The 57,671-nt window shown below is 62.2% G+C and carries 52 protein-coding genes (1 of these 52 running past the window's edge); 14 read left to right on the plus strand and 38 right to left on the minus strand.

The window, feature by feature from the left end:
• Positions 1–295 precede the first annotated feature (295 nt).
• From tyrS to infC, 20 genes are all read right to left on the minus strand, one after another.
• Positions 296–1,627: a tyrosine--tRNA ligase gene (gene tyrS / locus AAFP29_RS17900; RefSeq protein WP_419218774.1), complete on the minus strand. Its 1,332-nt coding sequence runs from the start codon at positions 1,625–1,627 to the stop codon at positions 296–298.
• A gap of 16 nt (positions 1,628–1,643) precedes the next feature.
• Positions 1,644–1,865 (minus strand): Trm112 family protein, encoded by a 222-nt coding sequence (locus AAFP29_RS17905; RefSeq protein ID WP_419218775.1) that lies wholly within the window; start codon positions 1,863–1,865, stop codon positions 1,644–1,646.
• A gap of 47 nt (positions 1,866–1,912) precedes the next feature.
• Complete coding sequence (locus tag AAFP29_RS17910; protein WP_419218776.1) at positions 1,913–4,903, minus strand: AMP-binding protein; 2,991 nt, start codon at positions 4,901–4,903, stop codon at positions 1,913–1,915.
• Between the two features lie 143 nt (positions 4,904–5,046).
• Positions 5,047–6,480 carry an argininosuccinate lyase gene (gene argH, locus AAFP29_RS17915; RefSeq protein ID WP_419218777.1) on the minus strand — a complete coding sequence of 478 codons (1,434 nt, stop codon included), beginning with the start codon at positions 6,478–6,480 and terminating at the stop codon, positions 5,047–5,049.
• Positions 6,477–7,676 carry an argininosuccinate synthase gene (locus tag AAFP29_RS17920; protein WP_419218778.1) on the minus strand — a complete coding sequence of 400 codons (1,200 nt, stop codon included), beginning with the start codon at positions 7,674–7,676 and terminating at the stop codon, positions 6,477–6,479. Before AAFP29_RS17920 ends, argH begins: the two co-directional genes overlap by 4 nt.
• 99 nt (positions 7,677–7,775) lie before the next feature.
• Positions 7,776–8,276, minus strand: a complete 501-nt coding sequence (locus AAFP29_RS17925; protein WP_419218779.1) for an arginine repressor — start codon at positions 8,274–8,276, stop codon at positions 7,776–7,778.
• Positions 8,273–9,202, minus strand: coding sequence for an ornithine carbamoyltransferase (argF, locus tag AAFP29_RS17930; protein WP_419218780.1), 930 nt, complete (start codon positions 9,200–9,202; stop codon positions 8,273–8,275). The genes AAFP29_RS17925 and argF overlap by 4 nt, the downstream gene beginning before the upstream one ends.
• Positions 9,199–10,359, minus strand: a complete 1,161-nt coding sequence (locus tag AAFP29_RS17935; RefSeq protein WP_419219388.1) for an acetylornithine transaminase — start codon at positions 10,357–10,359, stop codon at positions 9,199–9,201. Before AAFP29_RS17935 ends, argF begins: the two co-directional genes overlap by 4 nt.
• 35 nt (positions 10,360–10,394) lie before the next feature.
• A complete protein-coding gene (argB, locus tag AAFP29_RS17940; protein ID WP_419218781.1) occupies positions 10,395–11,291 on the minus strand; it encodes an acetylglutamate kinase in 897 nt (298 codons plus the stop codon).
• Positions 11,288–12,481 carry a bifunctional glutamate N-acetyltransferase/amino-acid acetyltransferase ArgJ gene (gene argJ / locus AAFP29_RS17945; RefSeq protein WP_419218782.1) on the minus strand — a complete coding sequence of 398 codons (1,194 nt, stop codon included), beginning with the start codon at positions 12,479–12,481 and terminating at the stop codon, positions 11,288–11,290. The genes argB and argJ overlap by 4 nt, the downstream gene beginning before the upstream one ends.
• Complete coding sequence (gene argC / locus AAFP29_RS17950) at positions 12,478–13,515, minus strand: N-acetyl-gamma-glutamyl-phosphate reductase (RefSeq protein ID WP_419218783.1); 1,038 nt, start codon at positions 13,513–13,515, stop codon at positions 12,478–12,480. Before argC ends, argJ begins: the two co-directional genes overlap by 4 nt.
• Before the next feature lie 108 nt (positions 13,516–13,623).
• Positions 13,624–16,125, minus strand: a complete 2,502-nt coding sequence (pheT, locus tag AAFP29_RS17955) for a phenylalanine--tRNA ligase subunit beta (protein ID WP_419218784.1) — start codon at positions 16,123–16,125, stop codon at positions 13,624–13,626.
• A gap of 52 nt (positions 16,126–16,177) precedes the next feature.
• The gene (gene pheS / locus AAFP29_RS17960; protein WP_419218785.1) at positions 16,178–17,254 is read right to left on the minus strand and encodes a phenylalanine--tRNA ligase subunit alpha; all 1,077 of its coding nucleotides are present in this window, start codon (positions 17,252–17,254) and stop codon (positions 16,178–16,180) included.
• A 69-nt stretch (positions 17,255–17,323) separates the two neighbouring features.
• A complete protein-coding gene (locus AAFP29_RS17965; protein ID WP_419218786.1) occupies positions 17,324–18,730 on the minus strand; it encodes an acyltransferase family protein in 1,407 nt (468 codons plus the stop codon).
• Between the two features lie 65 nt (positions 18,731–18,795).
• Positions 18,796–19,227, minus strand: coding sequence for a TA system VapC family ribonuclease toxin (locus AAFP29_RS17970; protein WP_419218787.1), 432 nt, complete (start codon positions 19,225–19,227; stop codon positions 18,796–18,798).
• The gene (locus AAFP29_RS17975; protein WP_419218788.1) at positions 19,224–19,484 is read right to left on the minus strand and encodes an antitoxin; all 261 of its coding nucleotides are present in this window, start codon (positions 19,482–19,484) and stop codon (positions 19,224–19,226) included. Before AAFP29_RS17975 ends, AAFP29_RS17970 begins: the two co-directional genes overlap by 4 nt.
• A 53-nt stretch (positions 19,485–19,537) precedes the next feature.
• Positions 19,538–20,323 carry a TrmH family RNA methyltransferase gene (locus tag AAFP29_RS17980; RefSeq protein WP_419219389.1) on the minus strand — a complete coding sequence of 262 codons (786 nt, stop codon included), beginning with the start codon at positions 20,321–20,323 and terminating at the stop codon, positions 19,538–19,540.
• A gap of 49 nt (positions 20,324–20,372) precedes the next feature.
• Positions 20,373–20,753: a 50S ribosomal protein L20 gene (gene rplT, locus AAFP29_RS17985; RefSeq protein WP_419218789.1), complete on the minus strand. Its 381-nt coding sequence runs from the start codon at positions 20,751–20,753 to the stop codon at positions 20,373–20,375.
• A 41-nt stretch (positions 20,754–20,794) separates the two neighbouring features.
• Positions 20,795–20,989, minus strand: a complete 195-nt coding sequence (gene rpmI / locus AAFP29_RS17990; RefSeq protein ID WP_419218790.1) for a 50S ribosomal protein L35 — start codon at positions 20,987–20,989, stop codon at positions 20,795–20,797.
• A 104-nt stretch (positions 20,990–21,093) separates the two neighbouring features.
• A complete protein-coding gene (infC, locus tag AAFP29_RS17995) occupies positions 21,094–21,693 on the minus strand; it encodes a translation initiation factor IF-3 (RefSeq protein ID WP_419219390.1) in 600 nt (199 codons plus the stop codon).
• A gap of 339 nt (positions 21,694–22,032) precedes the next feature.
• Here infC and AAFP29_RS18000 point away from each other — a divergent pair, with 339 nt between their 5' ends.
• The gene (locus AAFP29_RS18000; RefSeq protein ID WP_419218791.1) at positions 22,033–22,404 is read left to right on the plus strand and encodes a DUF1844 domain-containing protein; all 372 of its coding nucleotides are present in this window, start codon (positions 22,033–22,035) and stop codon (positions 22,402–22,404) included.
• A gap of 22 nt (positions 22,405–22,426) precedes the next feature.
• On the plus strand, positions 22,427–22,729 hold the full coding sequence (locus tag AAFP29_RS18005; protein ID WP_419218792.1) for a hypothetical protein: 303 nt from the start codon (positions 22,427–22,429) through the stop codon (positions 22,727–22,729).
• 77 nt (positions 22,730–22,806) lie between these two features.
• On the opposite strand, the gene uvrA is transcribed toward AAFP29_RS18005, so the two are convergent.
• Positions 22,807–25,665, minus strand: coding sequence for an excinuclease ABC subunit UvrA (gene uvrA, locus AAFP29_RS18010; protein WP_419218793.1), 2,859 nt, complete (start codon positions 25,663–25,665; stop codon positions 22,807–22,809).
• A gap of 93 nt (positions 25,666–25,758) precedes the next feature.
• Between uvrA and AAFP29_RS18015 the strand changes: the two genes are divergently transcribed.
• Both AAFP29_RS18015 and AAFP29_RS18020 read left to right on the plus strand, forming a co-directional pair.
• Positions 25,759–26,433 (plus strand): MBL fold metallo-hydrolase, encoded by a 675-nt coding sequence (locus tag AAFP29_RS18015; RefSeq protein WP_419218794.1) that lies wholly within the window; start codon positions 25,759–25,761, stop codon positions 26,431–26,433.
• 92 nt (positions 26,434–26,525) lie between these two features.
• Positions 26,526–28,835 carry a HelD family protein gene (locus AAFP29_RS18020; RefSeq protein ID WP_419218795.1) on the plus strand — a complete coding sequence of 770 codons (2,310 nt, stop codon included), beginning with the start codon at positions 26,526–26,528 and terminating at the stop codon, positions 28,833–28,835.
• 104 nt (positions 28,836–28,939) lie between these two features.
• Here AAFP29_RS18020 and AAFP29_RS18025 read toward each other — a convergent pair whose 3' ends face one another.
• Together AAFP29_RS18025 and uvrB are read right to left on the minus strand one after the other, a co-directional pair.
• Positions 28,940–29,386: a universal stress protein gene (locus AAFP29_RS18025; protein ID WP_419218796.1), complete on the minus strand. Its 447-nt coding sequence runs from the start codon at positions 29,384–29,386 to the stop codon at positions 28,940–28,942.
• A gap of 136 nt (positions 29,387–29,522) precedes the next feature.
• Positions 29,523–31,679: an excinuclease ABC subunit UvrB gene (gene uvrB, locus AAFP29_RS18030; RefSeq protein WP_419218797.1), complete on the minus strand. Its 2,157-nt coding sequence runs from the start codon at positions 31,677–31,679 to the stop codon at positions 29,523–29,525.
• 119 nt (positions 31,680–31,798) lie between these two features.
• Here uvrB and AAFP29_RS18035 point away from each other — a divergent pair, with 119 nt between their 5' ends.
• The 3 genes from AAFP29_RS18035 (at position 31,799) to AAFP29_RS18045 (ending at position 33,409) form a co-directional block, all read left to right on the plus strand.
• A complete protein-coding gene (locus AAFP29_RS18035) occupies positions 31,799–32,329 on the plus strand; it encodes a hypothetical protein (protein ID WP_419218798.1) in 531 nt (176 codons plus the stop codon).
• A gap of 85 nt (positions 32,330–32,414) precedes the next feature.
• The gene (locus tag AAFP29_RS18040; protein WP_419218799.1) at positions 32,415–32,858 is read left to right on the plus strand and encodes a ubiquinol-cytochrome c reductase iron-sulfur subunit; all 444 of its coding nucleotides are present in this window, start codon (positions 32,415–32,417) and stop codon (positions 32,856–32,858) included.
• Between the two features lie 23 nt (positions 32,859–32,881).
• Positions 32,882–33,409 (plus strand): DUF402 domain-containing protein, encoded by a 528-nt coding sequence (locus AAFP29_RS18045; protein ID WP_419218800.1) that lies wholly within the window; start codon positions 32,882–32,884, stop codon positions 33,407–33,409.
• Here AAFP29_RS18045 and AAFP29_RS18050 read toward each other — a convergent pair whose 3' ends face one another.
• Complete coding sequence (locus AAFP29_RS18050; RefSeq protein ID WP_419218801.1) at positions 33,410–34,180, minus strand: TetR/AcrR family transcriptional regulator; 771 nt, start codon at positions 34,178–34,180, stop codon at positions 33,410–33,412.
• A gap of 157 nt (positions 34,181–34,337) precedes the next feature.
• On the opposite strand from AAFP29_RS18050, the gene AAFP29_RS18055 reads away from it, so the two are divergent.
• Both AAFP29_RS18055 and AAFP29_RS18060 read left to right on the plus strand, forming a co-directional pair.
• A complete protein-coding gene (locus AAFP29_RS18055) occupies positions 34,338–36,092 on the plus strand; it encodes a DEAD/DEAH box helicase (RefSeq protein WP_419219391.1) in 1,755 nt (584 codons plus the stop codon).
• Positions 36,089–36,628, plus strand: coding sequence for an SWIM zinc finger family protein (locus AAFP29_RS18060; protein ID WP_419218802.1), 540 nt, complete (start codon positions 36,089–36,091; stop codon positions 36,626–36,628). Before AAFP29_RS18055 ends, AAFP29_RS18060 begins: the two co-directional genes overlap by 4 nt.
• Here AAFP29_RS18060 and coaE read toward each other — a convergent pair whose 3' ends face one another.
• Positions 36,629–37,816, minus strand: a complete 1,188-nt coding sequence (coaE, locus tag AAFP29_RS18065; protein ID WP_419218803.1) for a dephospho-CoA kinase — start codon at positions 37,814–37,816, stop codon at positions 36,629–36,631.
• A gap of 92 nt (positions 37,817–37,908) precedes the next feature.
• On the opposite strand from coaE, the gene AAFP29_RS18070 reads away from it, so the two are divergent.
• Positions 37,909–38,934, plus strand: a complete 1,026-nt coding sequence (locus tag AAFP29_RS18070; protein ID WP_419218804.1) for a hypothetical protein — start codon at positions 37,909–37,911, stop codon at positions 38,932–38,934.
• 3 nt (positions 38,935–38,937) lie between these two features.
• The gene (locus AAFP29_RS18075) at positions 38,938–40,026 is read left to right on the plus strand and encodes a DUF2332 domain-containing protein (protein WP_419218805.1); all 1,089 of its coding nucleotides are present in this window, start codon (positions 38,938–38,940) and stop codon (positions 40,024–40,026) included.
• Positions 40,027–40,104: 78 nt separating this feature from the next.
• Here AAFP29_RS18075 and aztD read toward each other — a convergent pair whose 3' ends face one another.
• The gene (aztD, locus tag AAFP29_RS18080) at positions 40,105–41,349 is read right to left on the minus strand and encodes a zinc metallochaperone AztD (protein WP_419218806.1); all 1,245 of its coding nucleotides are present in this window, start codon (positions 41,347–41,349) and stop codon (positions 40,105–40,107) included.
• A 161-nt stretch (positions 41,350–41,510) separates the two neighbouring features.
• On the opposite strand from aztD, the gene AAFP29_RS18085 reads away from it, so the two are divergent.
• Complete coding sequence (locus tag AAFP29_RS18085; RefSeq protein WP_419218807.1) at positions 41,511–41,900, plus strand: hypothetical protein; 390 nt, start codon at positions 41,511–41,513, stop codon at positions 41,898–41,900.
• 79 nt (positions 41,901–41,979) lie between these two features.
• Here the strand turns inward: AAFP29_RS18085 and rpsA are convergent, their stop codons facing one another.
• Entirely contained in the window at positions 41,980–43,455 is a 1,476-nt protein-coding gene (gene rpsA, locus AAFP29_RS18090) for a 30S ribosomal protein S1 (protein ID WP_419218808.1), read from the minus strand.
• Positions 43,456–43,694: 239 nt separating this feature from the next.
• On the opposite strand from rpsA, the gene AAFP29_RS18095 reads away from it, so the two are divergent.
• Together AAFP29_RS18095 and AAFP29_RS18100 are read left to right on the plus strand one after the other, a co-directional pair.
• Positions 43,695–44,228 carry a 2'-5' RNA ligase family protein gene (locus AAFP29_RS18095; RefSeq protein WP_419218809.1) on the plus strand — a complete coding sequence of 178 codons (534 nt, stop codon included), beginning with the start codon at positions 43,695–43,697 and terminating at the stop codon, positions 44,226–44,228.
• 18 nt (positions 44,229–44,246) lie between these two features.
• Positions 44,247–45,089 carry a class I SAM-dependent methyltransferase gene (locus AAFP29_RS18100; protein WP_419218810.1) on the plus strand — a complete coding sequence of 281 codons (843 nt, stop codon included), beginning with the start codon at positions 44,247–44,249 and terminating at the stop codon, positions 45,087–45,089.
• 5 nt (positions 45,090–45,094) lie between these two features.
• On the opposite strand, the gene AAFP29_RS18105 is transcribed toward AAFP29_RS18100, so the two are convergent.
• From AAFP29_RS18105 to AAFP29_RS18155, 11 genes are all read right to left on the minus strand, one after another.
• Positions 45,095–46,003 (minus strand): ABC transporter substrate-binding protein, encoded by a 909-nt coding sequence (locus tag AAFP29_RS18105; RefSeq protein WP_419218811.1) that lies wholly within the window; start codon positions 46,001–46,003, stop codon positions 45,095–45,097.
• A gap of 99 nt (positions 46,004–46,102) precedes the next feature.
• Positions 46,103–47,167 carry an isocitrate/isopropylmalate dehydrogenase family protein gene (locus tag AAFP29_RS18110; protein ID WP_419218812.1) on the minus strand — a complete coding sequence of 355 codons (1,065 nt, stop codon included), beginning with the start codon at positions 47,165–47,167 and terminating at the stop codon, positions 46,103–46,105.
• Positions 47,168–47,173: 6 nt separating this feature from the next.
• The gene (locus AAFP29_RS18115; protein WP_419219392.1) at positions 47,174–47,926 is read right to left on the minus strand and encodes an amino acid ABC transporter ATP-binding protein; all 753 of its coding nucleotides are present in this window, start codon (positions 47,924–47,926) and stop codon (positions 47,174–47,176) included.
• Positions 47,927–47,943: 17 nt separating this feature from the next.
• Positions 47,944–48,876, minus strand: a complete 933-nt coding sequence (locus AAFP29_RS18120) for an amino acid ABC transporter permease (RefSeq protein ID WP_419218813.1) — start codon at positions 48,874–48,876, stop codon at positions 47,944–47,946.
• A gap of 32 nt (positions 48,877–48,908) precedes the next feature.
• A complete protein-coding gene (locus AAFP29_RS18125) occupies positions 48,909–49,760 on the minus strand; it encodes an ABC transporter substrate-binding protein (protein ID WP_419219393.1) in 852 nt (283 codons plus the stop codon).
• Positions 49,761–49,941: 181 nt separating this feature from the next.
• Entirely contained in the window at positions 49,942–52,611 is a 2,670-nt protein-coding gene (gene polA / locus AAFP29_RS18130) for a DNA polymerase I (protein ID WP_419219394.1), read from the minus strand.
• A gap of 81 nt (positions 52,612–52,692) precedes the next feature.
• Entirely contained in the window at positions 52,693–53,442 is a 750-nt protein-coding gene (locus AAFP29_RS18135) for an ABC transporter ATP-binding protein (RefSeq protein WP_419218814.1), read from the minus strand.
• Positions 53,426–54,460 carry an ATP-binding cassette domain-containing protein gene (locus tag AAFP29_RS18140; RefSeq protein ID WP_419218815.1) on the minus strand — a complete coding sequence of 345 codons (1,035 nt, stop codon included), beginning with the start codon at positions 54,458–54,460 and terminating at the stop codon, positions 53,426–53,428. Before AAFP29_RS18140 ends, AAFP29_RS18135 begins: the two co-directional genes overlap by 17 nt.
• Positions 54,457–55,656 carry a branched-chain amino acid ABC transporter permease gene (locus AAFP29_RS18145; RefSeq protein ID WP_419218816.1) on the minus strand — a complete coding sequence of 400 codons (1,200 nt, stop codon included), beginning with the start codon at positions 55,654–55,656 and terminating at the stop codon, positions 54,457–54,459. The genes AAFP29_RS18140 and AAFP29_RS18145 overlap by 4 nt, the downstream gene beginning before the upstream one ends.
• On the minus strand, positions 55,653–56,723 hold the full coding sequence (locus AAFP29_RS18150; RefSeq protein ID WP_419218817.1) for a branched-chain amino acid ABC transporter permease: 1,071 nt from the start codon (positions 56,721–56,723) through the stop codon (positions 55,653–55,655). Before AAFP29_RS18150 ends, AAFP29_RS18145 begins: the two co-directional genes overlap by 4 nt.
• A gap of 115 nt (positions 56,724–56,838) precedes the next feature.
• On the minus strand, positions 56,839–57,671 hold the 3' portion of the coding sequence (locus AAFP29_RS18155; RefSeq protein ID WP_419218818.1) for a branched-chain amino acid ABC transporter substrate-binding protein. It continues 391 nt past the right edge of the window; 833 of the gene's 1,224 nt are visible here — the last part of the coding sequence; its start codon lies beyond the right edge, outside the window; its stop codon occupies positions 56,839–56,841.

Here is a 57,671-nt window from a genome sequence, read left to right on the forward strand (position 1 = left end):
AAAAAAAATTGGCATCAAACAATCCATCACACACTATCGAGTTCTCAAAGAACACACACCCACTGGACGTACTTGTTCGGCACGGATCCTGCAGGCTGCCCCAGAGCGCAAAAGTTACTTACGTTCTGTTCGAGGGGCTGGCACTCGCTTCAGCGAAGTGACTAAGTCACTCTACCAGACACGCTCACTCTCCCCTAATCACTAGGACCGGAGTTCGTGGCTCGCTGCGCTGCGTTGATTAAGTTACGCAGAAACGAACAGAGTGTCAAATCCGCTGGTCAGAGACTCGCAAATGTTACGTCGCGGTGTCGAAGCGGGCGCCCGCGAAAGTCTTCTTCCCGCGCCGGACCACCAGCCACCGGCCGTGTAGGAGGTGCCCGACGGTTGGCGTCCAATCAGGGTCCGAAATCTTCTCGTTGTTCACATAGGCACCACCCTCGCCAATAGCCCGACGTGCGGCCTTGTTCCCATCTGCCAAACCACTATCGACCAGGATCTGAACCAAGGTCGGTTCATCTCCGCCTGCGTAGTCGGCGATCGTCGTCTCCCCCAACGCCGCGGCTATCGTTGCTTCGTCAAGTCCGGTCAGTTCGGCACGGCCGAACAGGGCGGCGCTCGCCTGTTCGACGGCCGAGGTTTGATCAGCACCATGGACGAGCGTCGTCATTTCCGCGGCTAACGTCCGTTGCGCTCGACGTAGATGCGGGGTCTCCTGTGTCGCAGATTCCAATTCGGCGATCTCGTCACGGCTCAGAAAGGTGAACCAGCGTAGGTATTGGATGACATCCGCGTCGGCGGTATTCACGAAGTACTGGTACCAGGCGTACGGACTTGTCAGTTCGGCATCGAGCCACAGACTGCCGCCGCCGGTCGACTTACCGAACTTCTTCCCATCCGACGATGTGACCAGCGGGAGCGTCATCGCATGCACCGCGGCACCGTCGACTCGACGCGTCAGATCGACGCCGCCGACGATATTTCCCCATTGGTCCGATCCGCCGATCTGCAGTGCGCAGCCGTACCGACGATGTAACTGCAGGTAGTCATTGGCTTGCAGGAGCATGTAGCTGAACTCGGTGTAACTGATGCCGTCCGATTCCAATCGACGCTTCACCGTGTCCCGCGCGAGCATCACATTCACTGAAAAGTGCTTCCCGATGTCACGCAGGAATTCGATTGTCGATAGCGGCCCGGTCCAGTCCATATTGTTGGCGACTATCGCGCCGGATTGACTGACCTGATCAGTGTCCGCATCGTCGATACGGACGAATCGCCGCAGTTGAGCGTCGATCCGCTGCGCCCATTCGGCGACGGTGCCGGTGGAATTCATCGTCCGCTCGCCCACCTCACGCGGATCCCCGATCAGACCTGTCGCGCCTCCGGCGAGCACTATCGGCCGGTGCCCGGCTTGCTGGAATCGACTAAGTGTCAGCAGCGGCACCAAATGGCCGGCATGCAGACTCGACGCCGTCGGGTCAAAACCCGCATACAGCGTGATCGGCCCCTTAGCGATTTCCGCACGTAGTTCGTCGCGGTCAGTCGACTGTGCGATTAATCCGCGCCATTCCAATTCATCGATGATGTCGGTCACGGTCGTGGTTGCCTGCTGGGCACCTTCAGAACTCACCTGACCTATCTTGCCTTCAGCCGATCAGTCGCTCGTGTTCGGCCTCGTCGACCGACCGTGCTTCGTCGGCAAGCATCACCGGAATGCCGTCGCCATCAATCCGGTAGGCCACCCGCATGCGGGGGTTGTAGAGCTCATTACCTGCGTCGAGTAAGGGCCCCTGATCCTGGGGGCAGACAAGTCGTTCACGGACGATGGAGTCGATCTGCGCTGCGCGCGAGGACGTTTCTGCAGGCATCGGGAAACCCTGGACCTTTCTTCGGGCGAATGTAATCAAGCGGTGAGCTACTTACCTGCGCCCCACTGTAGTTGGGCGGCTGCCGACTTCGTGTACCGGCGATACCGGCCGTCTTCGTCGCGATACCAGACTCGTGCACCGGGCGAGGGCACGCCGCGTTTGGCCATGTCGACCCATAGCGGTCGATACGACTCCGACACTGGGATCTCGTCGACCAACGCGATAATGTGCGGCCGCTGCTTGGCCGGTAGTCCGCCCAGCGCGGTACGCAGTTGCGTGACCGTGATCGAATCTGCCTTACTCGTTTGCCCGGCGTGCGATGCCCGCGCGGTTATCGCCGCGATCGCCACCTGTTCACCCGGTTCCCCGACGGCGTATGCGACTACCTGGTCGATCGCCTTCACTCGCGAGAGAGCGTCTTCGATGGGAGGCAGAAAGACAAAGCCGTCGGCCGACCGGACAATCGCCGCCGCCGTGCCCATGTACCAGTAGTCGCCATCGGAATCCCGCCGGAACAGATGTCCCGACAATTCCCACCGGTCATGCGACGAGAACACATCCCGCAGAACGGTCGACGAACTTTCGAAACGTTGCCGCGCGCGTGACAGCAGAACGCCGACTTCATCGATGTCGGCACGACGCACATACCCGCTGTCACCGACTTCGAGCGATTCCCGAACTGGATCGACGCCCGCGATCTGAACCGGATTGGTCTCCGGCAAGGCTTGCCCCATCGACCCGATCTTGTCGCCGGCGACGTTGGCCAGGATCGCCGAACCGTCGGCCGTCGCGAAGAACTCGAGGACTTTGGCACGGGGGAAACTGTTGAGTACTTCCTCCCACAATCCCGGCGGCATACCGGAGCCCATGAACAACCGAATCGGATTGTGCTGGTTGATGGAGAATCCGGGCGAGCGAATGATCTCGCGCATCATCGACCACGTATACGACACGACGGTAACGCCGTACCGATGCACCTCGGTGGTGAAGGTCTCGGCGTTGACACCGTCAGACAATGCGATTCTCGACCGGCCCGCGACCGTCGCCCCCAGAGTTGTCAGCAGGCCCGACGCGTGATGCAGCGGCGGCAGGCAATAGACCGTGTCACCCGAAGTCAGGCCCGCGGCCGACGCCGCTCCGAATGCGGACATGGCGAACCGGTGATTCGTAATCGGCCACCGCGTGAGTTTTCCACCAGCGCGGGTGAACAGGACGAATGCCAGATCGCCCGCCAGACCCGGATCCGGACGATACCAAGACGGAATCTCGACGGCGGCCGGATCGATCTGCTCCATGTCGATGATGGTGTTGCCGTCGGCTTGGGCGATCGCACGCGAATCGCCGCTGCCACCACCAAGTACGAGCACATTCTTGGAATGTTCGACGGCGACGTCGAGATGACTCGGATCAGTCACGATCATGCGGGTATCCGCCATCCGCAGCATCTCGTCGAGGTTCCACTCACCCGATAGCATCACCGATACCGCACCGATACGCGACAGCGCCGCGACAACCACCAGCGCGCTAGGCCGGGTATCCATCAACACCCCGACGTGCTGGCCAGGTCGGATGCCACACGAGATCAAACCGGCGACGACATTGTCGATTCGAGTGTTCACCTGCGCATGGGTAAGCACTCGGTTCTCGAACAGGAACAGCTCACTGTCCTTGGCGCGTTTGTTGTTCTCCGACATCAGCTTGCCGAGCGAGATCCGGGTCCCCGACTGGATCTGCCCGAGTCGGAACAACCGCGGCACCGTCCGTACCGACTCCTGAGCGACCGCGAGCGATGTGCGCTGGATCGAATTGGCGGCCTCGAAGACTTCCCGGCCCGCCGCGGCGCCGGCATCGGCGACCGCACCCAGTCCATGCGTCAGCCTTGAGGAAAGACTCACGCCGCCACCGGATCTTCCGGGTTCGACCTCACGCATGTGTTCCATGCGCTCAGGTTTTTCGCCGGTTCCCTCTTGCCAGTTGATCCATTCCGACGTCGTCGGCCAGGTTTGCGCTCCGGCAGTCGATCCGACCACAAGACCGAAGTGCCCGACCGGCACGCGCGACTCGTATACATCAGCGCTCGGCGCGGCACGCAGGATTCCGCGAACAGCTTTGGGCTGGCCAATGTCATCGGCTTCGCCGACGAAAGCCAATACCGGACAAGTGATTTCGGCCAAAGTCACCAAATCGCCGTTAATCACGAAGCCGCCCGACACCATGCGGTTGTGTACGACGAACTGACGGAGCAATTCGGCGATCGCCGGCCCCGACCAGGCGACCCAACCGTCAGCTTCGATGAATCGCCGCTGATCCTCACGGGGCAGCAAGGCATCCCGATCGTGCAGGCGCCGCAGGAAATCAATGCGACTTCGGGCAGTTTTGACCGGATCGGCCAGCTGGAAACCTGCTCTAGCCATCCAGCTCGGCATGGTGACGTGCGGCAGGATCTTGTCGGCCATGAACTCGGCGCCCGGTGCCACCAGGTTCGCTGGCAATCCCAGCGGCAGCGCACCGAGCACATCGACCGGCGAGCCGAAGGTGATCAAACTGGCGATCCCCTTGGACCGGCGGTACGCCGCGGTTTGATAGGCGAACATGCCACCCTGCGAATATCCGCCGAGGTGAACGTCCTGCCCGACCACCTCGCGCACAATGTCGATCACACGACTCACGGCGACGATATGGTCGGCGAGCGTGCGTTCCATACCGCCCTCTTCGCGGTCCGGTGACCCGAAGTCGATCACCCACGGGGTAATCCCCGCTTCATGCATGATCGACACCGCACCGTTGTGCTCAGTGACGTCATAGACGTTGGCCGACACCATCATCGGCGGCACCAGAACTACGTGCGGACCGGTGCCGGGATCGTCGGGAAAGTACCGGCGCAGCCGGAACATATTCTCCGTCTCGACGATCTGAAACGGCGCCGGTTGCGTACCGGTGTCGAGTCCGCCCAGGCGCAGCACTTCCAACCCGTTCTGCGCGGTCGCGACGACTCGGTCGACCGCACTTCCCACGCTGGGCAGGATCGAAAAGTCCACTGTAAAACCCCTCACCTCGGCGCGCTCAATCTCAACGCGACCTGGACGTGACCTACATCACCGCTACTGTACAAGCGTCCGATTCGGGTCGAACCGGCGCTGCCGGTATCGACGCTTAACCGTCCTGTCCCCCGACAGACAGTTCAGCCGAATTCCGCGCGCAACGCGCCCAGCTGACCTTCCAACACCCGCAATTGACGAGCTACCTGCGACGACGACGTTCCGCCGTGCGCGTTTCGCGATTCGATGGATCCGCGCACTGACAGTACCTCGCGGACCTGCGGGGTCAACGCCGGATGGATCGCGGCGAGCTGATCGTCGGTCAGTCCGGCCAGATCGGTGCCGGCCTCCTCCGCGGCGCGTACACACGCGCCAGCCACCTCATGTGCAACCCGGAACGGAATACCTTGCCGCACAATCCATTCTGCGATATCAGTCGCCAGCGTGAATCCAGCCGGGGCAAGCTCGGCCATCCGCTCGGCATGGAAGGTCAACGTCGCCACCAGCCCCGCCATTGCCGGCAGCAATAGCTCCAGCTGTGCGACCGAGTCGAACAGCGGCTCCTTGTCCTCCTGCAGATCCCGGTTGTATGCCAGCGGCTGCGCCTTGAGTGTTGCCAGCAGTCCGGTGAGATTGCCGATCAGCCGTCCACTCTTGCCTCGAGACAACTCGGCGACGTCGGGATTCTTCTTCTGCGGCATGATCGACGATCCCGTCGACCACGCGTCAGCAAGCGTCACATAGCCGAATTCCGGTGTGCTCCACAGGATGATCTCTTCGCTGAGCCGCGATAGATCCACCGAGATCATCGCGAAGACAAAGGCCGCTTCGGCCGCGAAATCACGCGATGACGTCGCGTCTATCGAATTCTCCGCCGGGCCGCTGAAGCCTAGATCTGCGGCGATGGCGGCCGGGTCGAGACCGAGTGACGATCCCGCCAGAGCGCCAGAACCATACGGCGACACCGCAGTTCGACGATCCGCATCGGCCAGTCGATCCAGGTCGCGCAACAACGGCTGGGCGTGCGCCAACAACTGGTGCGCCAACAGCACCGGCTGTGCGGCCTGTAGATGGGTCTTGCCCGGCATCATCACGTCAGGATGTGCAGCAGCCTGCGCCACAAGCGCTTCGACTACACCCAACACACCTGCGCCAACACGCCGGATGGCGTCGCGCAGCCACATCCGAAACAGGGTCGCGACCTGGTCATTACGCGATCGACCGGCTCGCAGTCGTCCGCCGAGTTCGGTGCCGACCCGGTCGATCAATCCACGTTCGAGGGCGCCATGTACATCCTCGTCTGATTCGGCTGGTCCGAAGCTGCCGTCGGCAACGTCGGCGGCGAGCCGGTCGAGTCCGTCGAGCATCGCCACCAGATCGGAATCAGTAAGCAGACCAGCACTATTCAGGACGCGAGCGTGCGCCTTCGAGGCCGTCACATCGAAGGGTGCGAGCGCCCAGTCGAAATGCGTCGACTTACTGAGCGCGGCCATCGCGGCGGCCGGGCCGTCGGCGAACCGACCACCCCACAGCGCACCTTCGTTGGTACTCGACGTCGGATCGGCGTCGGAACTCACAGGTTCAGATCCCGGCGGGCCGCGATCTTGGACGAAAGTCCGTGCAACTCAACGAATCCGCGGGCGGCCGACTGGTCGAAACTGTCGCCCTCGTCGTAGGTTGCCAGATTGAAGTCGTAGAGCGATTCGTTACTGCGTCGACCATTGACGATGATCGCGCCACCGTGTAGCTGCAATCGGATCTCGCCGGAGACATGCTCTTGGGTCGAGTCGACGAAAGCATCCAGCGACCGCTTCAACGGCGAGAACCACAGTCCGTCATAGACAAGTTCGGCCCATTCGGCGTCGGTGCGGCGCTTGAACCGGCCCAATTCGCGTTCGAGTGTCACATGCTCGAGTTCCTCGTGCGCGGTCACCAACACCATCGCCCCCGGCGCCTCGTACACCTCGCGGCTCTTGATGCCGACCAGGCGGTCTTCGACGACGTCGAGGCGGCCAACTCCCTGAGCACCGGCGCGGCGGTTCAGCTCTTCGATGGCGCCCAGAACGCTCACCGGGCGGCCGTCGATGGCCACCGGGCGGCCCTTATCGAATGTGATGACGAGTTCGTCGGCCGTATTCCAGTTGGCGGTGGGGTCTTCGGTGTAGTCGTAGACATCCTTGGTCGGCGCGTTCCACAGATCCTCGAGGAAGCCGGTTTCCACCGCGCGCCCCCATACGTTCTGGTCGATGGAGAACGGCGACTTCTTGGACACGGTGATCGGGATGGCGTTCTCCTCGGCGAAGGCGATCGCCTTCTCCCGGGTCCAGGCGTAGTCGCGGACCGGCGCGATGACGTCGAGATCGGGTGCCAGGGAGGCGAATCCGACCTCGAAGCGGACCTGGTCATTACCCTTACCCGTGCAGCCGTGGGCTACCACGGTGCCACCGTGATCACGCGCCGCAGTGACCAGATGCTTGACGATCAGCGGCCGCGAGATCGCTGAGACGAGCGGGTACCGATTCATATAGAGCGCATTGCCCTTGATAGCCGGCAGGCAGTACTCGTCGGCGAATTCGTCCCGCGCATCTACTACGACGGCTTCGACGGCACCACAGTCGATGGCACGCTGACGCACCACCTCCATATCCTCGCCACCCTGCCCAAGGTCGAGGGCGACGGCGACAACTTCCTTACCGGTTTCTTTACCGATCCAGCTGATCGCGACGGAAGTGTCGAGTCCACCGGAATATGCGAGTACGACGCGTTCAGCCATTGGTGCTGTAACTCCTTGAAATAGTTCTGTGAATCGGGTTTTGTTTGGCTTCTATTGTGCGGTCCAGCCGCCGCGCGGCTGACGGCGGGTAGGCGTGCTCTAGATCAATGCTTCGATCCAGGCCACCAGGCCCGCACCATCCATCGGTTCTCGCGCTACGACGAAGACGGTGTCGTCTCCCGCGATTGTGCCGACGATATTGTGCAGACTGGCCCGGTCCAACGCGCTCGCCAGGTATTGTGCCGCACCCGGCGGGGTCCGCAGCACTGCGAGGTTTCCGCTCGCGTCGGCCGATACCAGCAGTTCGCCGAGCAGTCTGGCCAGGCGGTCGGTGCCGCCAGATACCCCGCGCACCGGCGACCCGTCCTCGGGCACGACGTAGACGCCAACACCACCGTCAGGCGCGCGCAATTTCACCGCGCCAAGTTCGTCCAGGTCACGTGACAGTGTTGCCTGCGTCGCTTCGATACCTTCGGCGGCGAGCAGGCTCGACAGCTCGGACTGGGACCGCACCTGGTGCTGCGACAGAATCGCGACGATACGCGCGTGTCGACCGGCCCGGGTGGCCGCGAGCGACGCGGGTTGTGCGCCGGTAGTCATCTGTCTTGGTTCTCGAGCAGCCAGGCGAGCAACGCTTTCTGCGCGTGGAGTCGGTTCTCCGCCTCGTCGAAGACCACACTGGCCGGCCCGTCGATGACCGCGTCGGTGATCTCCTCGCCGCGATGTGCGGGCAAACAGTGCAGAACGATGGCATCGGCCGAGGCGTGCGCGAGCAGCTCGTCGTTGATCTGATAGGGCCGAAACGGTCCGATCCGGTCGAGTCCGTCGTCTTCCTGGCCCATCGATGTCCAGGTATCGGTGACGACGACGTCGGCGCCGGTGACCGCTTCGACCGGGTCGGCGAGCACTCGCGCACTCGCGCCAGTCTCGGCGGCGCGTTGACGTACCGCGCGCATGACCTCGGGGTCGGGGATAAAACCCTCGGGTGCCGCAACCGTCACATTCATTCCCGCGGTCACGCCACCGAGTAATAGTGAATGCGCCATATTGTTCGCGCCATCGCCGAGATAGGTCATCGACAATCCGGCGGCACGACCCTTGTGCTCAATAATCGTCTGCAGATCGGCAAGTACCTGACACGGGTGAAAGGTGTCCGACAGCGCGTTCACCACCGGGACTGACGCCCCCGCGGCGAGGGCCTCGAGGCGATCCTGGCCAAAGGTACGCCAGACTACCGCCTCGACATATCGGGACAGTACGGCGCCGGTGTCGGCGAACGTCTCGTCACGGCCCAGTTGAGTTGTCCCACTGTCCACGACGACTGGATGTCCACCCAGTTGCGCGATGCCGACTTCGAACGAGAACCGTGTTCGGGTGGAGTTCTTATCGAAGAGCACCCCAACACCGCGCGGCCCCTCCAATGGTCGTCGCGAGAACGGCGCGGCCTTCAATTCCGCTGCGAGAGCTAAGACTTCGGCCTGTTCGGCCGGTGTGAGGTCGTCGTCACGAAGAAAATGACGGGTCATGGGTGCACTCCTTGGGCTGCGGCATGCAACAGTTTGGGAAGGGCCGCGACAAAGGTTGCGCCCTGTTCCTCGGTCAATATCAGCGGCGGCGCAAGACGCAGCACATCCGGGGCGGGCGCGTTGATCAAGAATCCCGCATCTCGCGCGAGCAGCTCGGTCTCCTTCGCGATGTCGGAGGTCAGCACCACACCGATGAGAAGGCCAGCCCCGCGCACCTGATCGATGGCCGGGTGCTGCAACTCTTCGATTCCGGCGACGATCGACTTACCCACGGCTGCAACGTGATTGCAGAGGTCAAGTTCGTCGATACGAGTCAACACGGCGAGCGCCGCAGCGGTGCACACCGGGTTGCCACCAAAGGTCGTGCCGTGCATCCCCGGTCCGAAGAGGTCGGCAGCGGCGCCGTTCGACCCACTCGTGGCGATCACGGCACCGATCGGCAATCCACCGCCCAGACCCTTCGCCAGGGTGATCACGTCCGGCACCACTCCAGCGGCCTGATGCGCGAAAAACGTTCCGGTGCGGGCGATTCCGGTCTGCACTTCGTCGAAGATGAGCAGCGCGCCGCGTTCGGCGGTTATCCGTCGAGCTTGCGCCAAGTAATCGGCCGGCGGCACTACGACACCACTCTCGCCCATAATGGGTTCCAGGATGACCGCAGCTGTCTTGTCGGTGACGATGGCGTCGAGGGCATCCGCGTCCCCGTATGGCACAAACTTCACACCGGCCGGCATCGGCTCGAACGGATCTCGCTTACCAGGCTGCCCGGTCATCGCGAGTGCGCCCATCGTGCGGCCGTGAAATGCCTTCTCGGCCGCGACGATCTCTGGTCTGCCGGTTAGGCGCGCCAGTTTGAACGCGGCCTCGTTGGCCTCGGTACCGGAATTGCAGAAGAACACCCGCCCCGGATGGCCGAATTTGTCCAGCAGCCGCTCGGCAAGTTCGACGCCGGGTGGAGTGATATAGAGATTCGACGTGTGACCTAGTGTCGCAAGCTGTTTCGACACCGCTTCGATCAGCGACGGATCGCCGTGCCCTAGGGCATTGACCGCGATTCCACCGAGGAGATCCAAGTATTGGTTGCCGTCGGCGTCGGTAACCACCGCGCCCTCACCATCGACCAGTGCGACCGGTGGCGTGCCGTAGTTGTTCATCATCGCAGCGGACCACCGCTGCTGCCATTCGTGCGTCGTCACTTCCCCAGTCCTTCACTGTTTTCCACGACCGCGGTTCCGATCTGAGCCGAGGTGAGCAATTGCGCAATCACCGAATGCGGCACCCTGCCGTCGATGACATGGGCGCGTTCGACGCCGCCGGTGACCGCACGCAAACATGCCTCCATCTTGGGCACCATGCCGGCGTCGAGCCGCGGAAGCAGTTGCGTGAGTTCATCAGTGGTGATCTGCTCGACCAGCGACGACTTGTCGGGCCAGGCCGTATAGAGCCCTTCGACGTCGGTCAGCACCACCAGTCGAGCCGCACCCAGCGCCTCGGCCAACGCAGCAGCCGCAGTGTCGGCATTGATGTTATGGATGACTCCATCGCGGTCGGGAGCGATTGTCGAAACCACCGGAATCCGGCCGGCCGCAACGAGATCGGTGACCGCCGACGTGTTGACCGACGTCACATCGCCGACTAGTCCGATGTCGGTGGCTACGCCGTCTACGTCAACCGTTCGTCGTGTCGCGGTGAACAGGTGCGCGTCTTCACCGCTGATACCGACCGCGTACGGACCGTGGGAATTGATCAGTCCGACCAACTCGCGGCCGACCTGGCCGAATAGCACCATCCGGGCGATATCCATCACCTCGGGTGTCGTAACGCGGAATCCACCACGAAACTCCCCTTGTAGCCCAACACGTTTGAGCATCGCGGAGATCTGTGGGCCGCCGCCATGCACGACGATCGGATGAATACCGCAGGCCCGCAACAGCACCATGTCGGCGGCAAAAGCCGATTTCAGCTGCTCGTCAACCATCGCATTGCCACCGTATTTCACGACAACCGTTGCACCCTGCAGGCTTTGGAGTGCCGGCAGCGCTTCGGCGAGGACGTTCGCCCTATCGAGCGCGGTGAGTGAGACGGTCATGAGGTGTACAACGAATTCTCTTCGACATAGCCGTGCGACAAGTCAGTCGTACGGATAGACACCTCGGCGTCGCCGACGTTGAGGTTCACATCTACCACGATGTCGACGCCGGAGAGGTCGACGTCGCGGGCGCCGTCGGCCCCCATCCCATCGACGCATACCGGAGAACCGTTGAAGGACACGGTGATCAGGTCCGGGTCCAGTGCGATCGGTGCGATACCGATCGCCGCCAGCACCCGACCCCAGTTGGGATCGGATCCGAATAATGCGGTCTTGACCAGCGAATCCCGTGCGATGGTGCGGGCACCGATCAGTGCGTCGTCCTCGCTTGCCGCGCCGCGCACCGTGATGATGATGCGTTTGGTCGCCCCTTCAGCGTCGGCCATGAGCTGCTCGGCAAGATCGTCACATACCGCGAATACCGCGGCATCGAGTTCTTCCTGGGTCGGCTCCTTCTCGCTGGCGCCAGAGGACAGCAGGAGCACGGTATCGTTCGTCGATGTCGCTCCATCAACGTCGAGCCGATCGAAGGTCCGCGAGGTCGCCCGCCGCAGCGCGGTATCGAGTTGAGCGGCACTGACTTTCACATCTGTCGTGAGAACCACCAGCATGGTGGCCAGCGCGGGTGCGAGCATCCCCGCGCCTTTTGCCATTCCGCCGACGTTCCATCCGCCGTCGTGGTGCAGAGCTGCCTGTTTAGGCACCGTGTCGGTGGTCATGATGGCGTAGGCGGCGTCGGTGCCACCCGACAAGCCACCGGCCATCTCGTGCACAATCTCGGTGACCCCCGCGAGGATCCTGTCCATCGGCAGTCGGTCGCCGATGATTCCGGTCGAACACACGGCGACTTCGATTGCGCCCGTTTCAGTTCCCCAGTTCGACAGCTCGGCGGCGACCTTCTCCGCGGTCGCGTGCGTGTCCTGAAATCCGCCCGGCCCAGTGCACGCGTTGGCACCACCCGAGTTGAGAATGACGGCGCGCAACGCGGCACTTTTCAGCACCTGCTCGCTCCACCGCACAGGTGCGGCCTTGACCTTATTCTTGGTGAAGACTCCGGCAGCGGCATATTCGGGACCTTCGTTGAAGACGAGGGCGAGATCAGCGTTTCCGGATGTCTTGATCCCCGCCGCGATACCGGCCGCCCGGAAGCCCAACGGCGCCGTAACGCCTTGTTCCCTAACCAGTTTCACGGCGCGACTCCTACCACGGACAGACCTTCTGCTTCATCCCAGCCCAACGCCAGGTTCATCGACTGCACGGCGGCCCCGCCGGTGCCCTTGGTCAGATTGTCGATCGCGCCGACGGCGACCATCGTCCCGGCCCGCTCGTCGACCGTCACTGCCAGTTGCACCGCGTTGGACCCGATGACCGATCCGGTCGATGGAAGCGTGCCGTCGGGCAGCAGATGTACGAATTGTTCACTGCCGTATGCCTTTTCATATACCGCCGCGATGTCGGCAGCACTCGCGGTAGTGCGCGCGGTACAGGTGGCCAGGATACCCCGGGCCATCGGGACCAGCACTGGCGTGAACGACACCGCCACCGGTTCGTCGGCCGCATCGGAGAGCGCCTGCGAGATCTCGGGATTGTGCCGGTGCACACCGCCCACGCCGTAGGCCCGCGCAGAGCCGATAACCTCCGAAGCCAATAGATCGACGCGCAGTGACCGGCCCGCCCCGGACGTTCCACTCACGCCCACGATCGTGACGTGCGGTTCGACAATCCGCGCAGCCAGCGCCGGCAGGAGCGAAAGAATGGAAATGGTCGGATAACAGCCCGGCACCGCGATCCGACTGGCGTCGCGCAGCCGCTCCCGATTGCCGGGGAGTTCAGGCAGACCATAAGGCCACGTCCCCGCGTGGTCACCGCCGTAATAGTCGGTCCAATCCTGCGGATCGGAAAGGCGGAAGTCGGCCCCGCAATCGATGACGATCGTCGTCGGTGGCAGCGCGTCGGCGAGCGCCGCGGACGTACCGTGCGGGAGTCCCAGAAATACGACGTCGTGGCCAGCGAGGACGTCGGCGGTCGTTTCCTGCAAAACCACATCGGCCAGCGGCAATAGGTGCGGATGATGTCCACGCAGGGTGGTACCGGCGTTGCCACCGGCAGTCAGCGCACCGATCTCCATCTCACCGGACACATATCGCGGATGTCCGAGCAGTAGTCGAAGGATCTCCCCGCCCGCATATCCGCTGGCACCCGCCACAGCTATTCGCGTCGTCATGGAATCATTATGCATCACGATGCAAATAGATTCACAAACGCCCCGCTGAGCCGACGCCGCCGACCTGCCCTTGCCGACCTACCCTTCGCCGACCTACCCCTCGCCGACCTACCTCAGCCGCGCACCGACACTCGTCGCTGCGGCGTCGACCGCCGCGAGTTTCGCAGCGTTGGCCTCTTCTTCGGTCAACGTGCGGTCCGAAGCACGGAAGCGCAGCGCGAAAGCCAACGACTTCTTACCCTCGCCCACCTGCTCGCCGACGAAGACGTCGAACAGGTCCAGAGCTTCCAGAAGCTCACCGGCACCCGCGCGCAGCGCCTTATCCACGTCACCGGCTGGAACGTCAGCGTCGACCACGACGGCCAGGTCCTGCAACACCGCCGGGAACACTGACAGGGCCGGAGCGGGCAGCACAACGTCGAGCGGCAGCTCGTCGATCGAGATCTCCACCGCACAAGTCCCCTTGGGCAGACCGGCACGTTCGAGTACTGCCGGATGCAACTCCCCTGCCCAACCGACAGTCACCTGCTCATCAGAACCGTTGCCCGGCACAACGACTCGCGCGCAACGCCCCGGATGCCAGGGCAATTTCTCACTATCGGCGACCAACTCCACTGCGACGCCGGCCGCTCGACCGACGGTCCGTGCGGCCTCGAAGGCATCGGTCGCATCGGCAACGCGCCCCGGCCCCCACGGCCCGGCGGGCTCCCGCAGACCGGTGAGGACCGTCGCGACGTGTACCGGCTGGATTGGCAACGCGGCATCAATGGCCGCGACCTCATCCTCGGTCGGACGTCGCGTTACATCGAGCGCGGCGACGACTGCCGGCGTCACCGAACCGACCGAACCTTCGACGACTTGCCCAATTGCGAAAAGCGACAGATCCCGTTGTCCGCGTGCGATATTGCGCGCGGTCATCTCCAGCAGGCCCGGCAGCAGAGTGGTATTCAACTCAGGTCGATCAGCCTCCAACGGATTGAGCACCTTAACCGTCAGGCGGCGTGGATCGTCGTCGGCCAGGCCCCAGACATCGAAGACGCCCGCGGGCATGAACGGGTAGGGCAACACCTCAACAAAACCGTCGAGCGCCAGCGTCCGCCCGACACTGCGCCGACGACGTTGCGCAGCCGTCAATCCCGAGCCACCCGGCGCAGTCGGGATGATTGCCGGAATATCCTCCAGCCCTTCGAGTCTCAGAACCTCTTCGACCAGGTCGGCACGTTGCCGCAGATCCGGTCGCCATGACGGTGGCGTGACCGTCAGCCCGTTCGCTCGCTCGGCCACCGCGCATCCGACCTCAATCAGACGCGTACGGGTAGTCCCGGCGGGGTATGCCTTACCGGCGGTCTTATCCGGGGCGTCGGCGGCGATGTCAATCGACACCGGCTCGATGGGCGCGACGCGCACGTCGGTCCAGTCATCAGCGATGACGCCACCGGCGATCTGGGTGATGAGCGTGGCTGCCCGCACCGATGCGATCGCCGTGATTTCCGGGTCGACGAGGCGCTCGAAGCGTTTGCTGGCCTCGGAGGTGAGCTTGTGCCGCTTTCCGGTTCGAAATACGCGCACCTGGTCGAAAGTGGCTGATTCCAACAGAATTCGAGTCGTGTCGGAGCTCACCTCGGTTGCCGCGCCGCCCATGACACCGGCGAGTGCGATGGCCCCCGAGTCATCAGCGATGACAACATCCTCGGGATCAAGTGTGCGTTCGATGCCGTCGAGCGTGGTCAACTTCTCCCCTGCCGCGGCATTGCGCACGGTGATCGCGCCGCTGATCTTGTCGGCGTCGAAGGCGTGTAGCGGCTGTCCCAGCTCGATCATGACGTAGTTGGTCACATCGACGATGCCGGAGATCGGCCGGATGCCGGCGACCAGTAGGCGTTTGCGCAACCACCACGGCGAGTCGGCGGAAACATCAACGTTAGAAATAATCCGGGCTGTATATCGCGTTGCGGCACTATCAGATTCGATGTCGACCGGCCAGCCCTCGGTCGCCGGACCGACGATCACCTCGGCCGCCGGATCCGAGTATGGCACGGCGAACGCACTGGCGAGTTCGCGGCCAAGACCGCGCATCGAGAACGCGTATCCACGGTCGGGCGTGACGTTCACGTCGATCGCGGCGTCGTGAAGGCCGAGTACCTCGCGGGCGTCGGCTCCCGGTTCAGCGGTTCCGGGCGCCAGCACCAAAATTCCACTGTGATCGTTGCCGATACCCAATTCAGTCACCGAGCAGATCATGCCGTCGGAAACCTTGCCGTATGTCTTACGTGACGCGATCTCGAACGGGCCCGGCAAGACCGTACCCGGCAACGCAGCGACAATCAGATCGCCCACCGCGAAATTTCTTGCACCGCAGACTATCTCGCGTGGCGCGTCCTCGCCGACCTCAACTGTGCAGAACCGGATCGGCTTCTTGAACTCGGTGAGTTCCTCGATGGTCGCCACCCGACCGACAACCAGCGGTCCGGTGATCGTCGGGAATTTCTCGATATCCTCGATCTCGAACCCGACGCGCACGAACCCCGCGTCGATCTCCTCGGCGGTAGCGGTCCAGTCGGGGGTACTGACCCGCAGGGCTTCGGTGAGCCAGGACTGTGGAACACGCACGGTGGGTTCTACTTTCGTTTCTGAGGGATTGAGTGTGGGCTGGTCACGGCGGTTAGGCGGCTGGGCCGAACGGTGTGGTGAAGCGAATATCGCCTTCCACCATGTCGCGCATGTCGGTGATCTCGGTACGGAACTGCAAAGTGCGCTCGAGTCCCATGCCGAATGCGAACCCGGAGTAGATGTCAGGATCAATTCCGCTGGCACGCAACACATTCGGGTTGACCATGCCACAGCCGCCCCACTCGATCCAGCCTGCGCCGCCCTTCTTGGCCGGGAACCAGACGTCGATCTCCGCCGACGGCTCGGTGAAGGGGAAATAGCTGGCCCGCATTCGAGTGACTGTGTCCGGGCCGAACAATGTCTTGGCGAACTTCTCCAGTGTGCCGCGAAGATTCGCCAGTGTCAGCCCCTTGTCGACGGCGAGACCTTCGATCTGATGGAAGACCGGGGTATGCGTGGCGTCGAGTTCGTCGGTACGGAAAGTCCGTCCGGGACATGCCACATATATCGGCAGTTCGCGGGTCAGCATCGCCCGCACCTGCACCGGCGAGGTGTGCGTGCGCAGCACTTGCCGAGATCCCTCAGGCGCGATGTAGAAAGTGTCCTGCATCGATCGCGCGGGATGATCCGGCAGAAAATTGAGTGCGTCGAAGTTGAAGTGTTCGGCTTCAACCTCGGGCCCTTCGGCGATCTCCCAACCCATCCCGACGAAGACGTCGGCGACCTGCTCACCGATCACCGTGATCGGATGCCGTGCCCCGACCGGACGTCGCGCACTGGGCAAAGTGACGTCGATGGCCTCGGCGACCAGGACCGCCGCATCGCGTTCCGCGGTCAGGACTTCGGTCCGCTCGTCCAGCGTGGCGGTCACGCGCGCGCGAACCTGGTTCACCAATTTGCCCGCGGCGGAGCGCTCTTCTTTCGGCAACGATCCGAGTTCCCGGCGCGCAAGCGAGATCGGCGCACGTTCGCCGAGATGGTCCGCCTTCGCCGCCTGTAATTCTTCGAGAGTTGATGCCGCCTCGAATGCTGCTACGGCCGCAACGACGGCGTCATCGAGCACCGCGGGATCCAGGGGTGAACGAATATTGTCGGCGGAATCGGTGGCCACGGCCGGCGGTCTCCTCATGCGGTTTCGGGAACAGAAGTCAGGCTCGACAGTAGTGCATCGCACTCGACTCTCCCGACTCAGGTCATATCACTTGACCTGCGCATCGACGTCACCCTGAGTCACTACCCGGGCGATGACCACGCAGCTCGCGCTGCCAACCAGCCACCATCCTCCGGAGCCGACGAGGCCCTCGCGGGCAACCATGAGAATCGCGAACCCGCCAACCATCAGCAGACCCCACACAGCGGCGTCACGTGGCATGCTCGCCATCCGATCGCGCGTGGTATCCCACCAGCGCAGCGGACGGTTTTCCAGGCGCGACAGCACGGCGACCACCGGAATCATCGTCACGAGCAGCGCAACGGTCTCGATCCCGACGGTCCACCCGTACCCCGCCGCACCGGTTGACCGATCGAAACCCAACGCGATGCCTCCAGCGATGATCAGCGCCAATACCGGCAGATGCCATAGATAAAGAGTCATGGCGCCGCGGTTACCGAGAGCGACGAACCACCACACCCGTGGATGGGAGACGATTCGGGCCAGTCCTCGTGCAGCGGCCACGGCCAGACAACTGAGTACGATCGTGTGCCCGGCCAACAACAGGCTCGGCGGTGTCATATTGGAGAATTGTTGGCCAGGCACGGTCACCAGCGAAACTTCATAGGGCCCGACCGCGACAAGCATCGTATTCACCGCAAGCATTCCCAGGGCCACCGCGAGCGCGACGCCGGGGCGGATCAGCCGTTTCGCATAGCCGACGCCGAGTAGGGCGGGAATCATCCACACCGCCAGGTAGTTGACGAAACCCCATTCCTGAGCCCCGGTGGACAATCTCAGCAAATCCATCACGGCGGTCACCGCGTAACAACCCAGAATCGCCGCTACCAGCGTCGCGCCGTCGGCTATCCGCTGCATCAGCGGAATCAGCGCGAGAATCATCAGGTAGGCGCCGAGAAACCAGAGCAGTTGCACACTTAGTCTCGCGACAACGTCGAGCATCGCTGAATCACCCAGCGCGACAAGTATTCCCACCACCGCCCCCACTGCCAGCAGATACCAGAAGACCGGCCGCAACAGACGCTGTGTCCGGGCGAACAACCAATGTCCCGCACTATTTCGTCCAGTTCGCCATCCGTAGGTCGACGCCGCGGCGCCGGCGAAGAAGAACAGCGGGAGTATCTGCAGCAGCCACGTCCCGATCTGCAAGGCAGGTACGTCGCCGAGGATATTTCCCAACTCGATTCGGCCGCCGATAACGCTGACGGTCAGCATGATCGAGTGCCCGGCGATGACCACAACCAACGACACCAGACGAAGAAGATCGATGACTCGGTCGCGGCCGGCGCCGGTGACGGCGTCGAGGCGGGCCGCAGTCATTCGTCGCGATGTCGGAGCCAGCGATGCTGACTGGAGTTGGCGAATATTCAGAGGCTTTGACGTGGTGGTATCGAGGGTGCTCGACGTCGGGCGGGGTGCGGTTGACACGGTCATGCGTCAAGCCTCGCTGGTGAACCGGCGCCAAAACTGAGCAGAACTACTCGGTCAGCGCCCGCGAACTACGCGGGTTGGGGCGGAATCACCAACGGCACGTCGAATCGTGCGAAATCACGGTCCAACGTGGCGATCTTGCCGCCGAATTCAAGGGCGAGCGCCGCGAGATACGCGTCGTTGGTGAGGTTGCCAGCTGTTCCCGCGCCTTCCAGCAACTCCCGCAAGATCCGAAAGTGACGACCGCCCGGTTCCGGGGCCGTCACATTCGGTAGGTCGAGCCAGGACCCGACTATTCCCATCGCCTGGGCAGAGTCGAGGGGCGTCGCGAATAGTCGCCGATGAGTGGTCACTCGGACAAAGGCGAGCAAACATGTCCACGGCAGGCCAACGGGACGGCCGGACGCGAGCTCACCTGCCAGCCAGCTCCTACATCGATCCTGTTGCGGGGCATCATTATTGACCGCATAGATCAGAATATTCGCATCGACGATGATCATCGTCCCTGCTCCAGCTTGCGAGCGATCTCTTCGTCTTCCAGTTCCCCTGCCACCGCCAGCGCCCGAGTCAGGTCCACCCGCGGTTGCCCCATCGAATAGGTCGGGAAGTTGATGTCCTGATTGTGAGCGATCGGCCTTGCCAACCCGATACGAATGGCGTCGTTAACCGCCTCTTTGAACGTGATGCCCCGCTCGCTCATCGCTTTGCGCAATAGGGCTTCGACGTCGCCGTCGAGGGTAATCGTTGTGCGTGCCATATCGCAGCCTAGCATCACTTCATCAGACGCAAAGCATCATGATGCTTCCTTGCTCATCGTTTCAGAGCCGCACTACTCGCGTAGAGGCAGATCGCCGATGCCGCAGCGAGATTAAGGCTCTCGGCCCGTCCGCGGATCGGGATGGATATCCGGTGGTCAGCCGCGTCCAAGACGTCGTCGGACAAGCCATGCGCCTCATTCCCGAATAGCCAAGCCGTTGGTCGGGTAAGGATCTCTGAGGCATCGTCAAGGCTCAATTCGGCCCCGGCAGCGGTAGCGAGAGTCGTCAGTCCCGCCGACCGCACCGCGTCAAGACCGGCCGTGATATCGCGCTCGCGGATCACCGGAACGTGAAAGACGCTACCGGCGCTGGCGCGGACACATTTGCCGTTATGTGGGTCGACGCTATCGCCCAGCAGAATCACCGCGTCGGCACCCATTGCGTCGGCACAGCGGATAAACGTTCCGGCATTACCCGGCTCACGCATCTCGACTGCGATCGCCAACAGACGGGGTCGGGCACCGAGTACCTGCCCAGGGTTAGCGTCGAGCAGGCTGCATACGGCGAAAATTCCTGGCGTCGTTGATGTTTCGGACAACTTGTCTGCCGCACGAGACGTCAGCGGCAGTACCTGGAGACCGCCGTCGACGGCACGGTCAATGAGATGGGCGAACCGGCCGGCATCGGAGTCTCGGACCAGCAGGTGTGTCGCGCGGCCGGTGTCGAGAGCGGCGGTGACCGCGTTGGCCCCTTCGATGAGAAATTCGCCGCGTTCCCGACGCACCGACGCTCGGGTCAGCTTGGCAAACGAAACAACCCGCGAGGAGCGATCAGACAGCGGGTCAGCTGTCGGATGCGCCCTCGCGGGTCGTGACTCTGAATTCAAATCAGGCGGCCGGCGCGTTCACGTCGGCGGGCAGCGCCTTGCGAGCGATCTCGACCAGCGCGGTGAAAGCCGCCGCGTCGGTAACCGCGATGTCGGCGAGGACCTTACGGTCCACCTCGACGCCAGCGGCCTTGAGCCCCTGGATGAAGCGGTTGTAGGTGATGTCGTTGGCCCGGGCAGCGGCATTGATGCGCTGGATCCAGAGCTTGCGGAACTCGCCCTTGCGCGCGCGGCGGTCGCGGTATGCGTAGGTCAACGAGTGCAGCTGCTGCTCTTTGGCCTTGCGATAGAGCCGCGAGCGCTGTCCGCGGTAGCCCTTGGACGCTTCGAGAGTTGCGCGCCGCTTCTTCTGGGCGTTTACCGCCCTTTTCACGCGTGCCATGTTGTTAGTCCTTTACTTCAAGTCGTGTGGGGAAAGTGTGATCAGCGGTTGAGCAGGCGCTTGATACGCGGTGCGTCGTTCTCGCTGACGACGGCGGTGCCGTCCAGACGCCGGGTACGACGTGACGACTTGTGCTCGAGGAGGTGGCGGCGGCCGGCCTTCTGACGCACGATCTTGCCGCTGCCGGTCACCTTGAATCGCTTCGCGGTGCCCTTGTGAGTCTTTGCCTTTGGCATGGTGAGTTCCTTTTCCATTCAACGACTTTCGGCGAACCTTGGCCGTTCATGCTTACTGTGCAGTTCTCCTGTGGAGACCTGCGATTGGTCTAAGTGTTGGCGCGTTACTCGGCTGCCGGAGCAGCGTCGTCGCCCCGCGTGCGACCCTGCGGCGCAGCCTTGGCGCGAGTCTTCGCACCCTTATGCGGCGCGAGCACCATCGTCATGTTGCGACCGTCCTGCTTGGCAGATGTCTCAACGAATCCGTAATCGGCGACATCGTTGCCCAGGCGCTGCAGCAACCGGAACCCAAGCTCTGGTCGGGACTGCTCACGACCGCGGAACATGATCGTCACTTTCACCTTGGAACCCGCTTCGAGGAACCGGATGACGTGACCCTTCTTGGTCTCATAGTCGTGATCGTCGATCTTGGGGCGCAGCTTCTGCTCTTTGATGACGGTCATCTGCTGGTTGCGACGCGATTCGCGCTGCTTCTGAGCCGCCTCATACTTGAACTTGCCGTAGTCCATGATCTTGCAGACGGGTGGCCGAGCGTCGGGTGCAACCTCGACCAGGTCGAGATCGGCTTCTTCGGCCAGGCGGAGCGCATTTTCAACACGCACGATGCCCACCTGTTCACCATTCGGTCCGACGAGTCGGACCTCAGGGACGCGGATGCGCTCGTTGATGCGAGTCTCAGTGCTGATGGGGCCTCCTAATTCAATGCTTACAGGTCTGGCTACCCGGCGCCGGGAGCGCGCGAGCGGGCCGGTTCACGACCGGCACCAGGCCCGAAAGGGGAACTCACCTCAGCAAAGAACCCCGTCGGCAATACGCTTGCGCGTCTGCCACCGGGGCTCCGAAACCGACCGATCCATCCAAGTCGCGCCGCAGCCACAATGGACAACGTCGAACCTGCGCAATTACTTCCCAGCTGGGAGAATTGCCGTGGACCGGACCGTGCAACTGCGCCAGACTAGCTGGGCGTCGAACGGTGGGAGCGGAACTCCACTTGCGAACCCCGGCAAACACCAGGGCGGTCGTACTGTGGAAGTCTAACAGTCATGAGTGAGAACTCCTATTCGGCCACCAGCGGCGATGATCAGGGGCCAGCCCTAGACGACGTGCGCGACCTGGCTGATATCCCCGCCATTGAGGTGATCACCAAGTCCATCGTCATGCTGATGAGTGCGGCAGCGGAAAAACTCGGTCTGGCCGATGACGCTTCCCCCGAAGCAATCGATCTCGATGAGGCCCGCAAACTGATCACCGCGCTGGCCGGAATTGTGACCGCAGCGCGCCCGGATCTCGGCATTCACGCCGCTCCGATTCGCGACGGCCTCAAAGGACTCCAACTCGCCTTCCGCGAAGCGAGTGCTCACCCCGACGAACCTGGCGAAGGGCCGGGCGAGAAGCTGACCGGCCCGGTGCGGTAGCACCGCGGACTACCCTGGGGTGATGACCGACGTACCGGGCGACGACCTCAACCCCGCGCAACCCACCGACATCGTCGACGCCGAGATTGTGATCAACCCGGCGGCGCTCGATCCCGCCCTTACCGCGACGCCGTACACCGATTCGGGTGTTCCGACCTTTGATCATGTCCGCGACAAGATCGAGCAGCGGGTGACCCGAGCCCTCGGATCCGAGGAACTTGCCAACGAGACGGCCGAGGCTCAGGCGGCCGACGAGCTGTACCGCAAGAACAAAGACGCGGCGGCCGCGAAACTGGCGGAAATCCGCAAGTCGATGGGTCAGTAAATTCGGCTGAAAACAGCAGAGTCACTGAGCGCGAGGGAATCACTCCCCCGCATCACATCAGCATGCAGTTAGCACCCTCACACCTGCAGAATCTCCGCCAAGAACTTCCCGGTATGACTCTCGGCCGCGGTTGCGATATCTTCCGGCACCCCTTGTGCCACAACGGTTCCGCCACCATTGCCACCTTCGGGCCCCATATCGATAACCCAGTCAGCGGTTTTGATGACATCGAGATTGTGCTCGATGACGATCACGGTATTGCCTTTGTCGACGAGTCCGTTGATGACGCCGAGCAGCTTCTTGATGTCTTCGAAGTGCAGACCGGTCGTCGGCTCGTCGAGGATGTAGATGGTTCGGCCCATCGAGCGTTTCTGCAACTCTGCGGCGAGTTTCACCCGTTGCGCTTCACCACCGGACAGCGTCGGCGCGGGCTGTCCGAGCCGCACATATCCAAGGCCAACCTCTACGAGAGTCTTGAGGTACCGATGGATCGAAGTAACCGGCTCGAAGAAGTCGGCAGCCTCTTCGATTGGCATATCCAGAACTTCGGCGATCGTCTTATGTTTGTAGTGCACTTCCAGGGTCTCGCGGTTGTACCGCGCGCCATGACACACTTCGCATGGCACGTAGACGTCGGGCAGGAAGTTCATCTCGATCTTGATGGTGCCCTCACCGGCACATGCCTCGCACCGGCCACCTTTGACGTTGAACGAGAACCGTCCCGGCTGATAACCGCGCACCTTTGCTTCGGTGGTCGCCGCGAACAGCGTGCGGATCTTGTCGAAGACTCCCGTGTAGGTAGCCGGGTTGGACCGCGGTGTCCGGCCGATCGGCGACTGGTCGACCTGTACCAACTTGTCGAGATTATCGAGGCCGTTGATTCGCTTATGCCGCCCCGGAACTTGCCGGGCGCCGTTGAGCTTGTTGGCCAGCGTGGTGGCCAAGATGTCATTGACCAGCGTCGACTTACCCGAACCGGATACGCCGGTGACAGCGGTCAGCACGCCAAGCGGAAATGACACGTCGATGTCGCGCAGGTTGTGTTCGCGCGCGCCGACGACGGTGAGTTGCCGCTTACGATCGATGAGACGCCGAATATCAGGTACCGGCAACGTATCGCGACCAGCCAGATACGCTCCGGTCAGTGACTTCTTGTTCTTCAGCAGATCTTTATAGCTGCCACTGTGCACAACTTGCCCGCCGTGTTCACCGGCCAGCGGGCCAATATCGACGATCCAATCCGCGGAACGAATAGTGTCTTCATCGTGTTCGACGACGATCAGCGTATTTCCCAGGTCGCGCAAATGTGTCAGCGTCTCGATAAGTCGACGGTTATCTCGTTGATGTAGCCCGATCGATGGTTCATCGAGCACATACAGCACTCCCGCGAGACCCGCGCCGATCTGGGTAGCGAGCCGGATACGTTGTGCCTCACCGCCGGACAGCGATCCGGCCGCGCGGGACAGTGACAAGTACTCCAACCCGACGTCGAGCAAGAATTTTATACGCGCCTGGACTTCTTTGAGTACACGTCCGGCGATCGCCTGCTCACGCTCGCCCAACTTCAGCCCTGATAGATAGTCGGCGCACTCGGCGACCGAAAGCTCAGCGACAGCCGCAATCGACTTCGGTCCATGTACCGCGTTGTCCAGGGTCACCGCCAGAATCTCGGGCCGTAGCCGCGCACCCTGACAGGTTGGGCACGGCACATCGCGCATATACCCCTCGTAGCGGTCCTTCATCTGCTCGGACTCGGTTTGCTCCATGCGACGGGCGAGGAAGGCCATCACACCCTCGAATTCCGTGTAATACGAACGGGTACGCCCGTACCGATTTCGGAATTTCACGTGCACCTGATGATCACTGCCATTGAGGATCGCGCGCCGCGCCTTAATCGGCAACTTGCGCCACGGGGTGTCGACGTCGAAGCCCATCTGTTCAGCGAGACCGCCCATCAGTCGCAGGAAGTAGTCGGCGTTATGCCCCGACGACCACGGCGCGACTGCTCCGTCGGCGAGCGAAAGATCCGGGTCGGGAACGACAAGATCCTCGTCGACCTCCTTGCGGATTCCGAGGCCGTCACATTCCGGGCACGCGCCATAGGGCGAGTTGAACGAAAATGCCCGTGGCTCAAGGTCATCCACAGCGATCTGATGGCCATTGGGACATGCCATCCGCTCGGAGAAACGCCGTTCCCGCTTGGGGTCGTTCTCTTCGAGGTCAACGAAGTCCAGCACGACAATCCCATCGGCCAACCCGAGCGCAGTCTCAATCGAATCGGTAAGACGCTGCTTCGATGCCGGCTTAACCGCCAACCGGTCGACGACGACCTCGATGTCGTGCTTTTCCTGCTTCTTCAACTTCGGCGGCTCGGTCAACGGGTACACGACACCGTCGATCCGGGCGCGCGAGTATCCCTGCGTCTGCAACTCGGTGAATAGGTCGACGAATTCGCCTTTACGGGTACGCACCACCGGCGCGAGCACCTGGAATCGCACCCCGGATTCCATTTCAAGAACCTGGTCGACGATTTGCTGCGGGGTCTGTTTGGCAATCGGCGAACCGCACTGCGGGCAATGCGCCTTGCCGGCTCGGGCGTAGAGCAGACGCAGATAGTCGTAGACCTCGGTGATGGTGCCGACGGTCGATCGCGGATTCCGGTTGGTGGACTTCTGATCAATAGACACCGCGGGTGATAGGCCCTCGATGAAATCCACATCGGGCTTATCCATCTGACCGAGGAACTGCCGGGCGTACGCCGACAATGACTCGACATACCGACGCTGTCCCTCGGCGAAGATCGTGTCGAAGGCCAGGGACGACTTCCCTGACCCGGACAAGCCGGTGAAGACGATGAGACTGTCTCGCGGCAGATCGACATCGATCCCCCGAAGATTGTGCTCCCGCGCACCGCGCACGATCAGGCGATCAACCACTGGATTCCTCACATATTCACGTCCGAGAATTCGTACGTATCCACGATACCGAGGGGCACTGACAACTTTGGATTCGGCGACTACCGTGACCGCATGGCCGAAACACACTCTGCCCCACCTGCCCCACACGTCAATGTCGTCACCGATCACGCCACCATTACCGCCCTGTCCGTCGGACCGATGGATAACAACGTCTACGTCGTGACCTGCCGCGAGACCGGCGACCAACTCCTCATCGACGCCGCCAACGACGCAGAACACATTGAAGGTTTGCTCGCCAGTCTTCCCGGCCAGCTCAGGAGCATTTTCACCACTCACCAGCACCCCGACCACGTCCAGGCACTCGAAGCAGTCAACGCCGCGCATTCGGGCGTCCCGACCGCGGCCGGCCGTGCGGACGCACCTGCCCTGCCGGTCGCACCCGACGTCCTCGTCGATGACGGCGACACAATCACCGTCGGCAACCTCACGCTGAATGCCATTCACCTCGTCGGTCACACCCCGGGATCAATCGCATTGGCACTGGCTGACACCGACGCCGATCACTCCCAGCCGCGCACTCACCTGTTCAGCGGAGACTGCCTATTCCCCGGCGGCATCGGAAAGACTTGGCGGCCGGAGGATTTCACCACTCTCTACCGCGACGTCGCCAGCAAAATCTTCGACCGCTATCCCGACGACACCGCGGTCTATCCCGGACACGGCAGCGGTACGACACTCGGTGCCGAGCGTGGATCCCTCGATGAATGGCGCGAACGCGGCTGGTGACGACGACACCCGGTCGGTCTCGCGTCCGCCGCGTAAGCTTATTCGAGTCGCTTTCGCGACGGCATAGGCTGCCAGGAGGTTGTTGACCCACCGTGACGCACACGCGCCCCCCTTCCGATGAAGACGTCGTCGACCCGCGCATCACCGACGAGCAAACCCATCTCGACGCGGTGTACGCGCGGCTCGATCGGATGCGGTCGACCGCCAAACGCCGACTGTCAGACACGCTGCGCGAGTCCGCCGACACCCCGCAGGCGCTCTCCGAACGCGAATCGTACGAACGCCTGTACGTCGAGGATCTGGCTAAATTCGACGCGGCTGAACACAACTTGTATTTTGGCCGCCTCGACCTCGACGACGACGAAATCAGACGGATCGGCCGGATCGGCATCCTCGATGACGACGACGCCGACACCACCCTGCTGCTCGACTGGCGCGCTCCCCTCTCGCGCCCGTTTTACCTGGCGACACCTGCCGCCACCGACGGCGTCGCTCGACGCAGGCATATCCGCACCCGCAACCGGACGGTGCGTGGACTCTCCGACGAAGTGCTCACCGCGGGCGAGGCCCAGATCGACGAGCTCGGACACGGCGACGTCGTCAATGAATCGGCTCTCGTCGCCGCGCTGAACGCTGCTCGAACCGGCGAGATGACCGACATCGTCGAAACCATCCAGCGCGAGCAGGACCTGATCATCCGATCGTCGCACCGCGGTATCACCGTTGTGCAGGGCGGGCCGGGTACGGGCAAGACGGCGGTCGCACTGCACCGCGCGGCATACCTCCTGTACACGCACCGTGAAATCCTCTCGCGCAGCGGCGTTTTGATCATCGGACCCAACACCGAGTTCTTGCGATATATCGGCCAGGTGTTGCCTTCTCTCGGCGAGACCGGTGTCGTATTGTCCACCGTCGGCAACCTGTTTCCCGGAATTTCGGCGCAGCACAACGACTCTCGCGATGCTCGCGCCGTCAAGGGCGACCTTCGGATCCTCGACGTCCTCAAACGCACTGTCCGTGCGCGACAATCACTTCCGAAGCACCCGGTGGAGCTCCGCTTCGACGGCTACCCCCTGTTCCTCGACTCCGAGATGGTCAAGACCGCACGCGCGAAAGCGCGCAGTTCCCGCCGCGCGCACAACCAGGCGCAGTCGGTGTTCCTGCGCGCTGCCTTGGATGGGCTGGCCGCCGCGCACGCTCGCACTATCGGGGCGAGCGTCATCGACGGGTCCCAGATGCTCACCTCGGCCGACCTCGCCGATATCCGCGACGACCTCGGCCGCGACGACGACATCCGTGCCGCCGTTCTCGAATTCTGGCCGTATCTCACTCCCCAGCGCCTGCTCACCGACCTGCTGAGCAGCCCGTCCGATATCCGGAGGGCGACCCCCGGCTGGCCCGACGCCGATCGCGCAGCGCTGCATGACCCGGACATTGCTGCGAGAGACTCCTTCTCCGACAGCGACATTCCGCTCATCGACGAGCTGGCGGAGCTGATCGGCTACCAGACCGAAGACGCGAACGAGGCGGACAAAGCACGCTGGCGGCAGAAACTAGCCGAAGCCCAGGACGCACTGGACATCCTGACCGGCTCGGCCCCCCAGGACATCGAAGACGAACTCGATCCCGAGATTCTGATGGCATATGACCTGATCGACGCCGAGCAACTCGCCGCGCGCCAGGTGGAATCCAAGCGCATGACGACTGCCGAACGCGCCTTCGAGGATCGCACATGGACTTTTGGGCATGTCATCGTCGACGAGGCGCAAGAGCTCTCGGCGATGGCGTGGCGAATGGTCATGCGTCGCATACCGAATCGCTGGATGACCGTCATCGGTGACACGGCTCAGACCAGCGATGTCGCCGGAACAACGTCGTGGCGCGCCGTTTTTGAACCTTATGTCGCCAATCGCTGGCAGCTGCACGAGCTGACCGTGAACTATCGCACGCCGGCCGAGATTATGGATTATGCGACCGGAGTACTCGCCGGCATATCGAGATCGCTGCACGCACCAACTTCATTGCGCAGCAACGGGATAAAGCCAGTCGCTCGAAATGTCATTGCCGCCCAACGCGTTTCGACAGCGATGAAGATAGCGATCGAAGCCGACTGGCCGGGGTTGACCGCGGTCATCGTGCCCGACGCGCTGCTCGACGAAGCCGCGATCGCGCTCAACGCGTCGCCGAATGCCCCAGATGTCAAGGTGCATAACGTCGTCGAGTGCAAAGGCCTCGAATTCGACAACATCATCGTCGTCGAACCAGCCGAGCTGATCAGCGAATCACCACGCGGCAACAGTGATCTCTATGTAGCGTTGACGCGCGCGACGCAGCGCCTAGTAGTCGTATACGCCCACGAATTGCCTCGCGCGTTGGCCGAGATGCCGACGATCACCGACTGACACGTCGTGGGCTCTAACGCAAAAGTTCACCTCGTTTCCTCATGTTCACCCCATGACAGTTGGAGATGAATGTGAGGAAACGAGGTGAACTCTGGTGAACTTGACTAGGTCGTGTGAACGATCAGCACGTCGTTCGATGCCTTACGAGCAACATCCGCGGGAACCGAACCCAGCAGTCGGCCAGCGAGTGAGTTGAGACCCCGGTTTCCGACTACCAGGAGGTCGGCGCGGGTGTCTTCGACCAGTTGCAGCAGCGCATCGACTGGTGCGCCCTTCACCGGCCGCAGCTGAACCACTTCAGCCCCGGCCTTATTTGCGCGTTCCCGGGCACTGCGGAGAATTTCCTCAGTCGGTGCGGAACCGTGAACCTGGTATGCATCTTCCTTCAACACGTCAGACATCGCATCGATGTCGCGGTGATCGTTCGGAAAATACGCACAGGCGATGACCAGCGTGGCATCGCTACCGGCAATGGCGCCAGCGCGCTCGACTGCCTTCAACGACGATTCCGAACCGTCGGTGCCGACCACGATCGTCTGGTATGCGCTCATTGAATTCCCTCCAGAGGTAACAGAGCATTAGGACTTGTCTGGCTAGTGAGATTAGTTTGCTTCAACAGAGTTTGGGTCGCAATCGTGCCGATCGCCACAGTTAGCCTGCTTACAGTACTTGATGAAATGCGATCGGCTACGAGATTCCGGCCGCATCCATGCCTCGCAACTCCTTCTTCAGATCCGCGATCTCGTCACGCAGGCGCCCGGCGAGCTCGAATTGCAGGTCACGGGCCGCTGACATCATCTGATCGGTCAATTGCGAAACCAGATCAGCCAATTCCGCACGCGGCATCGTCGACACATCGCGCTTCTCGACGATGCCCGAACTCCCTCGCTTCGGCCCGTCGCCCTGTGCACGACGCCCTCGACTGGCGTTACGACCCGATCCGCCGACGGCAACTGAATCGTCGTCGGCTTCGCGGTACACCTGATCAAGGATGTCGGCGATCTTCTTCCGCAATGGCTTGGGATCGACGCCCATCTTCTTGTTGTATTCGATCTGCTTCTCGCGGCGTCGTTCGGTTTCCTCGATGGCATTCTTCATCGAATCAGTAATCTTGTCGGCGTACATATGCACTTCGCCGGAGACGTTTCGGGCGGCGCGACCGATCGTCTGGATGAGTGAGGTGGTACTCCGGAGAAAACCTTCTTTATCCGCGTCCAGAATAGCGACCAGCGACACCTCGGGAAGGTCGAGTCCTTCACGCAACAGGTTGATGCCGACCAGGACGTCATAGTCGCCGGCACGTAGTTGCCGAAGCAACTCGACCCGGCGGAGTGTGTCGACCTCCGAATGCAGGTAGCGCACCCGAATATCAAGTTCAAGCAGGTAGTCGGTCAGATCCTCGGACATCTTCTTGGTGAGCGTGGTGACCAGGACACGCTCGTCCCGTTCGGTACGCTCTCGGATCTCGTGGACGAGATCGTCGATCTGGCCCTCGGTGGGTTTGACCACAACCTGTGGGTCGAGCAGGCCCGTCGGCCGGATCACCTGTTCAACGAACTCGCCATTGGACTGACCCAATTCATACGGTCCGGGCGTCGCCGAGAGATATACCGTCTGGCCGATCCGATCGACGAACTCGTCCCAGGTCAGCGGACGATTGTCGACCGCCGATGGGAGCCGGAAGCCAAAGTCAACGAGGTTGCGCTTACGCGACATATCCCCCTCGTACATGGCACCAATCTGCGGCACGGTGACATGCGACTCGTCGATGACGAGCAGGAAGTCATCCGGGAAGTAGTCGATCAGGGTCGCGGGCGCGGTGCCGGCACCACGACCGTCGATATGTCGCGAATAGTTCTCGATTCCGGAGCAGAACCCGACCTGCCGCATCATCTCCAGGTCATAGGAGGTACGCATCCGCAGTCGCTGCGCCTCGAGAAGTTTCCCCTTGCTTTCCAGATCTTCGAGGCGTTCGGCGAGTTCGGCTTCAATTGAACTCATTGCCCTCTCCATCCGCTCCGGCCCGGCGACGTAATGCGTTGCCGGGAAGATTCGGAGCGAATCCACTTGCCGGACAATATCTCCGGTCAGGGGGTGCAGGTAATAGAGGGCTTCGACGTCGTCCCCGAAGAACTCGATTCGGACGGCCAGTTCCTCGTAGGAGGGGATGATCTCGACCGTATCGCCGCGCACCCGGAAGCTGCCCCGGGTAAACGCGTGGTCGTTGCGGGTGTACTGCACATCCACCAACAGCCGCAGCAGTGCGTCGCGATCGATCTGTTCGCCGACTGCCAACTCCACCGAACGATCCAGGTACGACTGAGGCGTTCCCAAACCGTAGATACACGAAACCGATGCGACGACCACGACATCGCGGCGCGAGAGCAGATTCGACGTCGCCGAATGCCGAAGCCGTTCCACATCGTCGTTGATCGACGAATCCTTCTCAATATAGGTGTCGGTCTGCGCGATATACGCCTCGGGCTGATAGTAGTCGTAGTAGGAGACGAAATATTCAACAGCGTTGTGCGGCAACATCTCTCGAAGCTCATTCGCGAGCTGGGCGGCGAGCGTCTTATTGGGTGCCATCACCAACGTTGGCCGCTGCACCTTCTCGATGAGCCATGCCGTTGTCGCCGATTTTCCGGTACCGGTCGCGCCCAGCAATACGATGTCGCGCTCCCCCGCGGTGATACGACGTTCTAGATCAGCAATGGCCGCAGGCTGGTCGCCCGCCGGCACGTGTTCACTGACCACGTCAAAGCGGGCCTCGGTACGCTCAATATCCCCGATCGGGCGAAACTCGGAGTGCGCGACGATCGGTTGCTCTGCTGCAAACGCCATGTGCACAGGGTAGCCGCGGCCTATGACAAGCCACCCGATCGGCGTAACGTCAGGACCGGCTGGCAAGCAGTACGCGCTATGACGTCATAACAGTCGGGTTCACCTCATCGAGGTTTCCAATGCTCAACCAACTCACATCTCACCGGTCGCTCGCCCATCTTCTGGCGACAATCGCGACGACCGCGGGCCTCGCCACCGGAGTCACCGCGATCGCTCCCACCGCTTCGGCAGCAACGCCCGCAGCGCTGGGAATTCACGGCGACATGCTTCTCACTGGCAACTTCCATTCACTTCGCATCGACGCTGTCGGCGTGCGCACCGCCAATGGAAACACCGCAGGCACCTACCGCGCGCAGGTTCTCAACGGTTCCGGACCGATCGGCGTCGAATTTCTTGGTCCGGTCACCTGTATCTACGTGCGCGGCAATGTCGCGTCGCTGGTCTATCCGATCCGCGCGGTCGCCCCGTTGGGCGAGCCAGGCGCCCTGACCAACGCCTACGCGATCAAAGTCACCGTGCGCCGGGGACCTAATGATCGAGGCAGCCGAGTCGGCTTGATGGGGCCTCAGCCCACCAGTAGCTTCCGCGGGTGCGCTCCCGGCGCGACGCCATTCGCGTTTGTCGGGACCATCGTCACCTACGGAGGTTGACCAACTCGGGTGTGGACGCCAACCGAATGCGCGATGATTGGCGACACAGCCCACATAATTGAATCTTGCCCCGAAGGGATTTCCGATGGATGACCAGCCCACAGTCACCCGTCGTCGATTCGTAGCCGGAACCGGTCTGGCCGTAGGCGCCACGGCCATCGCTCTCACCGTATCTTCTTGCGGTAGTAGCGATTCCGAAACGACGACGACCACCGAGAGTCAGGCACCGCCGCCTGGCAGCACTGCGGCAGCGGGTGTACTCGCCCCCGTCTCCGACGTTCCGGTCGGCGGCGGAATCATCGTCGGCGACGTTGTACTGACCCAAGCAACGGCGGGCAGAATCGCCGGATTCTCCGCGACATGTACGCACACCGGATGCAAACTGAGCGGTGTCACTGATGGCAAGATCAACTGCCCCTGCCACGGCAGCAAATTCAACCTCGATGGCACAGTCTCCAACGGACCGGCCAAAACAGCGCTGCCAGCAGTTCCTGTAGAAGTCACCGACGGCAATATCATCAAGGCGTAACCACGCGATGGTATGTGTAATGAATGAGCAGCGACCTCCACCCGCCCAAACGTGAGGTGTTCGACGTCCCGGCCCTGACCAACACCGACAACAAGGGTTTCATCCGCCCCGTCGAGGAATACCGGCGAACCGACTTCGGCCTCTATATGTCACGAACCGCGGACCACCCTCGATTTTCGCATCTGGAGAGCTGGCTCCTGCCATCACTTGGATTGCGCGCCAGCATATTTCACTTCGTCGAAGGTTATCGAACCGGCCAGCGACTCTATCTCGACGTCGGGCGGTTCACCGGCCCCGACGCCGAGGGGCGCTGGCACTCCGAGGACTGGTACCTCGACTTGGTCGATCTACCGGGCTCACCACTCGACCTCATCGACATCGACGAGATCTTCGATGCCCGCGTCGCGGGGCTCCTGACGACCCTCCAATGCGAACAAGCCGTATTGATCGCGACACGGGCCCTCGTCGGCGCAGCGGCGCATGACGATGACGTACAAGCCTGGCTCGACGCCGAGGTCGGCGAGAAGATGACGTGGCTCGATCGGACGTGATTACGCGCTGAACGTCGAGCGGGGAGCACTGACGATTCCGTCGATCAGCCGCGCCAGCCCGTAACGATAGGCCGCGTCGGTGTCCCCAGGCGCCTGGTAAAGCTCACCGACCGTCGCGCCAACCCGCGAAGACACCGGAAACTGTTGTGTCGTCATCACTTCGGCCAGCAGCGGACCATAGATCTCCCACCATGCCTCGTCGGTCAGCCCTGTCATCGTCGAGGCGGAGCGCGCATCGATTTCGGCTCGCGCACTCCCGGTCGCAAACGACCGCAATGCTGCGACAATTGTGTCGAGTTCAACGTCGTCGAAACGCCCGCCGCCCGTAGGCCCCGATCCTTCGAGCACCGCGAGATGGCGTTCATAGCGAGCTGACAGATGTGGGCCCAGCACCGGCCGCCACATTGAGATCGTCAGCAACCAGGGATGGCGAACCAATTCGTCGCGATACTGGTCGGCTATCGCCGCCAGTCGATCAGGCAGCGAAAGTTCGCCGATATCACCGTCTTCAGCAGCAACCGAATCGACCATCAACGCGACCAGCACGTCTTTGCTCGGCACGTAGGTGTAGACGCTCATCGGCCGCAGCCCCAGGCGTGTGGCCACTGACCTGATCGACAATTTCGACAGTCCGTCGGCGTCGGCTAGCTGCACTCCAGCTCGCACCACATCATCAACACTCACACGCGGTCGAGGTCCGCGTCGGGCCGGTTGCTCACGCCGCCATAGGAGTTCGATGATGCGTCGCGCGGTGGCAGCGTCGTCAGTCATCGTCGAAAAGTCCCGTCTGCGAAATCGTCCCCGGCCCTCGGGAATTATTTCCGTACAGTGTACGTTGTAGAGTCGCTACGCCGCACACCACCATCTATCGGAGGTCACTCTGCCTTCCCCGCAGGCCACCTACTTACCCGACCGACATGTTTTCGCCCTGTGGTCCACCCCTGGTTCCGGCCGCCTCACCGACGCCACCGAGACCATCAACCTCGCCATTCCCGGCCTCGACGAACAGAAGCCGGGACTGCACATTCGCCTCGTTCCCGTCGACTGCCGGATTGTCGACCCAGAGGAGTTGGCCAACGTCGGCACCGATGATCGGTCGGCATCGCTACGCACCTGGCAGACGCTGGCCGCCGACGTCGATGCACAAGCTCCGCTGCCAACCGCGGCACATGCTGTCCCCGACGCATTGGGAACTTCGATTATCTCGGCTGACTACGCGAGCACCACATTGCGCGATACGCTCCGACTCGGAACCACCCTCGAAGATCAGGTGAGAGCCGAACTGCGCGGGTATCAAGTCCGTGGTGTGGGATTCATCCTCGACGCCGTCGGTCACTCCGGCGGAGCCGTTCTGGCTGACGAGATGGGCCTGGGCAAAACGCTGCAAGCCATCGCGTTCCTGGTCCATCAAGCCCCCGCGACATCATCGCCCGCGTTGGTCGTCTGCCCGACGTCATTGGTCACCAATTGGCTGCGCGAAATCAAACATTTTGCGCCCCAGCTCAATCCGATCGGGTATCGCGGCGGCGACCTCGAGACGCCAGACGATTGCTCCGTCGTAGTCACCGGCTATCCAACACTGCGCGGCCACCATGAGGTACTGACACAGCGGCACTGGTCGGCGACGATCTTCGATGAGGCACAGTTCCTCAAGAATCATCGGACACAAGTGTCCAAGGCGGCACGCGCGTTGGACAGTGACGCACGGATCGCCCTGACCGGAACTCCGGTCGAGAACCACCTGGATGAATTATGGTCGCTGCTCAATCTCGTTGCCCGAAAGCAGTTTTCGAACCGCGCCCTCTTTCGGCGGCGATTCACCCTTCCCATCGGCCAGGGCTCGCCGGAAGCGATGCGCCGAATGCGCGCCACGATCGCGCCTATCGTGTTGGGCCGCAGCAAGAGTCAGGTCGCGACCAGTTTGCCCGCCAAGTTGCACACCGATGTCGCCTGCGACCTCACCGATGAACAGGCGACACGTTACGACCAACTGCTTGCCGCCGCGATTGACGAAGGGTTCGGCCTCGGCACCCAGCGACACGGCCGAATCCTGGCGACTCTCACCCGACTCAAACAAGTGTGCAACCATCCGGTCCTCGCCAGCACGACACCGACATGGCATGCCGATCACCTCGCCGGCCGTTCGGGCAAACTCGATGCCTGCTCCGATATCGTCGGCACGAATCTTGAAAATGACTCTCCTACAATCATTTTCACTCAGTACCGAGAGACAGGTGAACTCCTGCGCGCCTATCTCGCGGATCAGTTCGACGTTGCCGTGCCATTCCTCCACGGTGGCCTGCGCCGCTCACACCGCGACTCGATAGTGGACGACTACCAGGCCGGCAAGGGTTCTGGATTATTGATCGCAAGCCTCAAAGCTGCGGGTACCGGTCTCACCCTGACGCGCGCCGCTGACGTCGTCCACTTCGATCGGTGGTGGAATCCCGCCGTACAGGCTCAGGCGTCGGACCGCGTCCATCGCATCGGGCAGACCCGGACGGTCACGATCACCACATTGACCACCGCAGGCACTATCGAAGAGCACATCGCAGCTATGCACGAGCGCAAATCCGCTCTCGCACTGGATTCGGACGCGTCGGCGTTGACCGCATTGACATCGCTCTCCGACGAGGGACTGGTCGAAGTACTGCGCAGGACGCGCGAGGAGGACCCGAGATGAACGAATTCGGTTATACCGCTTGGGGTAAGGACTTTCTCCGGCTCGCCGAGCCGCTGGCGTCCAACAGACCCGAATCGATGTTGCCACGAGCTCGGAGCATCGCCCGCAACGGCGGTGTCACGGTGACCTTCGACGGGTGTGAAGCACGTGCGACTGTTCATCGCGGATCGGAGGCGTCCGTGGTCAGCGTGGAATTCGGCGCGATGACCCGTGAGTTGTCGTCGGCGCTCGCCGAACTCACTACGGCACCGGACAACCTCGGCGACGGTGACCACCGCACACTCCTCGACGCCGGCCAGTCCCCCGCTCCGACCCTCGCCGGGTCGGACTGCTCCTGCCGAGCTCGCTCGGCACGCTGTCTACATCTGCTGGCCGTGCTCTACACCGTCACGCGGCACGTCGACGAGACTCCCGTGTTGGCCCTGACCCTGCAAGGCTATGGGCGTGAGTCAGCCGACGCTACCGATCATGGCGGTCCCGCCCCGCGGTGGTTGCCCATCAACGAGATCGATCCCCAAGCGTTCTACGGCGACTGACTACTCTCGCCCAGTTGTCCAGGCACTCACTCGCCGGTAGGCCTCGTCGAACCACGGTTCTTTCGCGGCCGCATATCGTTCACCGTCACCATCAGCACCGGCCAACGCTGCCCGCTTGATCTCCGCATATTCGGCGCGCGCCAGTGGATCGTCGATCAACCAGTCGCGGAAATCGAGCGCGAAACGTTGTCCCGGCGACCCGACTGCCCGGATATGCACGTTCACCGGGCGTCCCGGATCAGCCGAACCATGAAAACGTTTGGCCCACAACAGCGGATCAGTGATCTGAGTATCCGGGTCGGCCTTCGGAATATCCGACCGCACCTCGTCGACGCGCGGAAATCCGCCGTCGGCGAGCAAGTCGGTGAAGGTGTCAGCGACGTCGAGGTCTGCGACACTCACCTGAATATCGATGGTCGGCTTGGCGTCAAGCCCGGCGACCGCCGTCGAACCGACGTGATCGATAGCTTTCGCCTTGTCGCCCAGGACTGCCCACAGTCGATTGACTATCTTGCGGCCCGCCGTCGCCCACGTCGGATCGGCGGCGTCCAGACGAACCGGTCCACGCGCCACCCGCCGTTCGGAGACATTGCGCTGAAACGGTTCCAGGCGCTCGTCCCACAGCGCGGCGGCTGCCGAGGCCAACTCATCCGGCGATCCCGAATTGTCCAGCCAGGCATCTGCGACATCGCGGCGCTGGGCTTCGGTCGCCTGCGCGGCAATCCGAGCACGCGCATCAGCCTCGTCGAGCCCGCGCGACGTCGTCAGCCGGTGGACCCGAACCTCTTCGTCGGCATCGACGACGACAACGGCATGGAAGAAGGGCGCCGTGTGATTCTCCACGAGCAGTGGAATATCTTGTACCACAATCGCTTCCGCGGGTGCGGCAGCCAATAGCTCCTGCGTACGCGCCCCGACCAGGGGATGGGTGATCGCATTCAGTTTTCCGCGTTGTTCGTCATCGGCGAACGCCTTGGCCGCAAGTGCGGGCCGATTGAGCGAGCCGTCCTCGGTCAAGATCTCGGCACCGAACGCTTCGACCAGCGCGGCGAGGCCGGGGCTGCCCGGTTCCACAACTTCACGCGCGATTTTGTCCGCGTCGATCAGATATGCACCGCGGTCGGTGAACGTCTTGGCCACTGTCGATTTGCCCGCACCGATTCCGCCGGTCAGCCCTACCCTGATCACCAGTCCAGTCTGACAAATCTCCCGAGTGCACCGACGGCCAACCCACCCTTCCGGTCTATGGCGAGGCATATGTCCGGGGGTACGTTTATTTCATGAATTCCCCGTACGGGCCCGATCCCAGATTTACCGGCGGACATCAGCCTGCTCCGTTCAGCGACGAGACCGTCGGCGACCAAACGACCAATCAAGTCCACGCCGAGCCGAATTCCTATGGTCAGGCCGGGTATCAGCAACAGCCCGCATCGCCTCCGGCCCCCGCCTATGGGCAACCTGGACCTACCTCGCCCGTCGGCCAGCCACCATTGGGCACCGCACCGTACGGGGCGCCGGGCTTTGGGCCCAACCCGTACGGACCGCCACCGGTGCCGCCCAAGAAGTCATCCACCGGAATGATTCTGGGAATCGTCGGCGCCGTCGCCATCGTCTTGGTGGTGGCGATCGTCCTGGTCGTCGCACTCGTCGGAAACAGTGACGGCAACGATTCCACCAGGGTTGCCGGTCCATCAACGTCGCTGTCACTTAGTACGTCGGCAACCCCAACGGGCGATTCCGGATCCGCTTCGGGTCAGGAGGCTAAGTTCAAGGCCGGTTCGTACGCCGAGACGCCACCAACGGCCGAGACTCAGAGTTCGAATTTCCTATCGGGATATGCGACACCCAACGATTGGCTACGCGAGAAGGCTAAGGAAACCGAGATCACCGCGATCTTCACCTCCGACACTCGCTATAACAGTGGTATCGGTTCCAATGTGAGCGATTCCCAGCCCTATGCGGCCGCTACGTACAAGCCGGCGTATTACAAGACCATCTTCATCTACTGGACGCCCACCGCAGAAGCCGAACTCAAGGAGTTCATGCTTGCCTTCGGTTATGCAGGGGCACAGCAGTGGTGGCAACATTTCGACGTCATGCAGTCCGCGTCAAAGCAACTGGGCTCCGCACGGTCCGCTGAGATATCGAAGGTCCTCAATAGCGATGCGGTCTGCCGCGTGCTTTCCTGGGGCGGATACTCGCGCGACGTCGCCAGCCGTCTCGGTGGATGTCCGACGACGTCGTGGACGGACAATTGGCTCCAGCAACAGTTCACCGCACTCGGTGTGACAATCACCGATTACTGACCTGTGTCGGCCGCCAATGAGTTGATCGCCGCCGATACTCGGATGCAGGGCAAGGCATGTGGCAATCTCGGTTCGCCACTCTATGCCCACCTGATGGAAGCCGCCGCATGCGATGCCGAAGGAGGCGGCATCGTCGCGGATATCCTCGCGCCGCTGGCGTACGAGCCGACCGGTTCGGCGATCACCTTGCGGCTATTCGGTGCTGTCCACCGGCTGGCATTGACCGGCGCCGCACCTGATCTGGCCCGTGCCTACCCGAGTTGCGGCGGCGATCCCACCGTCGTCACGCCTGGCGAACTATGGGAGTCCTTCCACAACATTTGTCGCACAAAGCAACTCGACATCGCTGATCGCCTCGGCCAGGCGCCGCAGACCAACGAGGTCGGCCGAAGCGCGGCATTACGCGGCGCACTCGACCTCGTCGTCACCGCTGCGCCACTGCCGGTCCGTCTCGTCGAGATCGGAGCCTCGGCTGGCCTCAATCTGCTGGTCGATCACTTCACAGTGCGCTGGTCGGGCGGCTCACGCGGACCTGCCTCGTCACCGGTGGTGCTCGCCGACGCGTGGACCGGGCATCCGCCGGCCGAGGTTGATCTGACTATCGTCGATCGCGTCGGGTGCGACATCAATCCACTCGACCCGACTGACGTCGACGATGCACTGTCGCTACAGTCGTTCGTCTGGCCGGACCAGACGGTTCGACTCGACCGGTTGCGTGGTGCGCTCGACATCGCTTCCACCACAAGGGTTTCGGTTCGGAACCAGTCGGCCGACACCTTTCTCGCCACAATCAACCCCGCGCCCGGCACGCTCACCGTGATTTCGCATTCGGTGATGTGGCAGTATCTGCCCGACGCCGTACGCGCCGCGGCGGCCGACCAACTCCGCAGGCTCGCCGCCGCAGCGACGAGCGAGGCTCCCGTCGCCCACATCAACCTCGAACCGCCGCGTACCGCTGACGACGCCGACGTCGACTTCCGAGCCGCGCACCGTCATGGTGGTTTTGCGATCACCGCTGGGTGTGCACCGTTCTTCGAAGATCATGTCGTCGGCTATTGCCCGCCGCACGGCCCGCCCGCATATTGGCTGTAGCCCGAACCACCCCACAGATAGTTGGCGGTACACGTCAACAATGACGCGAGCGTCGTATTTTCTGTGGGATATCGACAGTTACCCGGTGACGCCCGTCAATTCGATGGCCCGCTGGGGAAGCGTCGTCTCGGCGATCTTCTTGCCGGAGGACAGATCGACCGCGATAAGTGTGCGCGTATTGGGATCGGACACATACGCCGTCGACCCCTGGACGAATAGATTCGGCATTGCCGACTGCCATTCTTCGGGTTCGGTCCACGGTGCGATCACGTCGACACGTGAAAGCTGCCGTCCGGTCGCGGCGTCGAACCGGTAGAGCGCACCGTCGGTGCCCAGGATGACCGCTGTACCGTTCGGACCGCGCTCCAACGACCGGAAGCTGTAGCTGGTGGGCAGATCTACGACGCGGATCGCATTCGCTGCCGTGTCAGTCAAGGTGAACCGGCGCGGGCGCTCGATGCTGGTGTCGTTCTCGTCCTTGCTCGGGCGCTGGGTCTTGTAGTCACCGAGTACTACCGGCGAATCCGGCGCGCCGGCCTGGTTGCCGATCCGTCCGTACGAGTCGGCACTGGCGATCTTGGTGAAGGTATTGCCCCGAAGAACGACTATGCCGTTCTCGCAGCCGAAGGTCAGCACTCCGCCTGCCGCCGCAGCCTCACCATGGACGCCCGGGCATTCATCGGTCCGAGCGATCTCATTGCGATTCTTGTCGAGTACCGCCAGGCCGGTGCGTTTGTCTTCATTCCCAACAGTCACTACGACCGCGCCGTCCCCTCGCGCCACCGCGACACCGTGATGCGGTTGCGGCACAGTAAAACTCGTGGCGCTTGCGGTGCCGCGGGCCAAGTCGACCGGCTCTACGACAGTGACTTCTCCCGTACCGTCGCTGAATAGGGTGATACGAGAGTCATGCGGCACGACGTGGCCGGGTTCGGCACCGCCGAACTTCAAGTCCGTCATATTCGGTGTCGACGTGTAGTAGTGACCGTGGTCGCCGTGCTGACGGGTCCAGGTGCCCATGTCGAGAACACGGAAGCCGTCGGAGACCGACACGAATACATTGCGACCGTTGGCAGCCGAGTTCAGGCGGAGAAATCCGTCCAACGGAATGTCGGCGACCTGGCCCAGGTCGTCGGCGTCCAGCACGACGATGCCACCGTCATAGCTGACGGCTAGGCGCGGAGTTTTCGACGACTCTTCGACTGGCGCTTTGCTACTCGCAGAAGGTGCGGACGACTCAGCGCTCGTCCCGCAGGAGGCCAACGCCGGAATGGCAAGTGCGGCAACGACGACCGCTATTCTCTTCATGTTCAATACGCGCATGTCGGACAACTCAACCCGTTAATGGTAATTATTGTCAACAAGGCATATGTCGATCGGGAAGGTCTAAGAGTTGCCCAGCAATTAGACTGGCTCGAAATCAATCAGAGCGCAATGTCTCGCTATCCACGAGAATGCGACGCATATGAAACGGGGCGGATGAGATGACCCAACTGACACGAGCGGCTACCACGGCCATAGTCGTCGCCACGGCGACTATCGGGCTAACCGCCACGGCTCCGGCGGCGACCGCAGCTGGGGCGGTGAAATACACTTTGCGCGTCTGCGCAAGCAATCAGACCCCGACCAACGCAACTATTAGTTATGCAGTGGGCGTCGGTGAGTCCATTGCGGAGTCCGGACGGACTACCCGTTGGCTGGGATCGGGTTGCTGGCAGCGATCAATCGCCGCTTACAGCTATGACACCGCGAATATCCGCGCGACCGCCCAGAATTCGCGCGCCTACATTGGTTGCGCGGTATGGGCAAATGGCCGCCGCGTCGCAAAGCACTACGCCTACCGAAGCTGCGCATTGAGTGGCATCCGCGCGTAACCCATCCGCAGGCAGCACAAAAACAGCTCCCCGGTCCGATATTGGACCGGGAAGCTGTTTTTAACTAGCTAAGAGCGAATCAGGCGTTACCCGAAAGCTTCTCGCGCAGAGCAGCGAGCTGCTCGTCGCTGGCCAGCGAACCACCGGTGGACGCCGGTGCCTGCTGCGCCGCGCCAGCCGGACGGTTCTCATCCGACGACGATGACGAGTAGTCGGTCGGAGCGTTGGCTGCCTCGGCAGCCGCGGCAGCGAACTTCTCCATCTGGGTGGTGTGCATCTTGTGACGACGCTCGGCCTCGGCGTACCGAGCCTCCCACACACCCTGCTGCTCCTCGAAGCCTTCGAGCCACTCGTTGGTGTCGGCGTCGAAGCCCTCGGGGAAGATGTAGTTGCCCTGATCGTCGTAGCTGTCGGCCATGCCGTACTTCGACGGATCGAACTCTTCGGTGTAATCCTCGTTGGCCTGCTTGAGGCTCAGCGAGATCCGACGACGCTCCAGGTCGATGTCGATGACCTTGACCATCGCGTCGTCACCGACGGCGACAACCTGATCCGGCACCTCGACGTGGCGCTCGGCCAGCTCGGAGATGTGAACCAGACCCTCGATGCCCTCTTCGACCCGGACGAACGCACCGAACGGCACCAGCTTGGTGACCTTGCCGGGCACGATCTGGCCGATGGCGTGGGTACGGGCGAACTGACGCCACGGATCTTCCTGAGTTGCCTTGAGCGACAACGAAACCCGCTCGCGGTCGAGATCGACGTCGAGCACCTCGACGGTGACCTCGTCGCCAACCTGGACGACCTCGTTCGGATGGTCGATGTGCTTCCAGGACAGCTCGGAAACGTGCACCAGACCGTCGACCCCGCCGAGATCGACGAATGCGCCGAAGTTGACGATCGAGGACACGACGCCCTTGCGGACCTGGCCCTTCTGCAGTTGGTGCAGGAACTCGCTGCGGACCTCGGACTGGGTCTGCTCGAGCCACGCGCGACGCGACAGGACCACGTTGTTGCGGTTCTTATCGAGTTCGATGATCTTGGCCTCGATCTCCTTGCCGATATACGGCTGAAGGTCGCGGACACGACGCATTTCGACCAGCGACGCGGGCAGGAAGCCACGCAGGCCGATGTCGAGGATCAGGCCGCCCTTGACGACCTCGATGACGGTGCCCTTGACGGCCTCGTCCTTCTCCTTGAGCTCCTCGATGGTGCCCCACGCGCGCTCGTACTGTGCGCGCTTCTTGGACAGGATCAGGCGACCTTCTTTGTCCTCTTTGGTGAGGACCAGTGCTTCCACCTCATCGCCGACGTTGACGACCTCATTGGGATCGACGTCATGCTTGATGGAGAGTTCACGGGAAGGGATAACGCCTTCGGTCTTGTAACCGATGTCGAGCAGAACCTCGTCCCGATCGACCTTGACGATGGTTCCTTCTACGATGTCACCATCGTTGAAGTACTTGATCGTGGAGTCGATGGCGGCGAGAAAATCCTCAGCCGAGCCGATATCGTTAACGGCTACTTGCGGCGAGGTGATCGTGGGGGACGACATATGTTGAGTTGCTCCGGACAGGTATGTAGTAGGTGTATGTTTTTGATCTGCCGCGCCCGGTACCAGCAGATTTCCGTGAGGAAAATTGGCCGGGCACGACGACGCGCGCGAGACTTCACGCGCGCACGTAACACTACGCCATCCCGATTGCGCTGGGCAAATGAGACCGCCGCGAGTTCGCATAATCAACCGACTCGAACGCAAACCAACCCCGAAAATCCTATGCATATGAGCCGACGATGACCCATTCCATCGAACTACTTCTCGACGACGCCGTCGATCGCCGAATCCGCGGCCAGTGGGCTGCCGTGGCCAACGCGGGTCTGCCCAGTCAGGCAGACGTTGCTACCGAAACCAACCGGCCACATGTCACACTGCTCGCCGCTCCGGTGATCGACGGCGGCGCGCCGCAAGTTCTGGGTCCGGTGGCGATGCGCCTGCCGATCACCTGCCGCCTTGGCGCGGTGGTGGTATTCGGCTCCGGATCTCATCGCACCCTGGCCCGACTTGTGGTGCCCTCTGCAGACCTGCTGTCAGTCCACGCGACTGTCGTTCGGCTCGTCACTCCCCTGCTGCCCGGCGGCGCAGTCCCGCACACCGCCCCCGGTGCGTGGACACCACACGTCACAATTGCCCGGCGTATGACGCCGGACCAGATATCGGCCGCCCTCGATTCGCTGGACGTCGACGACGCGGCGATCACATTCACCGGTCTTCGCCACTGGGACGGCGACGCGAAGACAGAACGGGTGTTGTCCGGCCGCGACTGCTGACGACTAACATGTGCGCACATGAGCTCTCCGGGTGAATCCGACCGGCCACCAAGGCTTCTCGGCGACATCGACTCATCGACCAGCGAACATGCCAATCGCACGTGGTGGGATTCCGACGCCGATGACTACCACGCGACTCATGGCGACTTCCTCGGCGAGCACACTGTCGGCGGCGACTTCGTCTGGTGCCCGGAGGGGTTACGCGAAGCCGATGCCGAGTTATTGGGCCCCATCGGCGGGAAAATGATTCTGGAAATCGGGTGTGGCTCGGCACCGTGTGCGCGTTGGCTCGCGGCGAACGGAGCGCACCCGGTCGGGCTTGATCTATCGAAGCAGATGCTCGCCCACGGCGTTTCGGCAATGGCCGACGACGCCGTCACCGTTCCACTGGTCCAAGCCGGCGCGGAAAACTTGCCCTTCGCCGACAATTCCTTTGACCTGGCCTGTTCCGCATTCGGCGCGGTGCCCTTCGTGGCCGACTCGGCGCGAGTCATGTCCGAAGTCGCTCGCGTATTAAAGCCAGGCGGCCGTTGGGTTTTCGCCGTCAACCATCCGATGCGGTGGATGTTCCCCGATGATCCCGGCCCCGCCGGGCTGACGGTTTCCATCCCATATTTCAGCCGGACCCCCTACACCGAATTCGATGACGAGGGTGTCGCGACATATGTCGAACACCACCGCACCATCGGTGACCGCGTCCGTGAAATCCGGCTGGCCGGAATGATTCTCGACGATATCGTCGAACCCGAATGGCCCGAAGGCTTTGAGCGCGAATGGGGGCAGTGGAGTCCGCTTCGTGGATCGTATTTCCCGGGGACCGCGATCTTCTGCACGCATAAGCCTGCCGCTAGCCCGAGGTAGCCGCGTTAGCCGTACGCGCCGTTGATGAGGGCGCTGGGGATCGTGCCGTTCTCGACACCCCACTTGCGCGCGATTCGCTGGTACTCGCCGCTATCCATCAGCGACTGCAGCGCGGCACGGACCGGTTCCACCAGCGCCGAACCCTTTTCGAACGCGATCCCGTACGGCTGGGACAGAAATACGCCCGGCGCGAGAACCAATTGTCCGCTCGACTGTTTCACCTGGTAGGCGACGAGCGGCGAGTCAGCGGCCATCGCGTCGGCTTTGCCACTGAGCAGCGTGCGCGTTACCTCATCCTGGTCGCCGACTCCGATGACGACAATTTCCTTACGCCCCTGCGCTTTACACGCATCGCTGCGGGCGCTGACATCGACGCGGTCTGCGACCGTGCCCGCTTTGACCACTACTCGTTTGCCGCAGGCCTCGCTGGGGTCGACGAGATCGCCGGCTCTGCTGGCCCAACTGACCCCCGCGTTGAAATAGGTGACGAAGTCCATCGACTTCTCCCGGCGTGAATTGTCAGTGATCGACGAAATAGCCAGGTCATACCGCCCCTTAGGGATGTCGGTGATCAGTGCGGCGAACTTGCTTCGTCGGAAGTCGGGCACGACGCCAAGTACCGTGCCGATCGAGTTCATCAGGTCTACGTCGAATCCGACGAGTGTTCCCGTCCGGTCGACGAATTCGTTTGGCTCGTACGGAACGTTGATACCGACGGTCATCTTTCCGGTGGAGCGAATTTTCGCCGGCACCTGGTCTGCGATGGCATTGTCGCGTTCGACGCTCGGTAATAGCGGGGTGCCGCTCGACGGCGGATTCGATTGAGGGGTCGTGTGATCGCCACCGCAACCACCGAGCATTGCCGCGAGGGCAAATGCCGATACGGCGACCGATACCTTCCTCAGGCCACGCATCGATCTCCTTCCAGTGAAACTCGATCCCTTCGAAGCACCCTATGCACTGACGTCGGCGCGCGTGCGATAGCACGGGAATCGGCGTGGGACTGCTGGTCTTCAGAGACCGTCGAGAACAGCTTGTGCGAACGTCGCAGTGCTCGCGGTGCCGCCCAGATCACGCGTTGCCACTCCCGCCGTGATCGCGCGGGCAAGGGCGGAATCGATCGACGCTGCGGCAGCCGCCAATCGCTCGTCACCACTACGCTGGCCTTGCCAAGCCAAAAGCATTGCCGTGGAGGAGATCATCGCAATCGGATTCGCGCTGCCCTGTCCCGCGATATCCGGCGCGGCCCCATGCGCGGCCTGCGCCATCGCTTTGGTCGCCGAGCAGTTGATGGATGCCGCGGTGCCGAGTGAGCCGGCGAGTTCGGCTGCCAAATCCGACAGAATGTCACCGAACAGGTTCTCGGTCACCACGACATCAAAATCGGCTGCCCGCCGCACCAGATGTGCGGCCATCGCGTCGACATGTTCTTGCGATACTTCGACGTCGGGGAAGTCCCTGGCGACATCGAGGCAGGCGTCGCGGAACAGACCCGTGGTCATCGTCAGTACGTTCGCCTTGTGGACGATGGTTACCTTTCCCCGGCGTCGCCTTGCCCAGGTAAAGGCCTCGCGCGCAATACGTTCGGATGCCGCGCGGGTAATCACCCCAACTGCGAGAGCGACGTCGGGCGTCGGCATGAACTCCCCCGATCCGACGGCCATATTCCGATCCGCATACAGCCCCTCGCTGTTCTCGCGCGCGATTAGCAGGTCGATGCCGGGTGCCATCGCCCGCGCGGCGTCCAGTGCTTTCGCCGGCCGCAGGTTGGCAAACAGGTTGTAGCGCTTACGAATCACCGCGCCCGGCGTGAGCTGCCCACGGAATTCGGTCGGGTACGAGGCAGAGTCGTGCGGCCCAAGAACCCACAGGTCGAGTTCGTCGAGCGCGGCCAGTGTTTCGCTCGGGGCGGCCGTGCCATGTGAGTCGATAGCCGCCGCGCCGAATGGCAATTCGATCCACTCGACACCGATGTCGTTGCGCTGCAATGCTTTCGCCGCGACCTCGACCGCTGCCGGTACGATTTCGGGCCCGATGCCGTCGCCGTGAAGCACTCCGATGCGCACTATGTCACCCATAGACGCTCACAATAGCTTCGACAGGAATCCTCGTGTCCGCTCATGGGTCGGATTGGCCAACAGCTCATGCGGATTGCCCTTCTCTACCACCACACCGCCATCCATGAACACCAGCTGATCGGCGACCTCGCGGGCAAAACCCATCTCGTGGGTGACCACCAGCATCGTCATTCCGCTGGCAGCGAGTTCACGCATAACGTTGAGAACATCACCGACGAGTTCGGGATCAAGCGCTGATGTCGGCTCGTCGAAGAGCATCAGTTTCGGATCCATGGCGAGCGCGCGGGCGATCGCGACGCGTTGCTGCTGTCCCCCGGACAACTGCGCCGGGTAGGCATCGGCTTTATCCGCCAGGCCCACCCGGTCGAGCAGTTCACGAGCCCGTTCAATGGCCTGCGCTTTGGGTATGCGAGCCACCTGCACAGGCGCCTCGATGATGTTCTCCAACGCGGTGCGATGTGGGAACAGGTTGAAATGCTGGAAGACCATCCCAATGTCACGACGTTGGCGCGCAGCGTCTTTCGGGCTCATCTCATAGAGTTTTCCACCGCGCTCGCGGTAACCGATGACTTCGCCGTCGACCACGAGACGTCCGGCATTGACCACATCGAGATGGTTGACGCAACGTAAGAAAGTCGACTTACCCGAGCCGGACGGCCCGATCAAACACGCGACTTCGCCTCGCTGCACTTCCAGGTCGATCCCTTTGAGCACCTGCAGCGCGCCGAAATTCTTACACACGCCGTCGGCGCGCACCATTGGAACAGTCATCGCGCTCACACCTTCTTATCGGTCGTGGTGTCGACGGCGGCTGCCAGCGCCTCGAGCTGGCGAGCCGACAGTTGTCGGCTCGCGCCTCGCGAGTAATACCGCTCGAGGTAGTACTGGCCGATCATCAGCACACTCGTCACCGCGAGATACCACGTCGAGGCAACCATCAGCATCGGGATCGGCTGGAAGTTCACGCCCGAAATATCGCGCGACCGACCGTAAAGTTCGAGGCTGAACGGCACTGCCGCTACCAGGCTCGTCGTCTTGAGCATCGAGATCACTTCATTGCCAGTGGGCGGGATGATCACCCGCATCGCCTGCGGAAGCACCGTTCGCCGCATCGTCAGCGACCACGACATACCAAGTGCCACAGACGCTTCGGTTTGACCCTCACCTACCGAGGACACTCCGGCCCGGACAATTTCGGACATATACGCGGCCTCGTTCAGGCCCAGCCCGATCACCGCGAATAAGAAGGCGGCGTTGAGACTCTGAATATCGAAATGCGCGAATTGCACGGTGAACGGTATGCCGATATCGATCCGCTTGTAGATCGATCCGAACAGTCCCCAGAACACCAGCTGCACATAGACCGGGGTACCGCGGAAGATCCACAAATATGTCCAGGACGAATAGCGCAATACCCGGTTCGGCGACAACCGCATGACCGCGAGCAATACGCCGAGCACCACGGCGATGACCATCGCGAGCACGGTCAGAGCCAGGGTGTAGCCGACACCCGACAGGATTCGAGTGTCGAACAGATATTGCCGGTAGGTACCCCAGCGGTAAGCGCCGTTGGTGGCCGCACCGTAGATGAATAGTGCGGCGAGCACGAAGATTACGGCGGCGGCGACCCACTGGCCCGGATGACGCAGCGGCACGGCCTTGATCGGCGCCGCGGCGCCTCCTCCCGCCGGCTTGTCGGGTACTGTCATCGACTCTCCTGACCCTGCTTAATCGACATCATTCAGCCCTTGGCGGCATCGTTGATCTTGGCGGTGCTGATCATGCCGCTCTCTACGCCCCAATGCTCGGAGATGGTTCGGTAGTAACCCTTATCCATCAGGTATTGCATCGCGCGCTGCAGAGCGGGGCCCAGCGACGACCCCTTGCGGACCGGCAACCCATAGGGTGCGGCGTCATATACCGGCCCGATGATCTCCAGCTGACCATCGGTCTTCTTGACCGCGTACGCGGTGACCGGCGAGTCGGCGGACAACGCGTCGACCCGGCCAAGGAGAAGTGCGTTGACAGCTTCGTCCTGACTGTCGAATTTCACCTTGATGACCGGCTCCTTGCCCTGCGCAACACATTTCGCGCTCTTGGCCGGCACTTCGTCGGTGTCCTCGTACGTCGTCGCCTGAACTGCGACTTTCAGCCCGCAGGCATTGTCGGGGTCGACATCGTCATCGGCTCGCTGCGCCCACAGGACGCCGGCACTGAAATAGGTGACGAAATCGACCTGCTTCTCTCGTTCGGCGGTGTCGGTGAACGACGACATCCCCATATCGAAGGTCCCCGCCTGGATGGCCGGGATGATCTTGTCGAAGTCTGATTCCTTGAACTCCGGCCGCAAGCCCAGAACTTGCGATACGGCCCGCATCAGATCGACGTCGTAGCCAATGATCTCGCCGTCGCGATTCTTGAACTCATTCGGCTGATACGGCGGATTGGTGCCGATGCGCAGCACCCCCGTCTCGCGTATCTCCGCCGGTACCGCGGCGGCGATGTCGGCCTGCTTGGCGATGGTCAAACTGATCGGCTTGGTGTCCAACAGAGATTCGTCGTTGGTACACGACGACAGCGACAGAACGGTCATGACGGCGATGATCGAGACGGCGGACAACCACCCACCGCGTGCGCCACGTCGTCGATTCGACACTCTTCTCTCCTGCCTTGGTTACCCGGAATCAAACACCGAGAATCTCGAGAAGAAACATACTGTGTCATCGAGCTCGACGCTGGCTATCTGTATACGCGCGCCGCGCGTCTTGGCTATATCAGTGCGCCGCGTCGTCCCACGAGCGGCCAAAACCGACCGAAACATCGAGCGGCACCGACAGTTCGATCGCCGAGCCCATTTCTTCGCGAACCAGCTTTTCGATGTCGTCACGCTCATCATCGGCGATCTCCAGGACCAACTCATCATGTACCTGCAGGAGCATCCGGGAACGTCGTTCCTCGGCCGCCAACCGCTTGTTCACATTGATCATGGCCACCTTGATGATGTCGGCAGCGGTGCCCTGGATGGGAGCGTTCAGCGCCATCCGCTCGGCGGCCTGACGCCGCTGAAAGTTGCCGTTGGTGAGATCCGGCAAGTACCTGCGACGACCGAAAAGTGTTGCGGTGTACTCGTTCTTGCGAGCCTGCCCGACGACGTCGCGCAGATAGTCGCGTACTCCGCCGAATCGTGCGAAATACGCCTCCATTTGTTCGCTCGCCTCTTCGCGACTAATGCCGAGTTGGGCGGCAAGTCCGAAGGCACTCAACCCGTAGGCCAGGCCGTAGGACATCGCCTTGACCCGATGTCGCAGTTCGGTTGTCACCTCGTCGATCGGCACGCCGAAAGCCCGCGATCCGACGAAATTGTGCAGATCCTCGCCTGAATTGAATGCCTCGATCAGGCCCGCATCCTCGGAGACATGCGCCATGATGCGCATCTCGATTTGGCTGTAGTCGGCCGTCATCAAGGTCTCGAAACCAGACCCCTCACCGGGCTCCACGACGAACCCCTTGCGGATCTCCCGGCCTGCCAACGTGCGGACCGGGATGTTCTGCAGGTTCGGCTCGGTCGATGACAACCGACCGGTTGCCGCGATCGTCTGATTGAAGGTCGTATGGATACGGCCATCTGGCGCAACGGATTTCAGTAGACCGTCAACCGTCACCTTCAGTCGTGTCGCGTCGCGATGCTCCAGGAGATGCGCCAAGAACGGATGCTCAGTCTTCTCGTAGAGACTTTGCAGCGCGTCGGCATCGGTCGTGTACCCGGTCTTGGTCTTCTTCGTTTTCGGCATATCGAGCTTGTCGAAGAGGATTGCCTGCAACTGCTTGGGCGAGCCCAAGTTCACCTGCTCACCGATGACGTCATAGGCAGCGTCGGCCGCCGTACGGACGCGGTCGGCGAAACCGGCTTCGAGGGTCTGAAAGTGCTTGGTGTCCACGGCGATTCCGGTCGCCTCTAACTCGGCAAGCACAAAAAGCAGTGGCAGTTCCAGGTCGGTCAACAACGTCCGCGACTCGATCTGCTCGAGTTCGGCGTCGAAAGCGTCGGCGAGCTCCGCCACCGCACGTGCCTGCAGCATCTGCTGCTGGGACTGCTTGTCGTCGGAAGCATCGGCATCCAGCAGAGACATCTGACCGTCGCCGGGTGTGTCGTCGGCACGCAATTCCCTGCGCAGGTAGCGCAACGCCAAATCATCGAGGTTGAAGGTTCGCTGGCCCGGTCGAACGAGGTAGGCGGCGAGGGAAGTGTCACTGCTGACACCCTTAAACTGCCAGCCGCGGCTTCGCAAGGCGTGGAACGCCCACTTGGCCTCATGAACGGCCTTGTCGGCGGATTCGTCGGCAAGCCAGTCGCCGAGTGCCTGCTCGTCGTCGGGGTCGAGGGTTGAGGTGTCGAGATAGGCCGAGACCCCATCGGCCGCGGCGATCGCTATTCCTTCGGTGTCGGACTCCATCACCGACTGCGCGCCGACGATCGACAGGCCGCTGCGTCCGGTACGCGCGTGCTCGTCGAGCCAGGCACGCACCTTGCCCGCGGCGAGTAATTCACCATCGACCTCGAACCCTGCCTCGGCCTCGGGTTCAACCGAGGTGAGTTGGGCGAATAGCCGGTCTCGCAGGACACGGAATTCCAGCTCGTCGAATAGCGCGTGGACACGTTCGCGATCCCAGCCCACGACCTTCAAATCATCTGGGCCGGAAGATAATTCGACGTCGCGAATCAGTTGGGTCAACTGCCGGTTGGTTTGCACGGACGCAAGGTTGGCGCGCAGGGCGTCCCCGGCTTTGCCGCGAATCTCGTCGACGTGGTCGACCAATCCGGTCAGCGAACCGTACTCTCGAATCCACTTGGCCGCGGTCTTCTCCCCAACGCCGGGAATATTGGGCAGATTGTCGCTCTTATCGCCGCGGATCGCCGCGTAGTCGGGGTATTGCGCCGGCGTGAGACCGTATTTCTTCTCCACCTCTTCCGGGGTGAAGCGGGTCAGCTCCGATACGCCGCGCTTTGGGTAGAGGACGGTGATGTTGTCGTTGACCAATTGCAGGGCGTCCCGGTCACCGGTAACCACCAGCACCTTGTAGTCACGCTCATCCGCCTGGGTGGCCAGGGTGGCGATTACGTCGTCGGCTTCGAAATTCTCCACGGAGAAGTGTGGGATGCCCAGGACGTCGAGCACGTCTTTGATGATGTCGACCTGCCCGCGGAATGCGTCCGGCGACGACTCACGCTGCGCCTTGTACTCCGGGAACATCTCCGATCGGAAGGTCTTTCGTGACACGTCGAAGGCTGCGGCGAGGTGGGTCGGCTGCTCGTCGCGCAGGAGGTTGATCAGCATCGAGGTAAAGCCGAAGACCGCGTTGGTGACCTGCCCGGAAGCCGTTGTGATGTCCGGCGGCAATGCAAAGAAGGCACGGTAGGCCAGCGAGTGGCCGTCGAGGAGCATCAGGGTCGGCGTCTCTTGGGCGGTCTTGGTGTCACTCACCGTGTGGAGTCTAGTGGGTCCTACCGACAAGCTGGGGCGCGGTTACGCGACTCCCAGGTAAGCGTCCCGCACGGCGTTGTCATGCAGCAGCTCCCGCCCGGCACCTTCCTTGGTGATGACACCGGTTTCCATGATGTAGGCGCGGTCGGACCGGCTCAACGCCTGCTGCGCGTTCTGCTCGACCAGCAACACGGTTGTCCCCTCGGAGTTGATCTGCTTGATGATCGCGAAGATCTGCGCAATAACCTTGGGCGCCAAACCCATTGACGGTTCGTCGAGAAGCAGTAGCCGGGGCCGCGCCATCAGTGCGCGGCCGATTGCGAGCATCTGCTGTTCACCACCCGACATGGTGCCGCCGTATTGGCCCCGCCGCTCGGCCAACCGGGGAAACAGGCCGAAGACGTGGCCGAGGGTCGACTTATACGTCGCCTTCGACTTGAATTTCCTTGCATAACAGCCCATGTCGAGATTTTCCTGCACAGTCATGCCGGGGAAGATGTGCCGGCCTTCGGGCACCTGAATGATTCCCTGCTCCACTCGGGAATGCGTTGAGGCCGAGGTGATATCGGTGCCGTCGAACACGATTCGCCCAGTCGTGGGCTTATGCAGTCCGGACAGCGCACGCATCGTCGTCGACTTCCCCGCCCCGTTCGCACCAAGCAGAGTCACCAGCTCTCCGGTCCCGACGTGCAGCGAGATGCCGTGCAACGCCTCGATCCGGCCGTAGTGAACGGCGAGGTCCTCGATAGTCAGCAGCGCGTCGTTCACCGGCGATTCAGGCGATGTCGTCATCAGGAACTCCAAGGTAGGCCGCAATGACTGCGGGATTCTCACGCACCTGCGCCGGGGTCCCCTCGGCGATCTTACGACCGAACTCCAGCACCACGATTCGGTCGGTGACCCCCATGACCAGCCGCATGTCGTGTTCGATGAGTAGCACCGTGTAACCGTCGTCGCGGATCTTGCGGATGAGATCCATCAGCGCGGCCTTCTCCCGCGGGTTGAAGCCTGCCGCTGGTTCGTCGAGGCATAGCAATTTCGGTTCGGTCGCCAACGCCCGCGCGATCTCCAGTCGCCGTTGGTCACCATAGGAAAGATTCGACGCCTTTTCGGCGGCGCGCGGGGCGATCCCGACGAATTCCAGTAGGGCCATCCCGCGGTCGACGGCGTCGTGTTCCTCGCGATAGTGCCGTGGGGTGCGGAAGATCGCTCCGGCGACCGAGGTGTGATGCCGGGCGTCGGTCCCGACCGCGACATTTTCCAATGCCGTCATCTCGCCCCACAGTCGCACGTTCTGGAATGTGCGGGCGATTCCCAGCCGAGTGATCTTGTGCTGCTTAACTTTTCCGAGGACTTTCCCGTCGAAGACCACCGTGCCCCGGCTGGGCCGATAGACGCCGGTGATGGCGTTGAAGCATGTCGTCTTACCGGCTCCGTTTGGTCCGATCAAGCCGAGGATCTCGCCTCGTTTGATGTCGAAGGTGACGTCGTCGAGGGCGGCCAGTCCGCCGAATTCGACAGTGATTCCATCGACCTCGAGTAGCACCTCCCCCTCTTCCGAAGCGATCTCCCGTTGCGGCGCAACGATTTCCGCGACCGCTTCTGGGTCTGCGAGAGCCGGGTCGATGGCGGCGGGATCGACGATGACGGTGGTATCGGGGGCGGTGGTATCGGGGGCGGTGGTATCAGGGGCGGCGTCGTCGGGTAGCGGTTGCGGCGGATCGACGGTTGGCGATTCGATGCCAGGTGTTTGGTCGGCCGGCTGCTGTACTGAGTCAGAGGTCCAGTCGTCGGAGCGTCGATGTCTCATGAACGTGCCTCCTGCGCAACGGTTCCGGACTCGGGAACGCGTCGCGCCGTCGAATAGACCTTGCGACCGAAGGTGATTAGTCTGGCCCGCGCCGGGAAGAGTCCCTGTGGGCGGAAGATCATCAACAGCACCAACGCGACTCCGAAGAACAGGTACTTGTAGTCGCCGAGCGATTGCCCACCGACTTCGACGCCCTGCACTTTCGCCGGCAGATATACGACGATAAACGCGCCGACGATCACCCCGAGTTTGTTGCCCTGGCCACCAAGTACCACGGCGCACAGGAACAGCATCGAGTTGATGACGGTGAACGCCTTCGGGTCGACGTACTGGACTTGGCCGGCGTAGATCGCGCCAGATAGGCCGCCGACACCTGCGCCAATGACGAAGGCCCACAACTTGTACTTGAATGTGGGCACTCCCATGATCTCGGCCGCGTCCTCGTCTTCGCGGATGGCGATCCAGGAGCGTCCGACTCGGCTGCGCTCCAGATTGCCGACCACCAGTAGGACAACGATGATCGCGGCGATACCCAGCCAGTACCACCAGACGCCGTAGCTGATTCCGGAATCGTTCGAGTTGGAGAAGACTCCCTCCGGGTGGGCATCGCTCTTGCCCAGTTCCGGGAACAACACGTTGTTGAGGCCGGCCGCGCCGTTGGTGAGACCGGTGAGGTTGTCGGCCAACAGTCGGACGATCTCACCGAAACCGAGCGTCACGATCGCGAGGTAATCACCTCGCACCCGCAGCGTCGGCGTGCCCAATATGACGCCGGTGATGCCGGTGATAATGATCGCCAGCGGAACACACGCCAGCCATGCCCAGGGACTCGAGAACAATCCGTGGTCGATGCTATCCCAGAGCGGGCTGGCCGGACTCGTCAGTAACGCGACGACGTATGCGCCTACGGCGTAGAACCCGACATACCCAAGGTCGAGCAGACCTGTCTGTCCCACAACAACATTCAGGCCGATTGCGATCAACGCGACCATCGCCACCTGAGCCATCGTCGCACCGAAGTCTACGGCGGTTGTTGCGATAAACGGCGGATTGATAACCGGCAGAAGCGCGATCAGCAGGATCAGCGGCGCACCTACCAGCCACTGCATCGGCCGTGACAAATCGTTCCAGCGGTCGCGGATCGACGCCCACCGGCTGCTGAGCCGACTGGTGCGCGCTGTACTGGTCTCGTTCATACGCGTGCCTTTCCGAGCTTCTCCCCAAGGATGCCGGTCGGTCGGAACATCAGCACGAGGATCAGCAATGCGAAAGCCACAACGTCTTTCCACTGATTGCCGAAAACCACCGAACCGTAGTTCTCCATCACGCCGAGCAACAGACCACCGACCAACGCCCCGCGCACATTGCCGATTCCACCGAGCACCGCCGCGCAGAATGCCTTGATACCGAGGATGAATCCGCCGTAGTAGACGATATTTGTGGGGATGCGCAGGGTGTAGAAAAGTGCGGCAGCCCCAGCGAGAATTCCGCCGATCAGGAACGTGACCATGATGGTGCGCTCGCGAGAGACGCCCATCAGCAACGCAGCGTCGGGGTCCTGGGCGACCGAGCGGACCCCACGACCGAGCTTTGTCCTATTCAGCATCAGGTCGGTACCCAACGCCAGCCCGATCGCCACGATTATGGTGACCAGCGTTAGATTCGACACCGGCGCACCGAAGACGTGGAACTGCACCGTCGGATCGACCAATTTGATCTGTGGTTGGGCCGTCGATCCACCAAGACGCGGCGTCGTGTTGATCTTCGGTAGGAGGTAATGCACTACTTCCTGCAGAACAAAGGACATGCCGATCGCGGTGATCAGAAACGCAAGTGGTTTGGCACCGCGACGACGTAGCGGACGATAGGCGATGAACTCCAAACCTACTGCAGCAGTGCCCGATACGGTCATTCCGATCAGACCGGCGGCAAGCAGGTAGGCGATAGTCATCATTGTGCCCATGCTGTAGGTGTCACCCGACGGCGAGAAGCCCAACAGCAATAGACCGACATATTGCCCGAACATTCCGAGCATGAAAATCTCGGAGTGGGCGAAGTTGATGAGTTTGAGGACGCCGTAGACCAGGGTGTAACCGACCGCCACCAGGGCGTAGATCGCTCCGTAGGCCAGGCCCTCAATCGTCAGGCTCCAGAATCCCGTGCGCAGCGCACCGAGATCGAAGGAGATGTCGGAGGCGAGGGTCTGTGGGTCGAGCAGATGAGGAGCCAGCGCTGCCGACTCGGCAAGAGTATGGACGATCATTCGTGAAATTTCACCGCGCTATCTTCTCGCGTTAGTTACAGGCCACCGCAGGTGAGACGACGACAACACAGCATGTCCGGACTTAGGTCGTCCGGACATGCTGTGTGTCATCGAATTACTTGACCTCGTAGACCCAGATATTGGATGAGGTGAGCTCACCCTTCGGGGTCCACTGGTACTTACGTGCCAGTCCGTTGCCGCTGTAGTTCTTGATGTAGTTCACCAGAGCTGGCCGAGTGCGCTTGCCCTCGACGATGCCCTTCATCAGGATGGTCGCGAGGTCATATGCCTCGACCGAGTAGACGCCAGGGGCCTGGTTGAACTTCGCGGTGTAGTCCGCCTTGAACTTGTCCGGTGCCGGACCACACGGGCAGGAGAGCACCGCACCCTTGGCCGAGTTACCCGCCAACGAGATGAAGTTGGGGTCATTGGCGCCGTCACCGGAGACGAAGGTGACGTCGGGGGCAGCCGACTTCAGTTGCTGCGCAAGAGGAGCGGCCTCCGAGTAATACCCCGCGTAGAACACGGCGTCGGGATTGGCCTGCTGGGTCTTGGTAACCACTGCGGAGAAGTCGCGCTCCCCCTTCTTCACGTCACCATTGCAGTCGGCGTTGGCCGATCCCAGCGACGCGGTGACCGCGCGTGCAAGGCCGGCACCGTACTCGGTGTCGTCTTTGATGACGCAGACCTTCTTCTTGCCGAGTTTGCCGGTGAGGTACTTGGCGACGGCCGGTCCCTGCACGTCGTCGTTGGCCAGGCCGCGGTAGAAAGTCTTCCAGCCGTTGTCGGTGAGTGCGGGGTTGGTCGCCGAGGCGGTGACCGACACCAAACCGGCTTGGTTGAATACGCCGCCGGTCGCCTTCGTCTCGCCGGAGAACGCCGGGCCGATCAGCGCGACGATCGAGTCATCGCCGACGATCCGCGGCGCGACCTGCGTCGCCTTCTGCG

This window comes from Gordonia sp. CPCC 205333 (genome assembly GCF_048537885.1).
Lineage (GTDB): Bacteria > Actinomycetota > Actinomycetes > Mycobacteriales > Mycobacteriaceae > Gordonia.

Excerpts from the sequence above, each read along its gene's own strand:
- AAFP29_RS18110 (WP_419218812.1), bottom strand. The coding sequence starts at position 47,167 with ATGGGTGACATAGTGCGCATCGGAGTGCTTCACGGCGACGGCATCGGG.
- argC (WP_419218783.1), bottom strand. The coding sequence starts at position 13,515 with ATGACGACGCGAATAGCTGTGGCGGGTGCCAGCGGATATGCGGGCGGG.
- AAFP29_RS18005 (WP_419218792.1), top strand. The coding sequence starts at position 22,427 with ATGACCGACGTACCGGGCGACGACCTCAACCCCGCGCAACCCACCGAC.
- AAFP29_RS18060 (WP_419218802.1), top strand. The coding sequence starts at position 36,089 with ATGAACGAATTCGGTTATACCGCTTGGGGTAAGGACTTTCTCCGGCTC.
- AAFP29_RS18095 (WP_419218809.1), top strand. The coding sequence starts at position 43,695 with ATGACCCATTCCATCGAACTACTTCTCGACGACGCCGTCGATCGCCGA.
- rpmI (WP_419218790.1), bottom strand. The coding sequence starts at position 20,989 with ATGCCAAAGGCAAAGACTCACAAGGGCACCGCGAAGCGATTCAAGGTG.
- AAFP29_RS18040 (WP_419218799.1), top strand. The coding sequence starts at position 32,415 with ATGGATGACCAGCCCACAGTCACCCGTCGTCGATTCGTAGCCGGAACC.
- AAFP29_RS18125 (WP_419219393.1), bottom strand. The coding sequence starts at position 49,760 with ATGACCGTTCTGTCGCTGTCGTCGTGTACCAACGACGAATCTCTGTTG.
- AAFP29_RS17925 (WP_419218779.1), bottom strand. The coding sequence starts at position 8,276 with ATGACTACCGGCGCACAACCCGCGTCGCTCGCGGCCACCCGGGCCGGT.
- AAFP29_RS18145 (WP_419218816.1), bottom strand. The coding sequence starts at position 55,656 with ATGAACGAGACCAGTACAGCGCGCACCAGTCGGCTCAGCAGCCGGTGG.
- AAFP29_RS17935 (WP_419219388.1), bottom strand. The coding sequence starts at position 10,359 with ATGATGAACAACTACGGCACGCCACCGGTCGCACTGGTCGATGGTGAG.
- AAFP29_RS17920 (WP_419218778.1), bottom strand. The coding sequence starts at position 7,676 with ATGGCTGAACGCGTCGTACTCGCATATTCCGGTGGACTCGACACTTCC.
- argB (WP_419218781.1), bottom strand. The coding sequence starts at position 11,291 with ATGACCGTCTCACTCACCGCGCTCGATAGGGCGAACGTCCTCGCCGAA.
- AAFP29_RS18035 (WP_419218798.1), top strand. The coding sequence starts at position 31,799 with ATGCTCAACCAACTCACATCTCACCGGTCGCTCGCCCATCTTCTGGCG.
- AAFP29_RS18000 (WP_419218791.1), top strand. The coding sequence starts at position 22,033 with ATGAGTGAGAACTCCTATTCGGCCACCAGCGGCGATGATCAGGGGCCA.
- aztD (WP_419218806.1), bottom strand. The coding sequence starts at position 41,349 with ATGCGCGTATTGAACATGAAGAGAATAGCGGTCGTCGTTGCCGCACTT.
- AAFP29_RS17965 (WP_419218786.1), bottom strand. The coding sequence starts at position 18,730 with ATGACCGTGTCAACCGCACCCCGCCCGACGTCGAGCACCCTCGATACC.
- AAFP29_RS18120 (WP_419218813.1), bottom strand. The coding sequence starts at position 48,876 with ATGACAGTACCCGACAAGCCGGCGGGAGGAGGCGCCGCGGCGCCGATC.
- AAFP29_RS17970 (WP_419218787.1), bottom strand. The coding sequence starts at position 19,227 with ATGATCATCGTCGATGCGAATATTCTGATCTATGCGGTCAATAATGAT.
- argF (WP_419218780.1), bottom strand. The coding sequence starts at position 9,202 with ATGACCCGTCATTTTCTTCGTGACGACGACCTCACACCGGCCGAACAG.
- AAFP29_RS18070 (WP_419218804.1), top strand. The coding sequence starts at position 37,909 with ATGAATTCCCCGTACGGGCCCGATCCCAGATTTACCGGCGGACATCAG.
- rpsA (WP_419218808.1), bottom strand. The coding sequence starts at position 43,455 with ATGTCGTCCCCCACGATCACCTCGCCGCAAGTAGCCGTTAACGATATC.
- AAFP29_RS18015 (WP_419218794.1), top strand. The coding sequence starts at position 25,759 with ATGGCCGAAACACACTCTGCCCCACCTGCCCCACACGTCAATGTCGTC.
- AAFP29_RS18140 (WP_419218815.1), bottom strand. The coding sequence starts at position 54,460 with ATGAGACATCGACGCTCCGACGACTGGACCTCTGACTCAGTACAGCAG.
- AAFP29_RS18045 (WP_419218800.1), top strand. The coding sequence starts at position 32,882 with ATGAGCAGCGACCTCCACCCGCCCAAACGTGAGGTGTTCGACGTCCCG.
- AAFP29_RS17905 (WP_419218775.1), bottom strand. The coding sequence starts at position 1,865 with ATGCCTGCAGAAACGTCCTCGCGCGCAGCGCAGATCGACTCCATCGTC.
- AAFP29_RS17975 (WP_419218788.1), bottom strand. The coding sequence starts at position 19,484 with ATGGCACGCACAACGATTACCCTCGACGGCGACGTCGAAGCCCTATTG.
- pheS (WP_419218785.1), bottom strand. The coding sequence starts at position 17,254 with ATGAGGAGACCGCCGGCCGTGGCCACCGATTCCGCCGACAATATTCGT.
- polA (WP_419219394.1), bottom strand. The coding sequence starts at position 52,611 with ATGCTCCTCGACGGCCACTCGCTGGCCTACCGTGCCTTCTTTGCATTG.
- AAFP29_RS18115 (WP_419219392.1), bottom strand. The coding sequence starts at position 47,926 with ATGGTGCGCGCCGACGGCGTGTGTAAGAATTTCGGCGCGCTGCAGGTG.
- AAFP29_RS18100 (WP_419218810.1), top strand. The coding sequence starts at position 44,247 with ATGAGCTCTCCGGGTGAATCCGACCGGCCACCAAGGCTTCTCGGCGAC.
- AAFP29_RS18135 (WP_419218814.1), bottom strand. The coding sequence starts at position 53,442 with ATGACGACATCGCCTGAATCGCCGGTGAACGACGCGCTGCTGACTATC.
- AAFP29_RS18025 (WP_419218796.1), bottom strand. The coding sequence starts at position 29,386 with ATGAGCGCATACCAGACGATCGTGGTCGGCACCGACGGTTCGGAATCG.
- rplT (WP_419218789.1), bottom strand. The coding sequence starts at position 20,753 with ATGGCACGCGTGAAAAGGGCGGTAAACGCCCAGAAGAAGCGGCGCGCA.
- AAFP29_RS18050 (WP_419218801.1), bottom strand. The coding sequence starts at position 34,180 with ATGACTGACGACGCTGCCACCGCGCGACGCATCATCGAACTCCTATGG.
- AAFP29_RS18085 (WP_419218807.1), top strand. The coding sequence starts at position 41,511 with ATGACCCAACTGACACGAGCGGCTACCACGGCCATAGTCGTCGCCACG.
- AAFP29_RS18150 (WP_419218817.1), bottom strand. The coding sequence starts at position 56,723 with ATGATCGTCCATACTCTTGCCGAGTCGGCAGCGCTGGCTCCTCATCTG.
- uvrB (WP_419218797.1), bottom strand. The coding sequence starts at position 31,679 with ATGGCGTTTGCAGCAGAGCAACCGATCGTCGCGCACTCCGAGTTTCGC.
- AAFP29_RS18105 (WP_419218811.1), bottom strand. The coding sequence starts at position 46,003 with ATGCGTGGCCTGAGGAAGGTATCGGTCGCCGTATCGGCATTTGCCCTC.